The organism is Paenibacillus provencensis (genome assembly GCF_042678545.1).
GTDB classification, from domain to species: Bacteria; Bacillota; Bacilli; order Paenibacillales; family Paenibacillaceae; genus Paenibacillus; species Paenibacillus provencensis.
Genome location: NZ_JBHTKX010000006.1, coordinates 1 through 57,671, shown reverse-complemented (window position 1 = coordinate 57,671; position 57,671 = coordinate 1). Strand labels below are relative to the sequence as shown.

Sequence of the window (57,671 nt, the reverse complement as noted above, 5' to 3'; positions counted from 1 at the left end):
GTCAATTGACGACGACGACTGAAGTAGAGAATTTCCCTGGCTTCCCAGAAGGCATTATGGGACCAGAGCTTATGGATAATATGCGTAAACAAGCCGAGCGTTTCGGTGCTGAATTCCGTACTGGATGGGTTAACAGCATTGATATGGCACAGCGTCCTTTCAAGATTCAGGTTGAAGGACAAGGCGAGATCGTATCCGAAACCGTTATTCTGTCCACAGGAGCTTCTGCTAAATATCTTGGTATTCCTGGGGAACAGGAGAACGTAGGTTATGGTGTCAGCACATGCGCGACTTGCGACGGCTTCTTCTTCCGTGGCAAAGAAATTGTAGTTATCGGCGGCGGCGATTCCGCTCTGGAAGAAGCGAACTTCCTGACTCGCTTCGCTTCCAAAGTAACACTGGTACACCGTCGTGAAGAGCTTCGTGCATCGAAGATCATGCAGGACCGTGCCCGCAGCAACGAGAAGATCGAATGGGCGCTCAACCGTACACCGACTGAGATTGTTGCTGGTGAAGGTGGAGTTAAGGGCGTTAAAGTGCTTAACAACGCTACAGGGGAAGAAGAGATGATTGAAGTAAGCGGCGTATTCGTAGCGATTGGTCACAATCCGAATACGGGCTTCTTGAACGGACAAGTAACAATCGACTCCAATGGATACATCGTAGTAAATCCTGGAACGAGCGAAACAAACATTCCTGGCGTATTCGCTTGCGGTGATGTACAAGATACACGTTATAGACAAGCGATTACTGCAGCAGGCAGCGGATGCAAAGCAGCGATGGATGCTGAGAAATTCATTGAGAGCCTGGAGCATAGCGCGGTTGCCAACTAATTAATATATAGCTGAACTATCGTTTTGAACGTACTTATAATTTCTTTCTACGAGGTGAATATCATGGATAAAGCAATTGTATATACTTCTACCAACTGCCCGCATTGCCGTCAGGTGAAGAGCTATCTCACAGAGAATGGCATTGAGTATGAAGAGCGCAACATTGAGCAAAGCGACGAGTATGCACAGCAAGTATGGGATATGGGTCTTCGTGCAGTACCGGTAACCGTGCTGGGCGAGCACCGTATCGTTGGCATGAACAAATTGCAGTTCCACAAGGCGCTTAATCCGCAAGGATAAGATATAAAGTCATGAAATAACCGCACCCTGTGTGGTAGTTGTTCCCTTACCTAATAGAGAAGAGAGACATCGACAAGATGGATTTTTTCTTGGTTAAACGATTGAAGGGACACAGCCGCTGATGGGTGCGGTTTTTCTTTTTGCCGTAAGTTGGGTAGTATAGTGTTGTGATTAAAAATGTACTGAATTGGGGCGAAGCCGAATTGAAAAGAAGATTCTTTGGACATAGAAGATCGTTTTACTACATCTTAATCATGCTGATGACTGTCCTGCTCACCTCCTGCACTAGGGCAGATTCAGGTTCATCCTTGCCAGAACCGCAGGAGCAAGGACAGGAACAGCCTGGAGAAGAGTCGGGCTCTGAGTCCGGGGAAGGTCACTCATCTATACAGCCGGAGCATGATGATCTATTACCTGAGCAGGAGGCAGCCATAGAGCAGCTCGCGAACCTGTCAATCGAGGACAAGATCGGACAAATGATTATATCCGGTTTCCCTGGAACGGAGCTGGACACGGAAGCAGAGGAGTTAATTCGTAACGGACAGCTGGGCGGCGTCATATTATTTGGGCCGAATATCAGCAATCCGAAACAGCTTCAATCTCTGACCAATGATGTTAAGAAGAGCAATGGAGAAGAACATATTCCTTTATTCATCTCCGTGGATGAAGAAGGGGGACGGGTCTCTAGGCTTCCTGAAGGAAAGACAGAATTTCCAACGAATGAACAGATAGGGAAATATAAGAATGCTGACTTATCTGCCCAAATCGGAAGTGTAATCGGAGAAGAGCTCGGTGCGTTCGGCTTTAATCTCAATTTTGCACCTGTACTCGATATTTTCAGCAATCCGGAGAATAGAGTGATCGGAAACCGTTCGTTTGGAGATTCGGCGGAAACGGTCTCTGAGCTGGGCATTGCCACAATGAAAGGGATGCAGGAAGCCGGCATCATCCCGGCTGTAAAGCATTTCCCGGGTCATGGGGATACGACGGTGGATTCCCATGTTGGCTTGCCGGTTGTTCAGAAGACGAAGGAAGAGCTTGCTGAGCTGGAGCTGGTTCCTTTTCAGACTGCAATAAGTGACGGAGCCGACATGGTGATGGCTGCGCACATCCAATATCCGAAGATTGATGCTTCGCTTCGGCCTGCTTCCTTGTCTAAGGTTATGCTCAGTACTCTTTTACGTGAAGAGATGGGATATGATGGGGTTGTCATTACAGATGATCTTGAAATGGGTGCAATTCAGCAAAATTACGGATCAGGAGAGGCGGCATTGATGGCTATCCAGGCGGGGGCGGACATCGTACTGTTTGGACATACACCAGCGAAAGCGGAAAAGGCTTATAACACGCTCTTACAGGCTGTTCGGAAGGGGGAGCTCTCGGCCGCAGATATTGATCGGAAGGTGCTTCGGATTCTAACGCTGAAATATAAATACGAACTAACGAATAAGCCGGTGGAGGAATCGGCTTTGCAGGTCGTGGGATCAAGTGAACATCAGCAGATCGCCGGCCAGTTAAAGAAATAGCACATGAGGATTATGCATATATCCCAAATAGAACGATAAATTATGCAAAATCCTGATGTAAATAAAGTAAGGCATCATCCGTGAAAATACCCTGCAGGCTAGACTTTATTTAAGAGTCATAACCCACAGGGTACATTTTACGTGATGATGCCTATTATTGCTGCTTAGAAGAAATACCACATAAACCACTGGAATATACCGTAAACGGCTACTCCGGATACGATATACCAAAGGGCTTGTTTCTTCCTGCCTTGAAACAGTCTGAGGATACCTAGACTAGCCAAAGGAGCGATTACAATAAGGAACAACAAGACAGAAATAAACATCGCGGCTGAAATATCAGATGTATCCACATAAGTCACACGAATTCTCTCCATTTCGTACGTAAGGTATACACACAAAGGTAAGACTCTGCCGTGATAAATGACACACAATTAGATTCATTATACCTTGAAATGGAGTGTGTGCGACTTCAAAATGGGACGATTTTTTGTCTGAATTAGCAAATATTGTACAGATATGTGATCTGCTTATCGTAAAATCATATCGTATAAGTAGAAATCTTACGCACTTACCCGAACGTGACCTAGAAATTGAGAGATCGCTCCATATGCGGAACCGATCAGGGTTGATTTGCTTCCGAGCTGTGCGAAGCTGATCTGCAGACTGCGCATGTGATACGGCAGCGTCCGCTGTGCAACGACCTCTTGGAGCGAATCTTCCATATACTCTCTTGCCTCGGACAGCGGTCCTCCCACAATAATTCGTTCCGGATTAAAGCTGTTGACGATATTCGTAATGCCGATGCCCAGCCGATGCCCGATGCTTCGATACAGTTCAAGCACAGCGGAATTGCCTTGTTCAGCATAAGCTACCAGCTCGCCGGTTGTTGCTGCCGGAAGCCGAAGATTCGGTTCATCATACGCCTTCTCTGAAGCATAGAGCTCCCAGCAGCCCCGATTTCCGCAGGTACACTGTTTTCCTTCTGCATCAATGGACATATGCCCTGTCTCACCTGCATAGCCCCAAGCTCCTTTATACAGCTTGCCGTCAATCATGATTCCAGAGCCAATTCCAGAGCCTGCACTGATATAGATGAGGTGCCGCATTCCCTTGCCTGCTCCAAAATGGAGCTCGCCGGAAGCGCCGGCATTTGCTTCATTGTCTATCGTTACAGGAAGTCCGAGCGCTTCTTCCAGCATACTCGCGAGTGGCACCGTATTCCAGCCAAGGTTCGGAGCGAAGAGTATCGTACCCGCCTCGTCAACCATTCCCGGCACGCCTACACCTATGCCTATGACCCCATGCGGAGACAAGGGAGCCTTGGTCTGCAGCTGTGTGGTCATTGTGATGATCTTGGCAGTGACGGACGGAATGTCGTGACTACTAAGAGCCAGAGAGGTTTCATGCAGAATATTTCCTGCAAGATCGGTGAGAACACCACGAAGCTTGGCAACAGTCAGCTCAATGCCGACAGCATAACCTGCAGTATTATTAAAAAGAAGCATGAGCGGCTTGCGTCCGCCGCTTGATTGGCCTGGGCCAAGCTCTGTGACGAGATGGTTCTCAATTAACTCCGTCACCAGATTGGAAACGGTAGCCTTATTCAGTCCGGTGAGCTCCGATACTCTTGCTCTGGAGAGCGGGGCATGTTCCCGGATCGTGCTCAGAATAATGGACTTATTTATTTTCTTGACCAGAGCCTGATCTCCGGTAATTGCCATGGATAAAGCACATCCCTTGTGATGATATAAAGACTATTGTAACGAAAATCATTTCAAAAAACAAACTTTGTTTAACCAATAGACAAAGTATTTCGAGTGTGATAGTATAACGGTGTAAACGATTTCGCGAAACAGTTTTAAACTAATTTTGAGGAGGGCTTTGTAACATGGCCTATTTTGAATCCGTTAATAAAATTGCTTATGAAGGTAAAGAGTCCAAGAATCCTTTCGCATTTAAATTTTATAATCCCGAAGAAGTCGTAGCCGGCAAAACAATGGAAGAGCATTTCCGTTTCGGTATGGCTTACTGGCATACACTTACAGCCGGCGGTTCCGACCCGTTCGGTACAAATACGGCAGTTCGTTCTTATGATAAATATTCCGGCATGGATCTGGCTAAAGTCCGCGTAGAGGCTGCTTTTGAATTCATGGAGAAAATGAACCTTCCTTACTTCTGCTTCCATGACGTGGATATTGCTCCAGAAGGAAGCACGCTTCGTGAATTCTACAGCAACATCGATACGATTGTTGACCTGATTGAAGACCAAATGAAAGGAACAGGCAAGAAGCTGCTCTGGAACACGGCAAACATGTTCACTAACCCTCGCTTCATGCACGGTGCTGCTTCAACTTGCAACGCTGATGTATATGCACATGCAGCAGCTCAAGTTAAGAAAGGTCTTGAAGTGGGTAAACGCCTTGGCGCTGAGAACTATGTATTCTGGGGCGGCCGTGAAGGTTATGACACACTCTTGAACACAGACATGCAGCTGGAGCAGGACAACATCGCTCGCATGTTCCATATGGCCGTTGATTATGCCAAAGAAATCGGCTTTGATGCTCAATTCTTGATCGAGCCTAAGCCAAAAGAGCCGACAAAACATCAATATGACTTTGATGCTGCTACATCTATCGCGTTCTTGCAAAAGTACGGCTTAGACAAGCACTTCAAACTGAATCTTGAAGCAAACCATGCAACACTTGCTGGCCATACATTTGACCACGAAATTCGTGTTGCCCGCATCAACGGCATGCTCGGATCTCTGGATGCAAACCAAGGCGATCTGCTGATCGGATGGGATACTGATGAGTTCCCTGTAGACATCTATGATGCAACACTCACAATGTACGAAGTTCTGAAGAATGGCGGCCTTGGTAAAGGCGGCGTGAACTTTGACGCGAAAGTTCGTCGCGCTTCCTTCGAAGCAGAAGATCTGTTCCTGGCTCATATTGCAGGTATGGATACGTATGCGAAAGGTCTCAAAGTTGCAGCAAAACTGATCGAAGATCGTGTATTCGATGATTTCATCGAGAAACGCTACTCCAGCTTCAGTGAAGGCATCGGTGCTGAAGTCGTTGAAGGCAAAGCGACACTTGCTTCCCTGGCTGAATATGCACTGAACAACGAAACACCTCGCAAGAATGAATCCGGCCGTCAAGAGCTGCTCAAGGCAACTCTTAACCAATACATCTTGGCTGACTAATCGTCCCGGCGGTTGAAGCTATACAAGCAATATTTAAGAGCCAATAGGACGTTTTAAAGAGACTTTCGGATCGTCCCCGGCCTTTGGCGTAAGCGAAGGGCATGGGGACGTTTCTTTTTTTAGAAGAAGAGGAGGAGATAAGATGAGTTATGTCATTGGTGTAGATTTGGGAACCAGCGCCGTAAAGACGGTTCTAGTCGATCGCAGCGGGCATGTATTATATGAAGCATCGGAGGCTTACCCGCTGTATCAGCCCAAGGCTGGTTACAGTGAGCAGAATCCTGAGGATTGGGTACAGCAAACGATTGTATCCTTGCGCAAATTGATGGAGATCTCAGGTATTGATCCGGCTGAAGTTGAAGGTCTCAGCTTCTCAGGACAAATGCACGGACTTGTGCTTGTGGATGCAGAAGGAAGCGTTCTCCGTCCGGCTATTCTGTGGAATGATACACGTACGACAGCACAGTGCCGCAAGATTGAGGATACACTGGGTCAGGATTTGCTGTCCATTGCACGCAACCGTGCGCTTGAAGGCTTTACACTGCCTAAAATTTTGTGGGTGCAGGAGAATGAGCCTGAAATTCTGGGCCAAGCAGCGCTGTTCCTGCTGCCTAAGGATTATGTACGCTACCGGTTGACTGGCGATTATGCGATGGATTATTCGGATGCAGCTGGAACGCTGCTCTTGGACCCTGCGGCGAAATCGTGGAGCGAGCAGATCGCGAGTGCATTTTCCTTGCCGCTCTCCCTATGCCCGAAATTGGTGGAGTCCTTTGATCTGGTTGGCACTTTGCTGCCAGAGGTTGCAGAAGAAGCGGGACTTACACCTCAAACGAAAGTATTTGCCGGCGGAGCCGACAATGCTTGCGGCGCCATTGGCGCAGGGATCTTAAGTGAAGGGAAGACGATGAGCAGTATTGGTACTTCCGGAGTTGTTCTATCCTATGAGGAACGCAAGAACCTCGATTTTGAAGGGAAGGTTCACTTCTTCAATCACTCCGAGAAGGATGCCTACTACATTATGGGTGTTACGTTGGCAGCTGGCTACAGCCTGACCTGGTTCAAGGAAACCTTCGCAAAGGACTTGTCATTTGATTTGCTGCTGCAAGGCATTGACCAGATTCCTGCAGGAAGCGGCGGGCTGTTGTTTACTCCATACATCGTTGGTGAGCGTACCCCGCATCCTGATGCAAATATCCGCGGCAGCTTTATCGGTATGGATGCAAGCCATACGCTTCAGCATTTTGGTCGTGCTGTGCTTGAGGGAATTACGTTCTCTCTTCGAGAGTCGATTGATATTATCCGCGGTGCCGGCAAGACGATTAGCGAGGTCATCTCCATCGGAGGCGGCGCCAAGAATGAGACCTGGCTGCAAATGCAGGCCGACATCTTTAATGCGAAGATCATCAAGCTCGAAAGTGAACAGGGTCCTGCCATGGGTGCTGCAATTCTTGCCGCATATGGCTGCGGTTGGTTTGATTCGCTGCAGGAGGTTGCCGCAGAATTTATCCGTCCAGCCAAAACCTATGAGCCGAACCCGGAAACGGCAGCATCTTACGACAAACTCTTTGCGTTGTACCAGGAAGTATATGGACAAACTCGTGAGCTGAATGAGAAGCTTGCTGAGTATAGATAATAAAAGTTGTGAATATGCTGAGCACAAGCCATCTGTCTTTTATAAGGCGGGTGGCTTTTTATTTTTCTCTCGTAATAGGGATACCATTTCACAACTCATTAAAAAGGTGAATTTGAAGCTATATATACCCTTAATCTAAGCAGCTAAAGGTATTATGAAATTGATACTAGTAAGCCGAATATCGGCAGAAATTCACGAATAAATTGGAAATGGAGGCTGCTGACTGGCTCAGGACAATCAACAGGCAGTTTGGCTGGGTAGGAGGGGAAACATGTGATTGGCAAAATTACGTTGTCCATGATCGTGAGAAATGAGATAGATCGATATTTGGAACGTGCTTTGATACAGCACCGTCCCTGGATTGATCAAGCGGTCATCATTGATGATAGAAGTATGGATGGAACGCCGGAGTTGTGTGAAGAGCTCCTTCAGGGAGTGGAGCTTGTCCTAATCCGTAATAAGCAGTCTCATTTCTCGGATGAAGTATCTCTCCGCAAGCAGCAATGGGAGGCAGCTGCTCAGGCAGGAGCTGAATGGATTCTTAATCTGGATGCAGATGAAATATTGGAGGATCGATGGGGTGAGGGCTTGCATGAGATAACGAAGGGGCCTCATGAGGCTGTTTATTTTCGACTATTTGATATGTGGGACGAAACGCATTACCGGGAAGACCTATATTGGCGTGCTCACCAGATCTATCGGCCTTTTCTAGTCAAATTCAACCCGGCTCTGATGTATAGATGGAAAGAAACTCCACAGCACTGTGGAAGATTCCCGCTGAATATATTTGAATTTCCTTACATATGTCATCAAGCTCGTATTCAGCATTTCGGCTGGGCCAGACGGGAGGACCGTTTGCATAAATATGTCCGGTACAGGAAGCTGGACCCTGAGGCGAAATATGGATGGAAGGAGCAGTATGAATCTATTCTGGATACGGCCCCTTCCCTTGTAGCATGGAAATCTCATTAAAAGGAGGACGAAGGCGCTATGTCAGCTCTGCAGCGTATCCTGATCGCAAGTCCTGTACGTCAATCACCGAATGTGTTAAAGGCCTTTCTGAGCTCTTTGTCTTCACTCTCCATCCGGGAGGATGAGATCGAGGTAAGCTATGTATTCATTGATGACAATGAGGTTCAGGCCTCGTCTAAACAGTTAAGAGCCTTTGTACGGAAGCATGGCGGAAGAGTGGTAAAGGCAAAAGCGATCGAGAAGCCAAAAAAAACAGTGATCCAGCGGAGCCGAGCAGGAGCAGCATCTGTATCAGTAAATGCAGAAGATACGGCAGGTACTCTGGAGATGTCGATAGCAGAGACGCCACGGACAGAAATATCCAAGGTGGAGGCATCAATCTCCAGTTTACAGGAATCCATTGTGACCGTTTCAACCGCAGAGGATGACCCACGTGTAAATGAGAATACGCAGGTCTACACCCGGAATGAATACAGTCATTATTGGCCTGAAGAATATATATGGCGGGTAGCAGCCTTGAAGGATTGGATTCTTTCTTATGCAATAGAGGAAGCGTTTGATGCCCTATTCCTGCTGGATTCCGATTTGGTGCTTCATCCAGCCACACTGACGCAGCTCTTGAACGGTGAGGAGGAAATTGTGGCGAACCTCTTCTGGACCCGTTGGCAGCCGGGAACGATTGAAATGCCGCAGGTATGGCTGCGAGATGAATATACATTATATGAAGAGAGTCGAAATGAGCAGCTTACGGAAGAAGAGAAGCAGAGACGAAGCGCCGATTTTATGCGAAGGCTGCGCAAGAAGGGAAGGTACGAAGTAGGCGGGCTTGGAGCCTGTACCTTGATTCGTAGATCTGCGCTTGAGAAGGGAGTACGATTTGCACGTATCGAGAATCTCACGCTTTGGGGTGAGGACCGTCACTTCTGTGTGAGAGCTCAGGCGCTAGGAGTCAAGCTGCATGTGGATACTCATTACCCGGCTTACCATATTTATCGGGATTCGGATTTGGACGGGGTCACAGCCTTTCTTCAGTCTGCCTCAAAGCATACGGGAGAAGGGACAGAGGGAAGCAAGCACATTCTCATTAGTCTGTGTATGATTGTGAAGAATGAGGAAAAATCGCTGGCGCGATGTCTCGATTCGGTGAGGGAAATAGCGGATGAGATCGTCATTGTGGATACGGGGTCAACGGATCGTACTCGCGAGATTGCGAAGGATTACGATTGCAGAATTGTAGACTATACGTGGAAGGATCACTTTGGGGATGCCCGGAATTTTGCCTTCAGTCAGGCTGAAGGAGAGTATATCTTATGGCTTGATGCGGATGATGTGTTTGAGGAGAAGGACCGGCAGCAGCTGCTTGATTGGAGGGAAAGGCTTGATTCGTCCATTGATGGACTGTCGATGGAATATCATCTGGCCTTTGACGGATCCGGCAATGTGAGCCATAAGCTGAGAAGAAATCGGCTGGTCCGAAGAGATAAAGGCTTTGAGTGGCATGGTGCTGTGCATGAATATTTGGCTGTCTCCGGCAACATTATTCATACGAACATCGCGGTAACTCACAAAAAAGACAAGGAATATACAGACCGTAATTTACGGATATACAAAAGACTTGAAGAACAGGGAGAGGCATTTACTGCCAGAGATCAGTATTATTATGCAAATGAGCTTCGAGATCATGGCTTGAATGAAGAAGCCGTTCGATGGTATACGAGGTTCCTCGACTCGGGGCATGGCTGGATCGAAGATAACTTGTCGGCATGCATGAAGCTGGCCGAATGTATGGGAAGGCTTGGGATGAAGGAGCAGGAGCTTGCAGCCTTATTTAGGTCATTTACCTATGAGATTCCTCGCGCGGAAGCATGCTGCCGGATCGGAGCCTGGTTTGCAGAGCGTATGGAGTGGAATAAAGCGATTCATTGGTTTGAGACGGCTGTATCGCTGAAGCGGCCGGAAGACCCGTTAGCGAACATCGATGAGCCATCATGGACATGGATTCCGCACCTGCAGCTCTGTGTCTGCTATGACCGTCTGGGTGATCACGAGCAGGCCAATTACCATAATGAGCTGGCTCTCAGGTACCATCCCACGCATCCGAGCATGCTCTATAATCAGCAGTATTTGAAAGAAAAATTGCAGAACGGGGTTTTGCGTTAGAAAAAGATATGGTAGAGTGAGATAAGTTGTATGTTACAGTAAAGATGATGAGATCGTACCTATAAAGCCATGTATAGGGAAGAAGGGCTGCCGTTCAGCCTTTTTTCTTTTTTGCTGGCTTTTCTTTTTTGCAAGGAACGTTATATAGTCAAAAAAGTTTGAATTTTAATTTTGGGTAAATCAGGAATTTCATAGATTGTATTATGATATAATGGCACAGATTGGAAATAAGAAAGGAGCGTTAGAGGATTGAATCAGAATAAAAATAAAAAATCACCCTCGATGACGAGAGTGGCGGCAGCGGTTGCTGCTGTAATGCTGAGTGTACATACACAAGGAGCCATTCAGGAAGTATCGGCTGCTCAAGTATCCGTTAGCGAAGAACCGGCAGTGAGCATAACGGACAACACCATTCCCAAGGGAGCAAAAATTTCTTCCGAAGCAGCGCATAAAAGCATCCTTAAACTATTTCCCAAGCTTTCAAAGGCAACTATTACTTCGGTTCAATTGGGATTGAACAGAACCTCCCCTATTGCTGAAGAGAAGGTATGGGAACTGTCTTATACCGTAACAAGAGGGAATTCTACCTCGAGCTTCAGCGCTTCCGTATCAAGCGAGACAGGTGAGGTATTATCAGCGTATTTACCTGAATATCTCATTCAGAGGGCCGATTCCGAAGAGCGTATGTCAGAAGAGGCGGCTGCTAAGATCAGCGAAGCATTCCTGCATGAAGCAATACCTGATCTCAAGGAAGGAGAATACACATCTCTCGAGAATATGGATCAGGGAATCAACTCTCTGTTTGGACGAACCGAATATTCATTCTCATATCAGTTGAAAGTAAATGGCCTGCCTGCTGTTGGAAACGTAGTTTATGTCAGTGTAAACGACAGCGGTGAGGTTATCAGTTATAATCGCACATCAGGACAGAGCAATTATCCTTCTCCGGTTCCTAAGGTGACGAAGGAGGAAGCCAAGGAACGGTTCGAAGAACATCTCAACCTGCAGCTGGCTTATGTTCCCGTAAATTATGCTAATAACAGCGGCAGCAGGGAGTACTATTTGGCGTATGTGCCTTCTATTCCTGGGGAATTTATTGTGGATGCAGCAACGGGCAAGGTTGTCGATGTGTATACTTCTGAGGAATCGGATAAATCTCTATTAGATGAACCGCTGCCTAAGAAGAATTTAAGCTTTGAGCCTGCAGCGAATCCGCCAGCCCGCGATGAGGTTGTTGCCCTCATTAAGAACAAATTTCCTTCATTAAAAGATTACACGGTCACCGATGTGTCTCTTAACCGGAATTCTCAGCGCGGAGCCGTGAAGAAAGTATGGAATGTAAGATTTACGAATCAAAGCGGTAATGAAGCCAGCGACATCAATGTTCAAGTCGATGCAGAAACAGGCCGAGTGACGGACTATTATGAATGGTATCATAGCAGCAGTAAGAATCAGGGTGCGTCCAGCAAAGGGATTTCAGAGCAAGCTGCCAAAGAACAAGCTGCTGATCTGGTATTATCTCTTGTTCCTAACGCAGTGACAGAGCTTAGATTAAGCCAGATGATCTCCATGGAAGACGGGTATAACTTTGTTTATAGCCGCTATCTGAATGGGCTTCGGGTCATAGGGGATAACGTGAATATATCTATGACAAAGTCCGGTCAAGTGAACACATTTTATACAACCTTAAGTGCGGAGACTGACGAGCTGCCAGAGGCGAAGGAAGCCAGCATTACTCAAGACGAAGCACAAACATCCTATTTGGACGCTACTGTGATGGTGCTTGGTTACCAAGCATCTTACGGATACTACAATAACACGGGTGAAGAGATCCCGCCGATAAAGCTGGTATATATGCCGTCTCAGGGAGAAGCTCAGCTATATGCCTCCAAGGTTATTGATGGAACAACAGGCAAGCTTCGGGATATGTACTCGTCTGGCACAAATCCTGCCAATGACCTGGTGGTTGATATTGCCGGACATGAGGCGGAAGCCGTCATGCAGCGGATGGTTACCCATGGAGTGCTCGTTCCCGATATTGAAGGTAAGATCGAGCCGGAGCGGAACATAACGAAGGGCGACTGGTATATGTATTTGGCGCGGGCCCTTGATCCACATGTGCAGACGAATGGTTATTATTCAAACAACTCGGCGAAGCTGTTTGCTGATATTGATATGGACAGTCCTTACTATACGGTGCTTAGCCGGCTGGCAGAGCAGGGATGGATTGAGCCAGATGCAGAAGAAACCTTTGCCCCAAACCATTCAATCACGAGAGGTCAGCTGTCTGAGTTGATTATCGCCATGCTGGGGTACGACAAGCTGGCTAGGTTCTATCAGCAGGGAACCGATTTGCCAAATGTGGCAGATGCTGCACAGATTGATAATAAAGGAGCCGCTTCCATGGCCATCAGACTGGGCATTCTTCCTCTTATTGAAGGCAGATTTCTCCCGGACCGTCCTGTATCCGTGTCAGAGGCTGCAGAGGTGATAGACCGGCTTGCTGGACTCCAGAATAAACTGGATTATTTTACGAGTGATAAGTGGTCGTATCGATATTATTAAATTTTTAATATGGCTAAGAACTAAATGGAGACAAAGTGAATATGTATAAGAATAGGCTTCCCTGATAAGGGAAGCTTTTTTCGAGTCTCATCGACAAAACAAGAACATGGAGCAGAAGCTTGTTTATGCTACAATATTTCTGCCAGACATAAGTTGATTACCGGAAGGGAGGCAGGATGATCAATGAGAAAACGCCGATTTGGATTATTTATTGTCATGTTGCTAGGTATCGTGCTTATAGGAGCCATTCCCCGGTCAGTTCATTTGCATACGTTATACGCCGCGTCTAATGAAAACGCAATCACTTCGGAAGAATTACATGAGGTGCTTACGACTGCCATGGCAAACAGGACAGATCAATTTCAATTTACCTATATAGGTAAAGTAAAAGTCTTAAAAGCCACATTGCAGGAAGCCATAGAGAAGGCGATGAGAAGCGATTCTTACATTCAGTACACTCTCAAGAGCTATGCCTATCATTACAAGGGAACGAACGCTTCAGCTGAAGTAAACATTGAGTTTAAATTTAGGGAATCCTTAGAGCAGACTGCCTATGTTAATTCCCGAGTGGACCAAATACTTGCTGACATCATTAAGCCGGGCATGAACGATCATGAGAAGGTGGAGGCCATTCACAACTATGTGGTTCTGAATCTGGCGTATGATGAAACAATGCAGAAGTATACAGCTTACGACGGACTTTCAACGGGAAGCACTGTGTGTCAAGGCTACTCGCTTCTTACTTATCGAATGCTTACAGAAGCAGGCATTACGAATCGGATCATTGAAGGGCATGCTGGAGGTCAGCTGCATGCTTGGAACCTGCTGTTATTGGATGGAGTCTGGTATCACATGGACACAACCTGGGACGATCCTACACCGGATCAACCGGGCAAGGTCAGTTACAATTACTATTTGCTGACGGATGAAGAAATGGGGCAGGACCATACCTGGGAGGAGCAATATCCTGCCGCGGCGACGCCATATCGTGAAGCCATTCATGTGCTGATGCAAAAAAATGATGATAAATATGCTGCTTATAAGCGTCTGTACGAAACGCTGAATTATGGTTTGTACAATGAGGATGAAATTATTCAAACATCAGCAGAGCTGAGGGAACGGGTTCAATCCAAGATGAATGAGGAGGCCAATTTCGTTATATTCCGTTATGATGGGGAAGAGAATGAATTGTTTCAAGCACTTAAGGAGCTGTACAGTCTCGGAATTAGATCCATATCCTATTATGTATCTGATTTTGAGGATACCGGAGATTTAAAGGTGAAAGTAAACTGGAAGCTAGTAAGATAAAGCTCGCAATAAGATCTGGGTCCAATGCATAAAGAAAAGCCTATCCTTGCTGCTGTAGCAAGGATAGGCTTTTAATCTTGATCTGAATCCTCAGGGGATTATGAAACGGATTGATCTGTACTAAAGTCGCAATCTTTCAGCGGGATTACTTTAGTCTTATGCTTCCACTTGTATCCGAGCCAAATCGCAAGGAACAATGGAATCGTAAAGTAAGTGGCTGCGAAGTCGACCCAGGTTACATCGCTAAGATCAAGTGTAAGGGCCTGACCGAGAATAACGATCATACAGAGCACAAATGCAAAGATGGGACCAAATGGGAACCATCTTGCTCTGAAAGGCAAATCCTTTAGATCTCTGCCTTGAGCGACATAGGCTTTTCTGAAACGGTAGTGGCTGATGGAAATTCCGAGCCAGGTAATAAATCCGCACATTCCGGATGCGTTAAGCAGCCAGGTATAAACCACACCATCACCAAACATGGAAGCCAGGAATGCCAGCATTCCGATGGCCGCTGTAAGGAGCAGGGAATAGACAGGAATTCCTCGTTTGTTCAGCTTTCCAAAAATACGCGGGGCTTTGCCATCCTTGGCCAGTGCGTACAGCACACGGCTTGAAGCGAACATCCCTGAATTACCGGCAGACAATACAGAAGTCAGGATGACCGCGTTCATAACGGAAGCGGCGAAGGCCAATCCTGCTTTCTCAAATACGAGCGTAAACGGGCTGACGCTGATCGTTTCCAGATCTGAGTTCAACAGGTTTGGATCGGAATAAGGAATAATCAGACCAATAACCAGAATCGTCAGGATGTAGAAGATCAGAATCCGCCAGAAAATTTGCCGAATGGCACGTGGAACACTTTTACGCGGATTTTCACTCTCTCCAGCAGCGACCCCGACTAGCTCTGTTCCTTGGAAAGAGAACCCGGCTGCCATAAATACACCCAGTAGCGCAAAGAACCCGCCGTGCAGTGGTGCATCCCCTACGGTAAAGTTCTCAAAGCCGGTTGCTTCTCCACCCAGAATACCGAAGATCATCATCACACCAACAATGAGGAATACGATGACAAGTACAATTTTGATAAGTGCAAACCAGTATTCGGATTCTCCGTAACCCTTAACGGACAAGACATTAAGTCCGATGAGCAAGAGCAGGAATACGAGACTCCACAGTGCTGAGTTGCTGTCCGGGAACCAATATTTCAAAATAATCGTTGCTGCTGACAGCTCGGCCGCAATCGTAATCGCCCAGTTGTACCAGAAATTCCACCCCAGGGCAAACCCAAGGGAAGGATCTACGAATCTCGTAGCATAAGTGCTGAATGAACCGGAGTCCGGCATGAAGGTGGCAAGCTCTCCAAGGCTGGTCATCAGGAAGTAAACCATGATGCCCACCGCAGCATAAGCGATGAGTGCACCGCCTGGGCCAGAATTCGCGATAGCACCACCGCTGGCGAGGAACAATCCTGTACCGATGGAGCCTCCGAGGGCAATCATTGTCATATGTCTTGTCTTAAGGCCTTTGTTCAAGCCAGGGCCCGTTGTCTCTTGATGCTGCATTTCTTCTGTACACTCCTTCTATTTGGTCTTACGTATGCATCCATTTCATAACTCTTTAAGGAAATATGGAATGGATTCGTATGCCGGGAAATAATAAAAAAAGACCGCTGGCTTGTGTACCGGCGGTCTATATTTTTAACATCCGCACCATACTCTAAACATTAAGATAGCTCAACATAGCTTACGCTATGACAGTTCTGCTCCTTTCGGATCTAGCAGCCCCAACCTGGAGTACGTTTCATAGAGCAGTACTCAAGCAGATTTCGGCGGGTACGCCTTTCAACACGGAATCCAAACGGCAGCTCTTATGCCTCTTCCGGTTTACTTATCGTAACCGCGACCTCTACCTCACCTGTGTATGATGAGGTGTATCTTATATTCAATTAGCTTAAAAACAGACTTCAGTATATAGCAAGAACTGCTTGGATGGCAATGGTACAATCTTCCTTATTGTGTGAGGATTCAATGAAGATTAATCCCGCTTACGTCCAGCCATCTGCTGCCATACTGTTCCAGCCGCCTGCTCCCCGGATTCAATCCGTTCGAGCGCCATTTTTGCCTGGAGACTCACCTCGAATTCAGGATCATCTGCTGCAACCTCAAGCACTTCTCTCGCATCCTCTGTACCTACTTCATATAGGAAGCGGGCTGCACGCCAGCGTACAAGCTTGCTTGTGTCCTTGAGCGCAGTCATCATGACCGGAGTGGCTGCCGGATCCCCGATATCGGACAATGTATCACCTGCAGTCCGCCGTACGGCAGGTGATTTATCCTGCATTGCTTCATATAGTAATTCCTGAGCCTCCGGCGTCTTGAGATCACCAAGGTAGACGACAGCAAGACGGCGTGTCTGCATCTTGTCATCCTTCAGGGCCGTATGAATCAGGTCTATACGCTCTGGCGTAGGTTCCATCTGATCAAGTGCTGCATAGCGAACGCGCCAGTCGTCGTTTTGCAGTGCTGTCCGGATTTCCTCGTCAGTTAGATCTCTGCGCTGCTCAATAAATTCCTCTTGGTTGGTGCCGTGAGCAATGGCTTGCTCAATCACTTTCTGGAGTCTCTCCGGAGGATAGGCGGCCTCCAGTTCCTGTTCAACTTCGCGGGCAATGTCAGCCAATTCGCCGTAACGAACACCATAGTCGGTCAGCTTACGTTCCTTGATCAGCGTCGCAGATGCAACCTCAGTCACTGCCTTTACAAACCGGTCAGACAGAGAGATACGTTCTTCCTGTGCGCCTGCTTTGACCCGGATTTGCATTGGAACTCCACGGAAGAATTGCACGAATACCTGAGCTTCGCCGAAGTGTTCTCCGTCTGCTGCATCTGCCTCAGCCCACTGCAGCTGCGCGCCTTCCTGACCCAGCTTCTCCTGAATTTCTCCGAGGATGGCAGACCAGTCTGCATTGCCTTTACGATCCAATGCGACAAATCCGGCCGTATGGAACACGCTTTTGACCCCTGGAATATGAAGCATCTGGCGGATAAAAGCAGGAGCAGAACGCTCGTTATCCAGTGTATAGGTTCGACGAATCCCTGCTTCAAGCTGTTCGTCAAGATGCAGCATCATCGTATTGGGACTCGGTGTAGGTTCAATGGATGTAATTTTCATAAATAGATCGAAGACCTCCGTTCATTGTTCTTTATTTATTGTAGCCAAATATTTCATTCCTATTTTGCATGAAATTATCACTGTACAATATTATTGTAACGGATTAAACGGCTGGTTTCATCATTTTGACGGTCTTTCTTTGTTTATTGGGAATTTCCACGTTATTTATGCTATAATATGTTGCCATACGGGTAGAAAAAGGCTTTCACTATCCAGTCCATCATAGACAGTTGTACGAGGATTTTATATCACGGCTTGGAATGAACGGATGCAAGATGCTGATGCAGGCCAATTATGAACAATTTAATTTATATATAAAGGATGGTATGTTGAATGATCAGTACAAGCGGCATAACGCTCCGCTACGGTAAACGCGCATTGTTTGAAGATGTGAACATCAAGTTTACCCCAGGGAACTGCTACGGCCTTATCGGGGCTAACGGAGCAGGGAAATCAACGTTTTTGAAAATTTTGTCCGGAGAAATTGAAGCAAACCAAGGTGAAGTACACATGACACCAGGCGAGCGGATGGCTGTTCTGAAGCAGAACCACTATGCTTATGATGAGTATCCGGTACTTGAGACGGTCATTATGGGCCACACTCGTTTGTATGAAATCATGAAGGAAAAAGATATGCTCTATGCCAAAGCTGATTTTACCGAAGCGGATGGTCTGCGTGCAGGTGAGCTCGAAGGCGAGTTCGCGGAGCTGAACGGCTGGGACGCAGAACCGGATGCAGCAGCGCTTCTGATTGGTCTCGGAATTCCTCGTGAGATGCACGAGCAGAAAATGGCCGACCTGAGCGGCAACGAGAAGGTTCGTGTCCTCTTGGCACAGGCTTTGTTCGGTAACCCGAACAATCTGCTTCTCGATGAGCCTACCAACTATCTGGATCTGGAATCCATCCAATGGCTGGAGAACTTCCTGATGGATTATGAAGGTACCGTTATCGTGGTATCCCATGACCGTCACTTCCTAAACAAAGTATGTACGCATATTGCGGACATTGATTTTGGTAAAATTCAGCTGTATGTAGGTAATTATGATTTCTGGTATGAATCCAGTCAGCTGGCGCTTGCCCTGCAGCGTGATGCGAACAAGAAAAAAGAAGAGAAGATGAAAGAGCTGCAAGCGTTCATTCAGCGTTTCTCTGCTAATGCATCCAAGTCCAAGCAGGCGACTTCCCGTAAGAAGCAGCTTGAAAAGATTCAGTTGGACGATATTCGTCCATCGAATCGTAAATATCCGTTCATCAACTTCAAGGCTGAGCGTGAAGCAGGTAAACAGCTTCTAACGATTGATCGTCTGAGCAAATCCGTTGAAGGCGAGCAAGTTCTTAACGATCTCAGCATCGTGGTGAACAAGGGCGACAAGATTGCCTTTGTTGGACCTAACGGATTGCCGAAGTCAACCCTGTTTGAAGTGCTGATGGGTGAGACCGGAGCGGATTCCGGTGAATATACTTGGGGTGTCACGACATCGCAGGCATACTTCCCGAAAGATAACTCTAAATATTTTGAAGGTGTAGATATGAATCTGGTTGAATGGCTGCGCCAGTATTCCAAGGATCAGGAAGAAACATTCCTGCGTGGATTCCTTGGACGCATGCTGTTCTCTGGAGAAGAAGCGCTCAAGAAAGCAAGTGTGCTGTCAGGTGGAGAAAAAGTTCGCTGTATGCTTGCCAAAATGATGCTGAACGGTGCCAATGTGCTTATTCTGGATGAGCCTACGAACCACTTGGATCTTGAATCGATTACAGCGCTGAATAATGGTCTGATTGATTTTGATGGAACGATCCTGTTTACATCTCATGACCATCAGTTCATTCAAACGATCGCGAACCGCATTATTGAAATTACCCCGGCGGGTGTTATTGACCGTCAAATGAGCTATGATGAATACCTTGAGAATGATGAAGTGAAGCAGCTGCGTTCTCAAATGTATCCAGTAGAAGCTTAAAATCCTGAAATATAAAAAGTCCGTATTCCATGAATTGAATTGTTACAATTCATTCGGAATACGGACTTTTTACGTTTTGCCACCGGCAGTTGATTAATTGGAGGATAACCAATATTAGGACCCGCCAGTACGACGACGTTGATTATTCGGCTTTTTGTTGTTTTGGCTTACTAATTTCTTGGTTCCATTATTTTGGAAGCCGCCGCGATTCCCGTTGTTTTGCTCTTTTTTCTGGGCGAGCTTTTGCTTTACAGCATCAGCCAGACTGATTTTGCGAGGTTCGTTATTTTCGCTCATGAGATACATACCTCCTCTTTAATGATCTTCAGAACCAGGTCCGGTTGAATTGTTGAGTATACATACATGCCAATTCACTACCCGGTTGAATTGTCGAGTATACATACATGCCAATTCACTACCCGGTTGAATTGTTGAGTATACATACATAACAATTCACTACCCGGTTGAATTGTCGAGTATACATACATGCCAATTCACTACCCGGTTGAATTGTTGAGTATACATACATGACAATTCAACCTAATTCTATCCGTTTTTAAATCTCCAAACAAGGGCAAGAATAGATTAGAGTAAAATGTAAAATAACAATCCATTTTGCGCTTATACAAAAAAGTTTGTTAAGACTCATAGCAATGCCGCCAAGCAACACTGTTTCATCATGACTACAGCAATGTTATCTGGCAACATTGTTTCTATAGACCCACACGGTGCCCATTTGATAACATGGTAAAACGATTGTTCAAGCTGCTTCGCGTGCTTATGAAATATATTTGTGTGCTTCAGGTGCATTTTTCAGTTTACGTCTATACAGTATCAAAAAAGGAGTGTCGTTTCGGTTGAATGCTTATGAGGATATTAAAAAAGGGGAGCGCGGAGCATGGATCAGCATCGCTGCCTACCTCGTTCTGTCAGCCTTTAAACTTATTTGCGGTTTTGCTTTTAATTCAAGCGCTCTAAAAGCAGACGGCTTTAATAATCTGACAGACATTGTTGCTTCGATAGCAGTGCTCATCGGGCTTAAGATTTCAAGGAAGCCGCCTGATTCGGATCATGCATACGGCCATTTTCGGGCGGAAACTGTTGCAGCACTGATGGCTTCATTTATTATGGCGATGGTTGGGATTCAGGTGCTCATCGATGCGGGAACTTCACTTTTTGAAGGAACGAAGGAGATCCCTGATATCTGGTCTGCTGTCGTCGCAGGAGTGGCTGCAGTAGTTATGATTGGAGTTTATTTGTATAACCGCAAGTTAGCCCGGCAGATTAGAAGTCAGGCGTTAATGGCTGCAGCCAAAGATAATCTCTCTGATGCATTCGTCAGTGTGGGAGCTGCCATTGGTATTATTGGAGCGCAGTTCGGTTTGCCTTGGATGGATACCGTCGCTGCATTTATAGTAGGTCTGTTGATTTGTAAGACAGCCTGGGATATTTTTAGCGAATCGACGCATAGTTTAACGGACGGTTTTGATGAGGACCAGCTGCATGATTTGAGAACAACGGTTGCCAAGACGCCAGGGGTGCAAGGCATCAAGGACGTCAAAGCAAGGCTGTACGGCAGCCACGTCATAGTCGATGTGGTTGTAGAAGTGGCGAGGGATCTGAGCATTGTAGAAGGGCATCATATCAGCGATACGATTGAAGAGAATATGCGGAGACATCACAACATTATGCATGTACATGTGCATGTGGAGCCGAAGGAAACGCGGGTCTAAGGGAATAACGACGTATAAAAAAACTAAAAAGGTGTTCCTCTCGAAAATGATTTTACGAAGGGAACACCTTTTTTATTTCATCTATATTTTAGTACGTTACATTCCTGTTTTGACCCAAGCAATACCTTTCCAAGTGTAAATCTCCACCCAAGTTTCACCTGTAGTCTGGTTCATGACCTTGTTACCGGTAACGGATACGAATTGAGGGCTAAGTGCACCAGTAGCCTTACCGTTAGGAGCATCATAGAAGTAAGTAACTCTCGTAAGCTCTAATGGCGTAAGCGGGATATCAATTCCGTCTCCAGGCTCTACAATAGGTTCTTCATATACGACTTCGGATACGGATCCGTCTGTTGATGAAGTTCCATTAACAGTTACAGAAATAGGAGTCGGAGACTCTGTTTCTGCCGTTGGGGTAACTTCTTGTGCGCTGGCTGCTGCGGCCATGGAAGCTGTTACAAAAAGTGCTGCGGTAATGCTGATCATTTTTTTCATTTGATACCCTCCTAGTGTTGTTATGTAGCTCTTACATGCTTTATCAATAACCAAGTAAATAAGGATATGAAACACAAATTATAACAATTATTTCTTTATTTATCCAAGGGATATATACCTAGATTTCTGGAAGGATTATTTTAAATAGAGTTTTCTCCCAGAAGAAAGCACAAAAAACCTTACCTGACAAAAGTGTTGTAATTGGGTTGACTACCAACCGTCCTACACTTTTGTCATGGTAAGGTTTTTTTCTGTCGAGCCTTAGATGCTATTTTAGCAGCTTTGCGTCATTTTACATTCATGCATCCTTGACTGCTTTATCGTGATCGGCTTCTTCCTGTGAAGAGAGAGATAACGAACAATACTAAGAATACGAAGAATAATACTTTGGCAATGGATGCCGCTGCTTCAACAATACCGAAGAATCCGAAGATACCGGCTACAACCGCAACAATTAGAAAAATTAGTGACCATTTCAACATGATAATCATCCTTTCCGTTTTTTGACAGAGGTACGTTTGGCTTGATGCTTGGCGCCACCTCGTTCGTAGTTGTCATTAACCCCGAAGAATTATGACGAAACAAAAAGGGGAACTAGAAGATATTGTCTCAAATTTCTCTACAAATAATACACTGAAAAACGGATTTTTACTTCTCAGCTGTTTGTTTCGACAAAGGGGAGGCAGGGTAACTATGAAATAACAAAACAACAAAACAAAGAGCGAAAGCGAGGTCATTCCATATGATAGAAGTAAGTGTTCTCATTATAGCGATAGCATTTGCAGTGCTTGTCGTGTTCCTCATCAAAACATTAAAGACAGTCCAGGTCTCCCTCGATAATGTATCTAAAACACTTCAGGAAGTTCGAGGAACAATCGACGAACTCGGATATGAAGTGAAACAGACCGTTAGACACGCCAACGATATTACAGCCGACGTTGAGCATAAGATGAAGCAGATTGATCCGGTTGTGACTTCGGTCAAAAACTTGGGAGAGATTTTAACAGAGGTTACCGCTGCAGCGAAGCAAGTATCCACAACGCTCATGAACAAATTCCAGAAGAAAAAAGAAGGATCGATGGAGACTTCGGTAAGCAGAGCAGCAGATTCAAGCTACACCAAGTCACTGCCTGCACCTGGCATGACGACACCGACTCTAGCACACCATGACAATAATTCATCACGTAAGTGGATGAATTATGTAGATATTGCAGCAGATACATGGAGCAGATTCCGCAAATAGAATCACGGAGAAGAAAGGGTGAGGTGAGGCTAATGTTACGTATGCTCGTATTGATGCTTGCTTTAACAGCTCCCTTTTCCGTTCAACCTGTGACAATGCAAGGAGCGTCTACATTAAATCCTTCAGTAGAACCTGCAGCGGAGCGGGCCTCCTTGGCATCAGACAAGAAGGTTACTTTTGATACAGTGAATGACATCTCTTTATACGACACAGCTGAAGATCTTGTTGATAAATGCGGGCAGCCAGTGAATATTGAGCATAATCGACTTCTTGGCAGCGAGGAATATATTTACGGAGACATGCGGGTTGGTATAAATAATGGCATTGTACACTACGTTCAAGTAGACAAAAATGCTAGCTATTTAAAAGTAAACAATGAATATATGGAGATGAATCCAAGCAGTATCAGAGCTACTTTAGGAGAGCCTGATTTCGTTGCACAAGATGGAGAGGTATATGTTAGAGATCATCATGCTGTAAAAGTGTATATGAATCCGGATAACGGTAGATTGCAGCATGTGGAGTTTTTTGACGAATTTTCTTTTTAAATGAAGTCTTTTCGAATTCACCTTTTTAATGAGTTATGGAATTTGATTCAAATACTTGTTTCACTTTAGACAACGAGGGTTAATGATGACTATGTGAAAATCTCAAAGGAGCGTGGATACCATGAGTACTACCAATGCGAAGAGCTATGCTAAAGTGGTTGAGAATGGAATTCAAGCGGTTGAGGCAGTAAAAGAGCTACGTGAAGCTGGCTATACTACAGATCAAATATTTGTCTTGGCGCATGACCAAGATCGAACGGATCGTATTGCAGATAAAGCAAATGCCAAAGAGATTGGAATTAAGGAAGAAGGGATGTTTGATTCCCTCGCAAATCTGTTCCGTTCACGAGGGGACGAGCTTCGAGCGAAGATCGTGAGTATGGGCTATACCGAAGCGGAAGCTGATTATTATGAGAAAGAGCTGGATAAAGGAAAAGTACTCGTTATTGCTAGACGGGGTGAATGATATTTTTAAGTTTAAAATTTTGGAAATGATATATATCTAGATCCAAGGAATGGGAGTGAAAGTCCCATTCCTTCTGTGCGTTCATAGAGAAATCTATGAAAAAATTGATGAAGAAGCTTAAAATGACAATTTTAAAAGGAGTACGTTCTTTTAAAATAGAAGTAAATGCAAACAGGGTTGTAAGGCAATTAACTTTTATTGGGCCTGCTCTGAGTTATGAATGGGTGTATAATCATCGTTAGTGGAATTTGCAGCACTAATAGCGCATTTGGCTTCTGACAGAAGGAGAGAGCTATGAGAATATTAATTGTTGATGATAATCCTACCAATGTCATTATTATTCGTGAAATCTTAAAGAAAGAAAATTATCGAGATATTATTACGGCAAGCTCTGCTTTTGAAATGCTTGATGTACTTGGCATTAGGCTGGGCGTAGATGTAAATGCAGTTGAGCCTGAGCCGTCCGATATAGACCTTATTCTGCTGGACATGATGATGCCGGAGATGGATGGGATTGAGGCCTGCGGTGTCGTGCAGAAATATTCGCACCTCAAAGATATTCCGATTATTATGGTTACAGCTGTAGGCGATTCCAAGAAACTCGCAGAGGCACTCGATGTCGGTGCGATGGATTACGTGACCAAACCCATTAATAAAGTCGAGCTGATGGCACGTATTCGTCTCGCCCTTCGATTGAAGCAGGAGAAGGATTGGCGAAAAGAAAGAGATAAACGTATTCAGGACGAGCTTAAGCTGGCGGGCCTTGTGCAGAATGCGGTGCTCAGTCCGGCTATAGAGGATTCTCATTTTCATGTTCATGCCTTGTATCAGCCTTCTGCAGAACTGGCTGGGGATCTGTACGCTTGGTATCCGCTTGGCAAAGGGCGGTATGGTGTGATCCTGCTGGATATGATGGGGCACGGCATTTCTTCTTCTTTATTCTGTATGTTTATTGCATCGGTTTTAAAGGATGCAGTTACCACTTACGTTGAGCCTGACCGTGTCGTCCAAGAGCTGAATCGAAGATTTAATCAGCTGTACCTGGAAGAACAACTGGTTCAATACTATTTTACAGCCATTTATCTTGTGGTGGATACGAATGAAAGACGAATTGATTATGTTAATGCTGGCCATCCGCCTGCCTTGCTGTTTGAGGATGATGGGACAGTGCATTCACTAGATGTGGTTACACATCCGGTAGGACTATTTGAACAAATGGATGCGAAGACAGAAACGATATATTACCAAGGCGACAGTCATATCGCGATGTTTACAGATGGATTGTTGGAAGTTTGCGAAGGTGAGACAGAGGAGCAGCTTACTTATCTGACGAAGAATTTATCTAGAGATCATGCTTGGAATGAAACGGAAATGCGCCGGATCTTTCTGGATGACAGCGTTCCGAAGGAGCATGAAGATGATATATGCTTAGTCTGGATTACATTAAAAGGAGAATGACAGTATGAAGATACGCACTCGGCTGCTTATAGGCTTCAGTGCATTAATGGCAATATTGCTGGTTCTAACCATTGTTAGTTATAACACAACCAGCTCGATGCGAACTGAAATCGATGAACTGTACAATGACCGTTACATGAAGACCCGATATACTTCTGGAGTGCGTGCAGATGTAAATAATATCGCAACCCACATTGCGACAGCAATAACGAATCCGACTACGAATTCAGTTGAAGTGCTGAGTCAAAGGATCGAGGATCTCAAATCAAGTGTTACTACACAGCTTGAAGAGGTTTCCGAGCGGGCTAGTGAGGCTGAAGAACGCCGCCTGGTTGACCAGGTTGTCGTCAATCTAAGAGAATATACGAACTATACGGATCGTCTTCTGGCTCTACTGGAAACAGAAGAATATGCAGCGGCTACCAACCTTCGGACGAATACGGGAACGGTTGCCCAGCAAGGAGTATTAGATGTACTAACAGAGCTCAACAATTATCAGGATCTATTAATTGATGACCAAATACAGGAAGCAAACAACGAGATGAACCGGTCTGTCCAATGGCTCACTGTATTGCTGGTTGCCGGATTACTTATAGCCTTGGGCGTTATATTATGGGTGATTCCAAGCATAACGAAGGGCCTCCATACAGTTTCGATGATGATCCAAAGCTTCGGCAAGGGAAGATTCCGGACGATCAAGCGGATCCAGGTTAAATCCAAGGACGAAATTGGACAGATCGCGCATGTGTTTAAAGACATAGCGAAAGATTTAGAAGAAAAGAAGCAAATTGAACAGGATTACTTGAGAGCACAAGAGGATCAGAGCTGGTTAAATGCCAATATGGCCCGAATTACAGAGATGCTGCGTGGTATTAATTCAACTGATGAGGTGGCACAGCTGTTCATTAGCGAATTTGCGCCTATTCTTACGGCAAAATATGGGGCTGTATATCTTCACGACGAGAACAAGCATCCCGAAGAGCTCAGACGCTACGGAGCGTACGCTTTTGATGACAGTAATACAGAATGCAGCCGATCCTTTAAGATTGGAGAAGGCTTAATTGGTCAGAGTGCGCTTGATAAAAAAGTGATTGAGGTTACAGAAGCACCTGATGGGTATTTGTCCATTGGATCTAGCCTTGGCTCTGCCAAACCGGCCAACATTCTGATCCAGCCCGTACTATTTGAAGATGAAGTATTAGGTGTAGTAGAAATCGCATCCTTCGAATCGTTCTCGAGTCTGCAAAAGGCTCTGTTTGAGCAGCTCGTTAAAAATATGGGTATTATTATTAATAATATTAATAGACGCATGCGTGTTGAAGAGCTTCTGCGTGAGTCTCAGACACTTGCAGAGGAACTTCAGGTGCAATCTGAAGAATTGCAGACCCAACAGGAGGAGCTTCGTCGCTCGAATGAGAACCTGGGCGAACAGGCGGAGGAACTCAAGCGTTCTGAAGAGCTGCTCCAACGCCAGCAGGAAGAGCTGGAGCATTTCAACACCGAATTACTTGCGAAGACAAGAGCTCTCGAAGAGCAAGTACAGCAGGTGGAAGAGAAGAATGAACAGATTGAGGAGACGAAGCGGCAGCTGGAGCAGCAAGCAATGCAGCTCTCTATCACTTCGAAATATAAATCCGAGTTCTTGGCGAACATGTCTCATGAGCTTCGGACTCCGCTGAACAGCTTGCTTATCCTATCGCAGCTGCTTACGGAGAACAAAGAAGGTAATCTATCGGATAAACAGAAGGAATATGCACAAACCATCTATATGTCCGGTGCGGACCTCTTGAAAATGATTGATGAGATTCTGGACCTGTCAAAAGTGGAGTCCGGGAAAATGGATATAAATCATGAAAGAGTCAGTCTGCAGGATCTGCGTAACTTTGTTCAGCAGAACTTTGCACCGGTTGCACTTAGCAAGGATTTGAAGCTGGCATTTGAAGTCAAAGATGAGCTGCCAGAGAGCTTCATATCGGATGGACATCGGGTTAAGCAGGTTCTGCGCAACCTATTATCCAATGCATTCAAGTTTACTTCAGAAGGCTCGATCACGGTCAGCATGAGACAAGCGGACGTTTCAGAGCTGCCTCATTATATCGATATGGATGTGCCTTTCCTGGCTATAGCAGTGAATGATACAGGGATTGGCATCGCTTCGGACAAAAAAGATCTGATCTTTGAAGCCTTCCAACAGGTGGATGGAACGACTAGCCGTAAGTATGGAGGAACCGGACTTGGACTCTCCATCAGCCGTGAGCTGGCTCGTCTGCTTGGCGGGGAGGTTATGCTTGAGTCTGTGGAAGGTAAGGGCAGTACATTTACTCTGTATCTGCCTCTGCTTACCGATGCTAAGCTGGGAGAGCAGCTGGAACTTTCGGTTGAACATAGTGAAGCGGCAGCTGCACAAGAATCCAGAGGGCGTTACCTGCCTCAAGGAAGATCTGTACTAAATGCCGTGCAGAGTGAAGCCAAATTACAGATTGCATCTTCTGCGACAGTTACTAATAACATCAAGGATGATCGGGATACAATTAAGGAAACCGACCGGGTGATGCTGATCATTGAGGATGATCCGAAATTTGCGAATATTCTGATGGATATGACACGTGCCCGCGGATTTAAAGCATTAGTGGCCCTACAAGGGGATGTGGGATTGGAAATAGCGAAGCAATATGTCCCGGATGCCATTATTCTTGATATTCAGCTTCCGGTAATGGATGGATGGGCTGTTCTTAACGAACTGAAGGCCAACTTGTCGACTCGTCATATACCGGTTCATGTCATTTCTGTTATTGATGACATTAAGCAAGGTTTGATGATGGGTGCAATCGCATATCTGAAGAAGCCGTCTACTCGAGAATCGCTGGATAATGCATTTTCTCACATTGAATCCTATATTGATAAATCATTGAAGCGTCTTCTCATTGTAGAAGATGATGCCGTTCAGAGAAATGCCATTATAGAGCTTATAGATTATGATGATGTAGCGATAACCGCGGTGTCTACAGGAAGAGAAGCGCTGGATGAACTAAGAAATTTGAAGTATGACTGTATGGTTCTTGATTTGATGCTTACCGATATGACGGGATTTGAACTGCTTGATCAGGTAAGGGATAACGCAAGCCTGAATGATCTTCCGATCATCATCTATACAGGCAAGGAGCTCGACAGCAAAGAGGAAATGGAACTGCGCAAGTATGCGGAGTCGATTATTATTAAGGACGTCAAATCACCAGAGCGTTTGCTGGATGAGACAACCTTGTTCCTGCATCGGGTAGAAGCGAATCTTCCTGAAGATAAGAGACAGATATTGCAAAACCTGTACAACAAGGAGACTTTATTTGAAGGAAAACGAATATTGCTCGTAGATGACGATATTCGGAATGTATTTGCTCTATCCAGTGTTCTTGAAGGGTACCGTATGGAGGTCACATTTGCCGAGAATGGCAGAGAAGCGATTGAAATTCTCGAGCGTGATCACGGATATGATCTGGTGCTGATGGACATGATGATGCCGGAGATGGACGGATACGAGGCGATGAGAAGAATCAGAGAGATGCCTGAATTTGATAAGCTGCCGATTATTGCGCTTACAGCTAAAGCAATGAAGGATGATCGCAGCAAATGTATAGAAGCGGGTGCTTCTGATTATGTGAAAAAACCGATTCAAACCGATCAATTATTATCTCTAATGAGAGTATGGCTGTATTCATAAAATGTATTAGTGGGTAAGTATGTTAGAATACCCCCAATTTGATCGAATTTTAGTAAGGAAGTGGGAAGGTAATGACATCCTGGGATCAAACACACACAGATGATTCGGCGGACGATAAGCCGATGATTAAGGAACGCGAGCAAATTGAAATCGAATTGTTAATGGAAGGAATACACCGATTTTATGGATATGACTTCCGAAATTATGCACTCCCCTCGCTGACACGGAGAATTCTTCATCATGTGAATGCGGAGCGTTTGAAATCTATTTCGGAGCTGCAGCATCAGGTACTTCATAACCGGGAAGCATTCAAACGTTTAGTGCAAAGCTTGTCTATTCCAGTAACTGAAATGTTTCGTGATCCCAGTTTGTTCAAGACGTTCCGCGAGAAAGTAATACCCGTTCTAAGGACGTATCCTTATATCCGGATATGGCACGCCGGCTGCTCGACTGGAGAGGAAGTATATTCAATGGCTATACTGCTGCATGAGGAAGGGTTATATGAGAAATCCCGTATTTATGCGACAGATATGAATGAACGTTCTCTCCAGCAGGGCAGGGAAGGTGTGTACGGCATTGAGAAAATGAAGCTATACACGAAGAATTATCTAGAGGCCGGTGGAACGGGGGCCTTTTCGGAATATTACACTGCACGCTACAACTCGGTCATGTTTCATCCTTTTTTGAGGCGGAATATCATTTTTGCAGAGCATAACTTGGCTACCGATCGTTCTTTTAACGAATTTAATGTTATATTCTGTAGAAATGTTATGATTTATTTCAACGATGAGCTGCGTAATCATGTTCATGGTCTGTTTCATGAGAGTCTGAGTCATTTTGGGGTTCTGGTATTAGGGGCGAAGGAATCCATACATTTTTCAGGCTATAGTGATGATTATGAGACAATGGACCGGGTTGAGAAAATATATCGCAAGGTGAAATAAACGCGGGGGGTTAGGTTGTTATGGTCATGGGGGCTCAAGAACAGATTCATATTCTGCTTGTGGATGACCGGCCAGAGAATTTGCTTGCGCTAGAAGCGGTCCTTGAAAGCGAGCATTATGTTCTCATAAAGGCGACTTCGGGGGAAGAAGCACTAAGGAGTATTCTGAAGCATGAGTTTGCCGTCATCGTTCTCGACGTCCAGATGCCTGGGCTTGACGGAATCGAGACTGCAAAATTAATTAAAGCTAGAGACAAGACCAAAGATATTCCTATTATCTTTATATCTGCTAACAGCAAAGAGGCGGAGCATCTATTCGCTGGGTATTCAGCCGGTGCGATAGATTATATGGTTAAACCGTTCATCCCACAGATTCTAAAGTCCAAGATTGAAGGATTTGTAGAGATGTATCTGTCGAACAAGCAGCTCAAGACTCAATCCATGCTGCTGCAGCAAAAGACGATGGAGCTGGAACGGATCAATAAGGAATTGATAGAAGCAAAAGAGGCTGCCGAGATTGCTGCGCATGCCAAGACAGAATTTTTGGCTATTATGAGTCACGAGATTCGAACGCCGATGAATGGAGTTATCGGCATGATTGATCTCCTGATGGAGACGGATCTTGCCGAAGAACAACAGGAATACACTCAAATTATTAGAAGCAGTGCGGATGCATTGGTGAGCATTATCAACGATATTTTGGATTTCACCAAAATGGAGTCCGGTAAAATGGAGCTGGAACAGCAGCCATTTGACTTATCCAGCTGTATTCAGGAAGTACTTAGTCTGTTCCAGATTGATGCTTCCAAGAAAAATTTAGAGCTCGTTTATTTTATCGATGAGAAGATACCGCCCGTACTGTACGGAGATATGACTAGACTTCGTCAAGTGCTGATTAATCTTATCAGCAATGCTGTGAAGTTTACAGAACAGGGCGGGGTTTCTATCATATCTTCGGTTAAACAGGTCGAGCACGGGGTTTATACGTTGGAGTTTACTGTGAAGGATACGGGAATCGGAATTCCGGAAGAGAAGGTACAGCATTTGTTCCAGCCGTTCTCTCAATTGGATTCCTCCATGACTCGTAAATACGGAGGAACAGGATTAGGTCTGGCAATATGTAAAAACCTGGTTGAGATGATGAACGGTCATATTTACATTGATACAACCGAGGAGCGGGGAGCATCCTTTGTATTCACCGTGGAAATGACTCCTTATGATCATCATGGCAAAGAGGAGGAATGCCGAGAGCTGCAAGCTCGTAATCATGCAGAGAAGGATTCATCTGCAAACGTGCTGGTCGTTGATGATCATCCAATCAATCAAAAATTGATGGTAAGTATGCTCAGCAAGCTCGGTTTATCCTCTGATATTGCTGAAGACGGTCAGCAGGCACTCGATATGATGCTGAAGTATAAGTATGATTTGATATTTATGGATCTGCAGATGCCTGTGATGGACGGGCTGGAAAGTACTCGTCGCATTCGTAAAGAGTTAAATGGAATCCATTATCCGACGATTGTTGCCATGACTGCAAATGTTATGGATGGAGTTCAGCAGCGCTGTCTTGCTGCCGGGATGGATGATTATATCAGCAAGCCTGTCAAAATGGTGAGTGTAAAACAGAAATTGGCTCAAATCCTAAGGGTCGGAAATGGAGTGTAAGCTTCTTTTTACACTTCTGAAATATTTTCCAATCGTAGATTTGTTTCACTAGATAAATAGGTGGTTAATCAATATAGAAATAATTTTTGGGAGAGAGATGTCTAATGAATACAAATAAAAATGACAAGTTTAAAGCAGAGACAGAAGTCAATAATAACACTTGTACAGTTTATTTGAGCGGAGAGCTCGACCTCTCTGTTGCTCCAGATTTCAGAAATACCATGGAGCCCCTTGTGGCAAATACGGATCAAAACCTGATTGTTAATCTGAAAGATCTGAAATACATTGATAGTACGGGTATCGGAATTTTGTTGTCTATCCTAAAAGCAAGACATGCAAAAGATGGCTCATTTATGGTAGAAGAGGTTCCTGGAAATATTCAAAAGCTGTTTGACATGACAGGCATCACTAAATTCTTTGTCCCTCAGGAGAATTCCCAATAGGAAAGGATCGAAGAAAGAATGAAAGCAGAAGCACAGAGAGTAACACTTAAGCTGCCAGCTACGGCAGACTTTGTTGATATTGTCAGATTGAATCTGTATGGAATTGCATCAAAGATGGGTTTCTCTTATGAGGATATTGAGGATATGAAGGTTGCTGTCTCGGAAGCATGCAACAATTCAGTGCTCTATGCCTATGGAGAAGTGAACGGCCTTGTTGATGTGTTTTTTGAATTTGATGACGAGGAACTGTCTATCACGGTCAAAGATGAAGGGGAGAGCTTTGAGCGTGTAGAACAAAGAGACGGCATCGCTGCACTGCATGACAAAGATCTGGACGAGGTTCAAATCGGTGGACTGGGATTCTATCTGATGCAGGCTTTGATGGATGATGTAAATGTCGTCACAGAAGAAGGCAAAGGAACAGAAGTCGTCTTAATTAAACGCCTCACTAAGAGTGAGGAAAGGGTATGACCGATCGCTTGACTCCCCAAGAGTCGATGGACGAAGCAGTGGGTTTGATTTGGGAGTATCAACAGACCAAAGATAACGAAATTGCTACCGTTCTAATTAAGAAATACGAGCCTATGGTCAAGATGGCTGCAGGCAAGATTTCTCGAAATAGACCTGATTTATATGAAGACCTGTACCAGACAGGTCAGATGGCTCTCGTAAGGCTGCTCAGTCAGTATGATATCAATCTGGGCATCCCTTTCGAGCCATATGCGATGAAGAGCATGATCGGGCATATGAAAAATTATTTAAGGGATAAGTCTTGGTACATACAGGTACCCCGCAGGATCAAAGAAAAAGGCGCGCTAGTGCAGCATGCGATTGATGATTTGACGATTAAGCTTGAAAGATCGCCTGATGTTCAAGAAATTGCGGAATACCTGGATCTAACGGTAGAGGAGACCGTTGAGGTGCTCGCAGGACGTGAGTCCTACCATTATGTATCACTCGATTCACCGTTGTCTCAAGATGAGAGCACGGCAACATTGGGAGAACTTATTAGTTCAGAGGCTAATGATTATGATGCGGTAGAGAAACGCATGGATCTTCAGCAAGCGCTTGGGCAATTGAAGGAACAGGAGCAGAAGGTGCTGCTGCTTGCATTCCAAGATGGTCAATCCCAGCGGGCCATTGCTCAGAAATTAGGCGTGTCCCAAATGAGTGTTTCCCGTATTCAGAAGCGGGCAACAGAGAAACTTAAACAAATTATGACGCAATCCTCATCATCATAGGACAAATTCTAAAGAGGCATGCCAGCATTTCCTACGGAATGCTGGCATGCCTCTTTGCCGGTTTAACCCTGTTTGTTAAGAGAGGAAGGAATAAGGGGGGTAAATAGAGATGGATCAGCTGAATTTACAGGAAGTAAGACTGTATGAGAAGTGGGTCTGGCAGGATTATAAGGTGTCCCAATTTGAATGCGAAGAGCTGGACAGACTGAGGGAGGAAATACCCTCTACGGCAGAATGGCTGACCAAACTGCCAGAAATCCAGACGAACTACATTTCTGTCCGGACCATTGACGGCAAGAATGTCTTGTTTGGCTCACTGCTCTATTCCATTAAGAAGAACTTGGACGACGAGCAGGAAGGTCATCAATTTTACTTTTATGTAGATCCAAGTCATTTGATTACCCTGAATATCGACAAGCACACAAGAGAGGCCTTACTGGCTGACGAGCGAAGGAGGATGTTTGATGAGGCCGATGATGCGGTATCGGGGATGTTTATCGTTGCCAGGGCGCTCCTGCATTACTTTCATATAGGTCTGGACAAATTCGAAATGAATTTGCGCAGCCTGGAAGAGAGTATGGAGAAGAGAAATGCCCGAACGCTGATGGATAAAATATTATCTGCCCGTTTTGAACTCTTGTTTTGGAGCAATCAGTTTATCTCCTTTCAGGAGCTGCTGCATGCTTCCAATGAGGCTTTTCATTTTCTATCGATCGAGGAGCGGGTAACCTATAAACAGCTGACATACCGAATGAAACGTATGGACAGCTTGTTCCGTCATTATGAGGATGAGATTGATACTTTAATTTCAATTGATAACGCCGCCTCTTCCATTCGTGGAAACGATATAATGAAGACGCTGACGATTGTTACTGCGGTCTTTACTCCGGCGACGGCCGTTGGGGCAATATGGGGCATGAACTTCGAGAATCTGCCTTGGATTAAGACGGAATGGGGATTTACAGTGGTTACTGCTGCGATATTGCTGAGTATGGCAGGAATGTACATTTGGATGTTTATGAAGGGCTGGACAGGGGACATTTTAAAAATCAAGCCTCGCGGTGAAAATCCAACGAACACGAAGAAGTCAAATTGACGAAGCTTATGAGGATTTTGCATAAATCATGACAAAAAAGCCTGACTTTAGCTTCCACAGCTAACGTTCAGGCTTTTTTACTCTCTCCATTTATTGGGGGACTTATTTAGAAGCATCGATATATCCTTGCAACTCTGCAATATATTGACCGATGACTGGAAGATTCATATCTACAATCAGACTGAGAACCCAACCGAGAATTGCCAAGACAAGAACAGTACCGATGGACATTCCCAGACCTCTTGCAATACCTGCGGTCAGATTGGCAATGATCCGCTTCTTGGGGCTGGTATAATTCTCTAGAATATCTTTGAACTCCGCGCTTTCCATCGCTTGGATAATTCCCTCCAGCCGTTGGTTCAAATTCTTTACCTCATGCCGAAGCTCAAATGGGTGTTCAGCAATCACCTCTTGCTTGTGCTTATTGTCAGTATTGATATTACGGTTTGTGTTGAACTCGACTGAGCTCATAAGAAATGCCTCCTTCCGGGAATTCACTTACATCACAGCAGCAAACTCTATAAAAATAGCCAGCTGCAAGCAGCTGGCTATAACGAAAGCAACTCAAATGCTTAAGGCAGTTTGGTTGTCGCTGTTGATGAAGTCGATGGTGTAGAGTAACTACCTTGGGATGAGCCGCTATCGTTCTTCGACGGTGTAGTCGAATTCAATTGATTTTCTGCTTCATTGGCAGCTTTGGCTGTTGTTGCTGCAACTTCCTCGGATGCTTTTGTAGCTTCATTGGCTACATCATCCTTCGCCTGCTTAATGCTCGCTACGACAGAAGTCGTGTTGTCGCCTACGGTCTTAGCCAGCTCACTTGTTTTACCAGATACCGTTTTGGCAATTTCCGATGCTTTGCTTCCTACAACACCTGCTACTTCTTTGGTTTTGCCAGAGACAACCACCATTTTATCGGATAGATCACCTCTTAAGTCACGGCCTGGCTTAGGTGCAAACAACAAGGCTGCTGCTGCGCCAAGGAGTCCACCGATGAACAGGCCTTTAGCGAAGTTATTACCATTGCCCGTATCTTCATTTCTGTAGTCCGTCATGTTTTTAGTATAATCTGTCGCATTTTGAGTCATGATTGATCACTCCTTCAATTGTAATGATTAACTCTTTTTTACTAATAACCCGTTAAGCTGCTCTTCTAAACAGTTTACCAATAAGCCCCAAAATAAAGACGAAAATGGCTGTACCAATTATGGCGGGGACAATGGCAAAATCAGCGATGATCGGACCGAAGTCACCGAACAGCATCGAACCAATCCATGCACCGACAAATCCCGCGATCATTGAACCAAGAATTCCGCCCGGCATGTTATGGCCAACGAGAGCATCACCTATAAGTCCAATAATTATTGCCATCACGATAATAATGATGATCCCCCACATAACAATCGCCTCCTATGCTTCTTTAGTGCCTTGCTTACTTCGTATATAAACTATCGGCAGTGAGAATGAAACAAAGGATGCAGAAGCAGAGGATATGTACTGGATTCTATTGGGAAGCTTCTTGCAGCAGACGATACATACAGAAGGCCCATATGCCTCCGGACAAGAGGCCTGTCACAACGTCAGATGGATAATGCACCCCGAGATAAATACGGCTGTAACCGATTAATAGTACGAATAGGGTGCCAAGTATCGCGAGAAGAGGTCCGGTCCAGCCTCTTTCTTTCATTGCATGCACGAGCAGGATAACAATACCACCGTAGAATCCGGCAGCAATCATCGAATGACCGCTTGGAAAGCTGTATCCGTGTGCGGCCATCAGTTGTTCAAGCTCAGGTCGTTCTCTTCTAAGAATTATTTTGAGAACATAATTGATGCCCCACATACCAATGAAACTGACCGCTGCTATATATGCGTTTACATAAAGTTTGCGAAAGATCCAGTAATAACTCACAAATGCAAGCGCAACAATCATAGTGATATTAAAAGATCCAAACTCGGTAATTCCTTTGATGACAGGCAGCAAGGAATAGTACCAGCTGTCCGCTTGAGGAAAAAGATAATGTTGGATATTTTCATCGATAGCTTGAACATTGTCGATTCCAAGCAGCATAAATAATAGTACGATGATGAGAACAAGAGCGAGACTGCCGGCTAGTCCAATGGTTGTCCAATAAAAGATTTTTTTGCTGTGATTTGTCATTGATGTGTTGCTCCTGACTTTTGATTTGGATAGGTTAGAAAATGAGACAGATTGATAGATGGATACAGCCGCTATGGATAAAAAAACGTACGTCGTTTATTCTAGCTAGATAGCTCGGTGTTAGATTTAGTTAATTTTCTTTTAGTTTGATTCAATTTCATAACCCCCTGAGTTGCTAAAATTGGTTTTGCCTGTCCATTATCTCTGTCAAATTTGTTTCTTTGTACTATACTGTACTATGGTGTTCATCTTGGTACAACCAAGCGGCAAGCCGCCCTTGAGAAGGAGAGAAAAAGCATGTTAGATGCATTATTATTAACCGAATTTCGTGGTGGTGTAATGGAAAGCGCACACCGCGGTCATATATCGATTGTGAATGAAAAAGGAGAAGTTGTATATTCCGCAGGTGATCCACATTTTAAGACCTTTACCCGCTCAGCGGCCAAACCACTGCAAGCCATACCCGGCATCAGAGCCGGCATACACGAGAAGTATGGATTCACCTCCGAGGAGATTGCCCTAATGGTCTCCTCGCATCGCTCAGAGGATTTCCATCAGCGTGTACTGATGCAAATGAAAAATAAGATCGGGATAGAAGAGACAGGTCTGGTATGTGCTCCGAGTTTTCCGCTTCATGAAGAGAGCAGAACGAAGTACATTAAAAATGAGGGGCGCAAACGAAGAATTCTTCATAACTGCTCGGGTAAACATATGGGCGTACTTGCCTATACGAAGCTGAAGGGAGCTGATCTCAGCACTTATGCCGATCCGCACCATCCTGTGCAGCAGGAGATCAAAGAAATTATTTCACAATTTACAGATGTATCTCAGGAAGATCTGTCTCTAGGAACAGATGGCTGCGGTTTTCCGGTCTATGCACTGCCTATCTCAGGGATGGCTAGAGCCTTTCTTAAGCTGGCATGTCCTGATTTGATTGCAGAAGAACCTACCCGGCAAGCTGCTCAGCTCATTACTGCAGCAATGAATACAGCACCGGAAATGGTTGGAGGAACGGGCAGAGTAGATACCGTTCTGCTTCAGGATTCGAATATCGTTGCCAAAGGCGGATTTCAAGGCGTGTTCTGTTTTGCCCTTCGTGAGGAGCGGCTAGGGATCAGCTTCAAGGTTCTTGATGGCTCCGAGGAGGAGTGGGGGCTTATTACCGCATCGATTCTTGAGCAAATCGGTTATCGTAATCATGCGACATTGAACGCGTTAAAGAAACAATTCCCACAGGACATTCGTAATGATGCCGGGGCCGTTGTAGGTGCTGCAGAGCCAGTCTTTCGTCTTCAACATTAGAATTCATTTAGATTAAGACTATACTCTAATAAAACAGCCCCTTCCTGCCATTTCGACAGGAAGGGGCTGTTCGTTATGCGCGGAGGCGGCCCAATTCGGATACGAGCGCCTCTACTTCGGAAATACTGAGATTGCTTTTGGAATTTACGATCTCGTAAATATCCAGAATATCGTCGTACTGAGCTACCGTGAAGGCAGATGACTGAAGTGCAGCGGCACTCGCCATTTTTAGTTTAGACTTGATTGCATCAATCATAAACTCGATGTTCTGCTGATTTTTTTGGGATAAATCCATGTTCCGTCCATTCCTTTCGACTTCAATAAAGTTTGTTCGTATTGTATCATGTAAGCATCAGGATAGAAAGATAAAGAGGAGGTTTCGATTACTCTTGTCCAAATTTACATCGATGACTTCCCGGACAACAGCCTCTGGTCACAAAAGAAGTGGTAAGGAGGCTCTTGTTTCATTCTTCAAACAGATTGGAGTTCAGCATTCTATAGATAAATTAACCTTCGTATGTATCGGAACAGATCGATCGACCGGTGATGCGCTGGGTCCGCTTACCGGCAGTTACTTAGCCGAACGCGGATTTAAGCACGTTGTGGGTACATTGCCAGAACCCTGCGATGCGACGACTTTGATGCAGAGGATCAGCAGAATTCCGGCGGACCATATTGTCATTGCGATTGATGCTTGTCTTGGTTCTTCAGTGGACATTGGCACTTACATTTGCCGGGAGCGTCCGCTGGTTCCTGCTGAATCCGTAAAGGGTGAGCTGCCCGCTATCGGTCATTACAGCATTGCCGGCGTTGTTAACGCGAATGGTCCCAAGCCGTATACGCTGCTTCAGATGACTTCTCTACATCTGGTGATGAATATGGCGCGTGAACTTGCTGAGGCAGCTCAAGAGGGATTTCGATTACAGACTGGTTCAGCAGGGTCCTAAATGCTTAATGTATGTAATACTGGATTTCTTGATCCATGCTAACAGAAAGAGGGCGAATGTAATGGAAAAAGTACAATTGGGAAATCATGTTATTGCTTATAGAGATCATGGAGAAGGACAACCTGTGGTACTTCTGCACGGTTACTGCGGAAGCTCTGACTACTTTGAAGAGGTATTGCCTCAATTAATGAAGCAATATAGATGCATCGTACCGGATCTCAGAGGTCATGGGGAATCGGGTACTCCTAACAACAGCTGCGGCATTAGCGAAATGGCAGATGATATCGTGGAGCTGCTCAATCACTTAGGTATTCAGCAGGCAAGCATCTTCGGACATTCACTAGGTGGATACATCACACTATCCATTGCAGACAGATATCCTGATGTGCTTGAGGCATTTGGCTTGATCCATTCAACCGCGTATCCAGACAGTGACGAGGCCAAAGAAAAGCGTCTCAGAGCAGTATCTACTATCCAAACGGAAGGTATTCAACCATTTATTGATTCCCTGGTTCCTAATTTGTTTGCAGCAGAGCACCAGACGACGATGGTGTCCAAGATCGATCGAGTCCGTGAGATCGGGTATCGGACTTCTCCTCAAGGAGCATCAAATACTGCAATTGCCATGAAAGATCGTCCTGACCTGAGGCATGTGCTGGATGAGGCGAGCGTTCCCGTGCTGTTAGTTGCGGGCGAACAGGATAACGTTGTGCCACCGGATAGAACCTTTACTTCAGACAGTCCAAGAGTAACACAGGCGTTAATTTCAGGAGCAGGGCATATGAGCATGGTTGAACAGCCAGATGAGTTCATTCGTGCGATTACAAACTTTATGAATAACAATGTAAAGTAGAGTTGTATCCATTGAATTCATTCCATAGAGCATTTGAAATGGATTCCTATTCATATATTATGACAGCAGGCTAAGGGTGTTTTGCCCCTAGCCTGCTTTTTAGTAGGTCATTTTGGCTTTTTCCTTATATTCCGGGTACAATTTAAATGGAGCGTTGGAACGCTCAGGACTCACGGCCAAAGGAGAAGAGATGCTGATGTTAAGAAGAGATTATCTCCTTCGTATGGTGGAGGAAATGACTGAAATGATCGGTAAAGTGTTCGAGCTGAAGCAGAAGAAAATGCACATTGACGCCTTATGGGAGCTGGATGAGTGGCTTAAACGTCAATTTAGGCTTAATTCTCAGCTGCTGAACTCTCTTCCGGTTGATGATATCATCGATTTGTTTCGGCTTGGTGACGGTGTGGAAGTGGACAAGGTCCAGCAAGTGGCACGAATCATGGAAGAGGAAGGCCGAGTGTACATGGATCAAGGCTTGACCGATCAAGCGCTTGTCCGCTGGATGAAAGCTCAGCATTTATATTTATACAGCTTGCTTCATGGGGCGAACAGAGAGATCTTAAATGCACCTGAGCGTGTTGCGGCATTGCAGGAGGAGCTTAAAGGGTATGAGCTGCCTGAGAAGACGGAAAGACTAAAGGCGATGTATCACGAGGAAGCCGGACGATATGATGAGGCGGAGAACAGTTGGTATCGCTTGAGCAGACAGGATGAGTATGTGCAGGAGGCCGCTGAGTTTTACAAGCGTCTGCTGCTGCATGAGGATACGCAGCTAGAGCAGGGCGGGCTGCCTCGTACGGAAGTGGAGGAAGGACTTCGTGAATTGCAGAAGTAAACCAAGATTAGCTGGACAATGTGTTCTGATATGGTATTGTTACTCAAAGAACAACGTTAATCATAGAAAGTGAGATGTACCTTTTGGATTCATTACGAAAATTAATTGAAGATATTTTTGAAGAGCAGGGATTGATTACGGCCACACTGAGTCAGCTTCGCAAAAAAGAAGGACAGACTTTTACTAAAGTGCAGGTTAAGCCGGTTCTGCTTAAAAACCAACTTCATTACCAATTTGCATACCATCAGAACAACAAAGTAACTCACGATAATTTGGTCCCGGAGGAAGCTTCTGACCGGATGAAGCAATTATTTGAAGAGACTTTTCGGCAAGGCATAATCTGTACTCCCGAAGCAGACTATCAGATCTTGATCAGCAAGAAGTACAAAGTGTCGATTTTGACCAAAACTCCCTCCAAGCAGGAAGCGGATTTGTCTCACAATCGGAAGAAACGTTATGTGCTTGAGGATGGCAAGCCGATCCCCTTCCTGATTGAGCTCGGAATTATGAGTGATGAGGGCAAGGTGCATGCCCGTAAATATGACAAGTTCAAGCAGATCAATCGCTTCCTTGAAATGGTGGAGGATGTGCTTCCGAATTTGCCGCAGGGACGGCCGATTACGATTGTTGATTTTGGCTGTGGCAAATCGTATCTTACCTTTGCTTTGTACCATTACTTGGCTGTGCAGCAGCGCAGGAAGATTCAGGTCGTCGGTCTGGATTTAAAGGCGGACGTCATTGAGCATTGCAGTCAAATAGGCAAGAATCTCGGCTACAACGGACTGAAATTCCTGGTAGGAGACATCGCAGAATATAATGAGCTGGAGCAGGTGGATATGGTCGTTACACTGCATGCCTGTGATACCGCAACAGATGCTGCCCTTGAGAAGGCGGTACGCTGGGGTGCGTCGGTGATATTATCTGTTCCTTGCTGTCAGCATGAGCTGTTTGCTCAGATGGAGGCTAATGTCATGAATCCTTTATTATCGCACGGGATTCTCAAGGAACGGTTTGCTGCCCTTGCTACGGATGCCATTCGTGCCAAACTGCTTGATATCATGGGCTACCGCACACAGCTGCTGGAATTCATCGATATGGAGCATACACCCAAGAATATTCTGATTCGTGCAGTAAGGGGACATGCCGGAGATACACAGCAATTGTGGGATGAGTATACAGCTTATCGTGATTTCTTACATGTAAATCCTTATTTGGAGAGAGTGTGCGCAGATCTATTACCGGAAGGAGCGGCGAAATAAGTCGCTGTCTTACCATCTTCCATTTATATCTATAGGTTCAAGAGTCCAGCCCAAAAAGGGTTGGGCTTTTTTGGGTTAGGCAATAGTAATAGGAGGACACTTCAATGTATTTTTAGTAAGAAAGGGAGTCTCTTCAAATGCAGCATGCCGATCAAAAACGAACGAGCAAGGTGGGTAATGGGTTAGCCATTTACGGCATAGTGTTAATTGGGCTGCTGGTTACAGCAACAATGGTCTATGCTTGTCTGAATCAGGGATTGTTCTTCCCTTCAACATGGCATTGGATCAGTGTCTTGTTCCCGTCTGTGCTGCTTGTATTGTGGCTGATGACTGTCACTCCTGCTTCAAATACAGCAACAAAAATGTACAACGATACACCGATTATTCTATTTCCGTTGTTCATCGGTTTTATATATGCCTGGCATCTGCTCTTTGGGGATCCACAAAGTATCAATGGAACAAGAGACAGCCTCGTGCAATTTTTTTTCGTAAGTGTATTCGCTGCGGGCTGCTGTATCCTTGGACAGTCTGTAATAGGGAAAAAGTGGCTCGGTGCAGGCTTTCAGCTGATGGGCTGGCTGATGACATTAAGCGGATTACTGGCCGTATGCGGCCTGCTTGTCCTTCCTAATGCGGTGATGAGGACAGATGATCCTCTGCTGAGTGCCTATGGTGCCAGACTTGCGGGCTTGGTCGAGTACCCTAATGCGTATGGTGTGCTGGTCGGGATGTTCTTATTGGAGCGGCTGGCTTCAGCCGCTTCTGCAAGCTCAAGCTTCCCAGCAGGAGAGCTGAGGAAATTGGCAGGAACTCTCCTTGGCCTGTTCCCAGCCGCAACTGCGCTTCTCATCAGCGAGTCGCGCGGGGCATGGCTCGCGCTGCTGCTCAGCGCACTCGCGCTGCTCCTGCTTCAGCGGCAAGGAGGGCGCCTGCCGCTGCTCTGTGTGAGTGCAGCGCCGCTCTTATGCGCCGCGCTCGCACATCACGCCCTTGCCGGCGCTGCACTCGCGCCGGCTCCACTCCCCGGCCTTATGCTGCTGGCCGGGGGCGAGATTGCAGCGCTCGGAGGTGCGCTGCTGCTCCATACACTGCTGGCACGCGGGCACAGGGTGGCTGCCGCGTGCCTTGCCCTTGCTGCACTGACGGGTGCAGCGGGGCTTGTGTACCATACGGTCATCAGCAGAATTACCTCCGGCGCAACTTGGTTTGCGAGGGAGGCGATGTGGCGTGATGCCGCTCAATATGGTCTGCGCTCCCCTTGGCTTGGACATGGCGGGGACGCATGGAAGCATGCGGTTTATACGGTCCAATCCACACCGTATATCGGCACCGAAGTGCACAGCGGGTATCTGGATCTATTCCTCGATACCGGTGTCATAGGGCTTATGCTCATGCTGCTCCTGTTCGCTTACATCCTGCACTTGCTGTTACGACATAGTCGGGACAGCATTCCCGTGTGCCTGATTGTAATGCTTCATGGGGCAATCGATTTCGACTTTAGCTATCCTTTATTTTGGATGCTGCTTGTGTTAATTGCAGCATGGAAGCTGCCGGTGAGGAGCTTGTAGACAATATCCAAGCGTCGCGAATCTTTTTTTGCCGGGCACGTAACTCGTTTAATTTACTTTCATTCACACTTCTAACCGCCATATGCGTCTCGGAATGCGCTGGACAGCTTGGCATCAGGCACGTTCCATAGCTCGGAGAGCTCAGGAAGCACCTCTTTGTCCCACCACTCGCACTGGGCTTTGCGGTCATTCTGATGCTCCGTAATCCAGAGCAGGTTGGCGATGACCTTGCGATAATATAGTTCCTCTCCCTGCGACACCAAATCCGGGGCAATATACAGCTTCATCCGTTTTACAGTTCGGTATAGCTCCTTGCTGCAAGCACGTCTTATCTTTCTTGCAGAAGGAAGCTTGGGTGCCGGTCCCTTGGAGAACGGGGCTGTCTGCTTGCCATAGCGGGAATGCTCTTTCATGCTGATCGACCTCCTCTATAGGTACCATATGCGAAATGAGGAAGGGCGGATACACTTTAGACTGTTCAATATAGGCGTAAATACGGCAGTCCGGGAGACTTTCCCATAGCCAAAAAATCAGCTATGATGGAAGATAGATGCTCCAATAAGAAACTACGCTGTAATGCGCGGGATAACAGCTGAGCCTGTTTTTCCTATCATTCCCTTGTTCACTTGTTTGGGCAGACGGTGTTTGTTACAAGCCGAATTAGTTTATATGTAATCAATAATTCAAATCATGCTAATACGGGAAAGGAAGTGCTTCTCATGGCTCCTAATTTATCACACAAATTTGGTAAAGGTTTATCTCCTCAAGAATTTGTAGAGGGTATGACACAGAATAAAGAAGCTTTTCTAGATTGGTATAATCGCTTTGAATGGACGAACGAAGACGACAAATCCTTCTTTGACAGCTTGAAATACCGTGATGACCTGCGGGCACTCATCATCGCTGCAGATTGGTGCGGTGATGTCGTTCGAAACATTCCTGTTGTATTCCGGGCTCTGGAAGCGACTGATATGCCGGTGGACATGCTGATCATGGAGCATCATTTGGAGATTATGGATCAGTTCCTGACCATGGGCGGACGTTCGATTCCAGTCGTTATTTTTACAGACTCGGGCGGTGCTGTTCTTGGAACATGGGGGCCGCGTCCTAAGCAAGTTCAGGAAGCAATGGTTGCCTTCAAGGAGAATAATCCAGACCGTGAGGCTGCGGATTATCAGAATAATCTGGCAGAGACGCGTAAGGAGATTAAACGACGTTATGGGGAGGGAACGGAATATCAAGCAGTCATCATCAAGGAGCTGCATGAGTTGATTTCCGGTTTTTAAAATGCTGAATATACGAACTTTCAGTCTTGGACCCCTGCAAACCAATGCCTATTTGGTGCAGGGAGAAGACAGCGGCAAGGCCTTTATTATTGACCCCGGGATGAATCCGGCTCCTCTGATCCGCGCGATCGAAGATTTGGAGATCGAGGCAGTTGTATTGACACATGCACATTTTGACCATATCGGTGGTGTCGAGGAGATACGCAAGCTGAAAGGCTGCCCGGTATATGTGCATACAGCTGAGGCCGAATGGCTTACGTCAGCGAAGTGGAACGGCTCATTGCGCTGGCCGGAGCTTGGCGAAGCGATTACGGCGAGCCCAGCGGAATATGATCTTGCAGCGGGTCAGAAGCTGGACCTTGTAGGACATACCTTTCACGTGTATCATACACCTGGACATTCACCAGGAAGCGTGAGTCTGTTATGCGGCAAGGAGCTGTTTGCTGGCGATGTCTTGTTCCGTGCGGGCGTAGGGAGAACCGATCTGCCAGGCGGAAGCGAGCGGGACCTGATCCACTCCATCCAAAATACGCTTTATGTATTGGAAGAAGATGTTAAGGTGTATCCAGGCCACGGTCCAAGAACGACGATTGGTTTTGAGAAGCAAAATAATCCTTATGTTCGCCCTGGACGTTAATTGGGGACATCATGTCGATAAATGATTCGAAATATATAGACAAATTTTTTAATATTGGTTACAATTATTTTTATTGAAACACCCACTAACTTTGCAAAGCACGTAGACTGCGGACGAGTCCCGGTTTGCGTTCTTTTTATTTTGTATGCAATATCAGCCGATTCTTTCCATAGACAGTATTCTTTATTTTTAGTAGACTAGACAGACAATAACAATCAGGAGGTAGACGATGCTACAATTAGGGGAGAAAATTATCATCGTCGCGGACGCCTTTGAGCAGAATCTTCCTGTAGGGGACTATGGTTATGTGATCGCATATGACCGGAACCCGGATAACGCTTTTGACTATGTGATTCGTGTACCTCAGGTAAACCGCAATTATTTCGTACCAACCGGCGACGTCGAGCCGGAAGCTTTGATCTTGAGGCAGGAGGCGGAGCGAGTAGAGCGGGAAGCTCTGATTGACTACGCTCTGGCGACACATAACGAAAGACTGTTTCGTCAGCTTATGAATGACGACAAAGTGGAACTCGTGGAAGAGGAAGAGGCCGCAAGCGAACCGATGTCAACAGCGGATTTTATAAAACAAGTCAATCTTCGTGCGTGGATTTAAATGTTAAGAGTCGGCATTTGCCGACTCTTTTTTGTATTCTTGGATTTGATACGCGTATTGGGTATAATCGGGTAACACTTGTATTTTCATTTGATTCACCGCATGGACGTGTTAAAATGGACACAATATGAATAGCATAGGTATTTTTAGAAGGAGGATTCGTAGGCATGAGTATTACGAAGCAAGATGTGCAGCACGTGGCCAAGCTAGCCCGTCTTAATCTCAGCGAGGCAGAAGAAGCGCAGATGACGGAGCAGTTGAATGCCATTTTACAATATGCAGAGAAGCTGAACGAGCTTGATACAGAAGGTGTAGAGCCAACTACGCACGTGCTTCATGTATCAAATGTGATGCGTGAAGATGAGGTTCGGGAGAGCCTGCCGATTGAAAAAGTAATGCTGAACGCGCCTGATGAAGAAGATGGTCAGATCAGAGTGCCGGCTGTACTTGAATAAGCTATTTTTTGGGGAGGTTACTAATCTTGAGTTTGCTTAAACTTACACTACCTGAGATACATAATAAGCTGCATGCCAAAGAGATCTCGGTTTCCGAGCTGACTGCAGCATCTTATGCAAGAATAGGACAAGTTGAGGAGCAGGTACGTGCGTATCTCACCCTCGATGAGGAAGGGGCAATGGAGGCCGCAAGAAGGCTGGATGACAAGCTTGTATCAGGCGAAGCCCGCGGACTCCTATTTGGCCTGCCTGCAGGAATCAAGGACAATATTTCAACAGAAGGACTACGTACTACCTGCGCAAGCCAGTTCTTGTCAGGTTTTACTCCCGTCTATGATGCGACTGTAGTTAAGAAGCTGAAGGCGGCGGATATCGTAACACTTGGCAAGCTGAACATGGACGAGTTTGCTATGGGCGGCTCGAACGAGAATTCAAGCTTCTATCCGGTGCGAAATCCTTGGGATCTGGATCGGGTGCCTGGGGGCTCCAGCGGGGGTTCAGCTGCGGCAGTGGCAGCAGGAGAAGCTTATTTCACACTCGGCTCCGACACGGGCGGTTCGATTCGCCAGCCTGCATCTTACTGCGGTGTAGTTGGTCTGAAACCGACTTATGGACGTGTTTCCCGTTTCGGATTAGTTGCATTTGCTTCTTCTCTCGACCAGATCGGTCCTGTTACAAAGAATGTAGAGGATTCTGCTTATGTGCTTCAGGCGATTTCCGGGTACGATTCCATGGATTCGACGTCAGCCAATGTCGAGGTTCCGGACTTTCTTAGCAGCCTGACAGGCGATGTGAAAGGTCTGCGTATCGGAGTTCCTAAGGAATATATCGGAGAAGGCGTTGATCCATCTGTCAAAGAAACGGTGATGTCTGCACTTCACGTACTGGAAGGGCTTGGAGCAACCTGGGAAGAGGTATCCCTTCCGCATACAGAGTACGCTGTAGCCAGTTATTATTTGCTGGCTTCCTCCGAGGCATCCTCTAATCTTGCCAGATTTGACGGTGTTCGTTATGGCGTACGTGCAGAGAATCCTGACAATCTTCTTGATATGTACCATAAATCCCGCAGTGAAGGCTTCGGCAGTGAAGTGAAGCGTAGGATCATGCTGGGAACTTATGCGCTCAGCTCAGGCTACTATGATGCCTATTACTTGAAGGCTCAGAAAGTCCGCACGCTGATCAAGAATGATTTTGACGAAGTGTTTAAGAACTATGATGTTATTATTGGACCTACTGCGCCTACGACAGCATTCAAGCTAGGCTCTCAGGTAGACAATCCGCTGACGATGTATCTGAACGATATCCTTACGATTCCTGTCAGCCTTGCAGGTGTGCCTGCGATCAGCGTTCCTTGCGGTTTTGCTAATGGTATGCCTGTCGGAATGCAAATTATCGGCAAGGCTTTTGATGAAGCGACCGTTCTCCGTGTTGCCCATGCGTTTGAGCAGCATACGGAATATCACAAACAGCAGCCACAGCTATAAGGCCTAAAGGAAAGAGAGGGAAAATGAATCATGTCAACATCCAAGTACGAGACAGTCATCGGGCTTGAAGTCCATGTTGAGCTGCATACGAAATCCAAAATTTTCTGCGGCTGCTCCACTGAGTTTGGTGCACCGCCGAATACACATACATGTCCGATCTGTCTGGGGCATCCCGGGGTTCTTCCGGTGCTGAACCGTCAGGCAGTCGAATACGCGATGAAAGCAGCCATGGCTCTTAACTGTACAATCGCGGATATTAGCAAATTTGATCGCAAGAATTATTTTTATCCTGATTCGCCCAAAGCCTATCAGATCTCTCAATATGATCAGCCTGTTGGAGAGAATGGCTGGATTGATATTGAAGTGAACGGAGAAACCAAGCGTATCGGAATAACACGTCTCCATCTGGAGGAGGATGCAGGTAAGCTAACTCATATGGATGGCGGTTATGCAACACTTGCTGACTATAATAGAGTAGGTACTCCACTGGTTGAAATTGTATCGGAACCGGATATTTCTTCACCAGAAGAAGCACGTGCTTACTTGGAGAAGATCCGTTCCATCATGCAATACTGTGAAGTATCCGATGTGAAGATGGAAGAAGGATCTCTTCGCTGCGATGCCAATATCAGCTTGCGCCCTTACGGACAGCAAGAGTTCGGTACCAAAGCCGAGCTGAAGAATATGAACTCCTTCCGCGGAGTACAGCGCGGCCTTGAATATGAGGAATATCGCCAGGCCGAGCTGCTGAATGACGGAGAAGAGGTTGTTCAGGAGACTCGCCGCTGGGACGAGGCGCAGGGCAAGACACTGTCCATGCGCAGCAAGGAAGAAGCTCATGATTATCGCTACTTCCCAGACCCTGATCTGGTAACACTTCATATTGATCAGGAATGGAAAGATCGGGTGAAGGCGACCATTCCAGAGCTTCCGGATGAGCGAAAAGCACGTTACACTGCAGAATACAGCCTGCCTTCCTATGACGCCGATGTTATCACGGCCTCCAAAGCGGTGGCTGATCTATTTGAAGAGAGTCTTAAGCACACTTCGGATGCCAAAGCCGTGTCAAACTGGATTATGGGAGATCTCCTTGGCTATTTGAACAGTGAGAATCTGGAGCTTTCAGAGGTTCCAATCACAGGAGAAGGTCTTGGTGAGATGATCGGATTGATTGAGAAAGGCACGATCAGCTCGAAGATCGCGAAGACCGTATTCAAGGAAATGCTTGTGAGCGGCAAGAAGCCGCAGCAGATCGTTGAGGAGAAAGGTCTTGTCCAAATCAGTGATGAGGGAGCGATTCTTGGTATTGTTGAGCAAGTCGTTGCTGCGAACCCGCAATCGGTAGAAGACTACAAAGCAGGTAAGCAAAAAGCAATCGGCTTCCTTGTCGGTCAGGTGATGAAGGAAAGTAAAGGCAAGGCGAACCCGGGCATGGTGAACAAGCTGCTTGCTGATGTCTTGAACCGGTAATATCCTTTACTAACCGTCATAAAATAGATGAATAGGGAAGCTCGTCCATTGCGGCGGGCTTCTTTTTGAATTGGGGGCTTGAGGAAATGATAATGAATATTTCTTTGCAAGACAGGGACCTGATGCTGGAGGTTTGGAGACTGCAGCAGATGGCGTATCGATTGGAGGCAGAGTTGATCGGCTTTCATGACATTCCACCGCTTCTTGATACGATTGACAGTCTTCAGGAATGCGGAGAGACGTTTTATGGGTATATAAATGAAAATATGGAGCTCATCGGGGCGATTGCTGTGGAACAGGAATGGGAAGGCAGCCTGACGATCTCAAGAATGATGGTTCACCCGAATCACTTTCGAAAGGGTGTTGCTGGCAAGCTCATTCAGCATGTCCTGGATCATCATTCTGAGGTCCGGAAGTTTATTGTTTCGACAGGCATGAAGAATACACCTGCTGTAATGCTGTATCAAAAGTACGGCTTCGAGCCTGTGCAAACCTGTGAGATTGCTCCAAATGTGGAATTAACGACGTTCCATTTGAATAGGATGTACGATCGTTCTTAATTCAAACATGAATGACGGGAAGGAGAGGAACAAATGAACGATCCTTGGTATATTAGTGAATGGAGCATACTTCTTAGACTGCTCCTTGCCATGCTTATGGGAGGGCTTATCGGGCTTGAACGGGAGCGCTCCAACCATGCAGCAGGCTTCAGAACTCATATTTTGGTATGTTTAGGTTCATCATTAATTATGATCTTATCGGTCTATGGCTTTGGTGATTTTGTAAATGAGGTTAATGTTCGTATGGACCCTGCGCGTTTGGCGGCAGCCGTTATTACCGGCGTGGGTTTCCTGGGAGCAGGAACGATCTTGTTCACAGGTAAATCGATCACAGGGCTTACAACTGCGGCTTCTATATGGGTAGTAGCAGCCATTGGTCTTGCTGTAGGGGCGGGCTTCTATTTTGCTGCAGTAATTTCAACACTGCTGGTACTTCTAAACTTGTGGGTATTTAACAAAGTCGAACGCCGTTACCTAAAGGCAAACAAACAGCACCTGATAACACTAAGTGGGGACTCTGCTCCAAATCTGATTGAAAAGATTTCCTCCTTTATGGAAGCAGAGAAGATTATTATACGGAAAATGACGGTGAGTGATCTGGAAGTGGGTCCTCCCGGCTACCGATCTGAATTGAATCTTCACGTTGAAGTATCCCTCCACGTTCTTGTCCCTACCAATTTTAGTACAGTAGATCTTGTTACCAAGCTGCAGAGCTGTCATCAGTTCAGGTCTATTTCAGTTGAATAAACAATTTTTTGGCACTTTACTTTTCGTTATTTGAGAAGTAAGGTGTTTTTTAGTTCAAAAATATATTCGGAATTTGGAAGTTTGTGCTGCAAACAATATAAGCTTTCCAGTTACTATAGAAGAAGAATAGGGTAGTATCAAAGAAAAGCAGATTATGCGAGTGTATTATTGGAGGTGAGCACCCTAAATGCAGATGAGTACGGATCCAAACCCGAAGCGTCCCAAAAGGCGGAGCCAACGTAACTGGCACAAATTCGTTGCAGGTCTATTATCTGCGTTGTTCCCTGGCCTGGGTCATATTTATTTGGGTTTGTACATTAAAGGCCTCACTTTTATCTTTTTGTTATTGCTGGATTTAACGGCCCTTTTCTACTTCTCATCGATTGGGATTCAGATCAATGTTCCGTTAATAATTCTATTGTCACTTGTCATACCTGTCATTTACTTCATCAATATTTATGATGTTCTGCAATTAGCAGATTGGGTGCTGATGAAGAAACGCCGTTCACAAGCAGCGGGGGAGACGAATGAGGACTCGTCTATATTGCGCCCAGGCATCGGTTTTATGGGATGGGAGAGAGGGATATCCTTCGGGATGCTGTTGATTTTTGGCGGTAGTTTGATGGTGCTATTTGTGCAGAAACCCCGCTGGCTTGAATTGTATTTGGCCCAGTTTGGGTTATATGCTGTTGGAGCTGCCCTTGTAATAGCGGGGTTATTATTATTAAATCGAGAACTGATATTATCCCTATCTTTTAAGAAACGTCGTATGAATAAGAGCGTAAGCTCATACTTGAAAATAAGGATTGGAAGATACACAGCATCGATCCTTCTCATGGTCGTTGGTATTCTGCTGATTATAGACAAGGTCTATCAGACTGAATATGTATTTAGTCTCATCAACTATTGGCCGTTTATTCTGGTGATTTGGGGAATCGAATTTATTATCGCCTTCCTGCTCAATCAAGTATTAATACCGAAAGCGAAAAGAATATCGCACTACAGATTCAGACCCGATTTTAAAGGCATATTATCCGCAAGTGTTTTAGTCTGCTGTATTTTTATTGTGACACAGCAGGATCATTACGCACATCTATGGAACCGAGTGAGCCTGAATCTTAGTGCCGCTTCGCTGGATTACAGTGAGGCAGCTGACAACCAAATCGAAAAAGAAACGATCTCAATTCCCGTTGAAATGGAAACAGGAGCCGTTGTCGTCGAAAACGTGAATGGTGATATTCGGATTAACCGAGGCGATGTAGAGTCTATCATCGTTAAGACGATTGCTTGGGTGGACCAAGTAGAGCCTGTCGAGGCTCAGGCCGTTGCAGATGCATCCAAGGTTAATGTCCAAGATGGAAAAACAATTCAAATTGCTACCGAGCCACAAGGATACGGGAGTGAATCTAAACGCCAGCCTAGAATGAATATGACCATAACGATCCCGGATGACCGGCGCTTTGATCTGCAAGTAATAACCTCTAATGGCTCTGTATATCTTGACCGGCCTGAGGCGATCAGCAGCATTCATGTGGAAAGCGGTAATGGAAAAATCTATATCCATAATGCGATTGGAGATGTCCATGCCAAGACCCTTAATGGAAATATATCGGTTGCTGACGTAATCGGAAGTGCTGTGCTGAGTACCAATCGCGGAGATCTTCGAGCAGAGGAAGTGACGGGCAGTGCAGATCTTACGACGCTTGTCGGACGAATACAGGCTTCAGATATAGTTGGGGATATTACAGGTAGTACACGTAACGGGAACATTACCGTAAATGAGCCAGTTGCCAAGCTAAGCATTGAGACACTGAATGGGGCCGTCCAGGTCCATTCGAAACAGATCGGCGGAGACTGGGACATTTACAGCGCTGTCGGCGATATATTGTTAGTGATTCCTGAGGCAGGGGATTATGAAGTGTCGGGGTCAAGTACTTATGGTAACCTTAACGTCGAACTTCCATACACGATTGAAAATAGGATGATTACAGGCGTCTCAGGTACAGGAGAGTATAAGGTTCATGTGGAAGGCAATAGTGATGTAACGATTCAGCGTTCAACAATTGAGGATGGGACCATGGGTGAAACGACGGATACGAATCGTACCAATCAAATGCTGCAATGACCACATGATTTTTTTAGGTAATACATTAGAGATTCCCTGATTTGTTGGCCTTACATGCGTTGACAACAATTAGAATTAAACTTTACAATATATTTGTGTGATGAAGGTTACTGTAATTGTTGTATTTTTATGAGATTATCTATGAGATTATCTATGTTCTTTTTAATTAGGGCGTGTCTTAAAACTCACATAAAGGCAGATTTCAATACCTTTTCATCCACTGCTAAGCCTGCTAAACGCTGAAAAGGCAGCTTGCTTAGAATAAAAATGGAATCAAATCTGTTGTCTTTTAGAGTTTTAAGATACATCCTAGGCGCATGAATAAATGTAAGGCGGTGGGCCATATGTCAACACGTGTCCAACATGCATTAGAACAATTGAAAACGACCGGTGTTCGTATAACGCCTCAGCGCCATGCGATACTGAATTATCTTATGGAATCCATGGGACATCCAACAGCTGATGAGATTTATCGAGCTCTCGAGCCTCAGTTTCCAAGCATGAGTGTGGCGACCGTATACAATAATCTGAAGATGTTTACAAATGCCGGTATGGTTCGGGAGCTGGCATATGGTGATAATGCGAGCAGATTTGATGCCAATGTCACAGACCATTATCATATTATTTGTGAAGCGTGCGGGACCATTCGGGATTTCAACTATCCTTCGCTTGCTGATGTGGAAGAACGAGCCGGGCTGGATACAGGCTTTCAGGTAAACGGATTACGGTTGGAATTGTACGGTGTATGCGAGAGTTGCAGGCCATCGTAAAAGGTGTATACAATAGCGTGAGAAATTCCTTTTATAGGAGTATCTCACGCTTTTTAAATTTTGGGTATCGGCGGCTATGGATTAGAAAGAAGCAATTGATATAGGATGGGGGAGCATCAATTGGCAAAAGGTTATCGCAAAAAGAGAAGGCGAAAGTCGAGTTTTACTAAGAGAATCGCAGCCATCGGTTTTATTGGAGTGGGTATATATTTGTTGATCGCGACATTTAATCCGCAAAATATATATGAAGACGCAGACTGGAGAGGTTTTGCGAAACCGATCTTTGTACAAGGAGAGCTGATGGATTATGAAGCTGTGGGCTCGGGTGAGAGCTTGCAGCTCCCGCTTCCTGTTTTACAGGAGGCCGTCGATCCGGCGATGCGATTTGAAGACGGAGATAATGCGATTATATTAACCTCTCCGGATAAAGTATTAAGGCTGCACGTTGGTCAAGAGGCAGCAGAGCTGAATACGAAGGAATATACGCTTCATACCGCACCTTTTGAAGAACAGGGAATACCTTATGTGCCGTTGCAGGCAGTAAAAGAAGTGTATGGCGTTACAGTTCATGAAGATATGGATACCGGTGCTGTGCTTCTAATGAACGCAGGCGAAGTCATTCAATACGGTTCTGCAAAGGGTAAAGATCCTGAGCAGAAAATTCCGCTCTATATAGAGCCGGATAACAGCTCCGCAATCATCGCGCAGATGAATCCAGGGGATCGGGTGAGGATTTGGTCTTTGAATGATGAGTGGAATTATGTCCAAATGGATAATGGTTACGCAGGATATACATCTACTGGCAAAATAAAGCCGACAGAAAAGGTGACTGTTCCTGTTCCAGAATCAATACCCACGGCAGCTGAACAGCGCTGGAAGGGAAAGACGATTAATCTGGCATGGGAAGCCGTATACAACAGAGCAGCTGATCCGGCCTATCTGCAGACAATGGAGGGCGTCAATGTGGTAAGTCCGACATGGTTTGATATTACAGATGGCAAAGGTTCGGTGGAGAGCAAAGCTGATCTTGAATACGTACACAGGGCCAAGTCACTAGGTATGGAAGTGTGGGGACTGCTCAGCAATAGCTTTGATCCGGATATTACTGCAGAAGCACTCTCTACTTATGATCGACGGACGGCTATTATTCAGAAGATGATGGATTATGCCGCTGCCTATGAGCTGGACGGTATTAATATAGATTTCGAGAATGTGTATACAGAGGATGGGCCAATGGTTACTCAGTTCATGAGAGAACTTCGTCCTTACGCCAAGCAGAATGACCTGGTGTTATCGATTGCAGTTACACCTAAGTCAAACAGTGAGATGTGGTCCTTATTTTTAGATCGCAGGGCACTAGGCGAAATTGCAGATTACATGATGGTCATGGCATATGATGAGCACTGGGCATCAAGTCCAACTGCTGGATCAGTAGCTTCCTTGCCATGGGTGACTGCGGCTATGAACAAGATCATGTTAGAAGATGAAGTGCCTGCGGACAAGCTGCTGCTTGGTATTCCATCCTATACCAGAGTATGGTCTATCAAGGAATCAGGAGTGGACAGCGGTATTACTTCCCAGGCAATTGGGATGGATTCAGCGCAGGATCTCATTGAGCAGCATAAACTGACCCCAACGTTCTCAGAGGATACAGGGCAGAATTATGTGGAATTCACAGAGGGGGAAGTACGGAATCAGATCTGGCTTGAGGATAAAATCTCTCTTCGAGCGAGAGTTGATCTTGCGATTGAGCTGAAGCTGGCTGGAATCGCCACTTGGAACAGAAGCTTTGCGAATGAAGGTGCATGGGCTGTGCTTAATCGGATTCATCAACGTTGAAGAACTCATAAATCATAATTATAAAAAAACAGGGACAGTTCATGTGAGAGCTGTCCCTGTTTTGATATTTTCTACCTGCTAACTATTTGGATATCGATTCAGACTCCTGCATATTCAGTTCTTCTATAGAGGTATTAGCCTGTGCAGGATCGTGCGTCAATATCGTTTTGCAGAACATACAGCGGTCCGTCTTGCCAAGCATCTTAGTTAGTTTGCTGCATTCAGGACATTCGATTTGAACCGCGCTGACAGACATCATTCCAGCCCAAAAATAGATGGCAAGGCTGCCCATCATTGCGATTAAGCCAATGACAAGTCCTATACCGGCAAACACCTTGCCTGCAGAGCCCCAGAATACGATTCCGGCAGTTCCGAGAACCATGAGCCCCATGCCCAGCATCGTAAGCAATAGTCCCCATGTACGAAAGGCTTCAATTTTAGCTGTTTTAAAAATCATAGTTATGCTCCTTATGCATGAGTATCGTCTTCTCAGTGAAGCAGGAAACCTATGTTCTTATGTAGAACTATATTATAGCTTAACTGGAATTAAATCACCATTTTTATTGTCTGGAGGGAGACCGTGGAACTTAAGAATTATTCTTTTTTATTTGAGGAATCGTCTAAACACGGAGCAGTTGGAGCGATTGTATATCCCCATTCAGGGGGACAATTCTATGGATCACTTATGCAGGATTTCGAAGTTCTTGTACTGATACTGCATGAAGAAGGCCCAACTGAGAAAAGATACAGGCATTCGGCAATTGGTGAATTGCGTTATCAGATTCTGTATATGGACTGGATACGCTTGACCCGGTGTTTGATCACCGGAGAGGATCGAAGCGTAATTGAAGCTTTTTTACATGGCGATATACTGTGGGACAAGGGTGGCAAGATCAAGGCCCACAGAGATCATATTCAACAATTCGGTTCAAAGCTCCGCAAGCAGAAAATATTTTATGAATTCTCTCAGTTTTTACATACTTACTTAGATGCAAAGAGATGGATCAAAGACGGCGAAGTGATTGATGCTTATCAGAGCGTCCTGGAATCGTTAAATCATTGGGCAAGGATTGTAGTACTGGAGAAAGGGGTCTCTCCCGAAAGAGCAGTCTGGACACAAATACGGGATATGGATCGCTCTGTATATAAGTTGTACGAAGAGCTTACCATGAGCAAAGAGACACTTGAACAGCGTGTAGAGCTTATACTATTGGCTTGTGAATTCTCAGTGTTGTCCAAGATGGAGAGCAGTTGTAGTCTTCTTTTGGATATTCTTCGCAGCAGCAATAAGCCGTGGAGCCTGCATGAGCTGATGAAGCATCCGGACCTTTGCTTTATGCAAGATGAGATCCCTTTGCTGCTCCGGAAGCTGGTATACCGTTCGATTATTAGAGAAACAGAGAGTCTTGTTCCGTTTGTGACCGATGGAGGTAGAGAGATTAAATATTGTGCGAAGTGAATAATAGCGCATTATATGAACACTGAAATCTATTGAATTCCATTGTTATCAGCACCGAGATAGAATAATAGCAAAAAAGATCGAATTTAATTGAAAAAAGTTAGCTAAATAGCTTGACTCCTATATTCAAATCGTGATAAATTATATCTCGCCCGTTAAAAAGGCGCTGAGTATTCTTGATTAAATTGATTGCATTGATATCCATTGCAAACAAGAGGTTGAAAACTTTTTTAAAAAAGTGCTTGACTAAAGAATGAGGAATATGATATATTATAAAAGTCGCCGCTGAAATTAAATGAAGCGATGATAACGAAGTTGATCTTTGAAAACTGAACAACGAGTGAGCAAAGAATTTTGATTCTTCGAAATTCTAAACGCGAGGTTATGGTACATGTCGTCAGACTGTATGATAACCGAGCAAAATAAAGAGAACATAATGTTCTTGTCAGTTTTTCTAAATGAGCATATCGCTCTTTTCAATATTCGTTAAGATTCATCCGCTCTTACGAGATGGACCGAATCTTAGCGGGTCGATGTTGCTGGACAACATCTTTATTGGAGAGTTTGATCCTGGCTCAGGACGAACGCTGGCGGCGTGCCTAATACATGCAAGTCGAGCG

General features: G+C 45.5%; 54 protein-coding genes, 1 rRNA gene and 1 riboswitch (1 of these 56 running past the window's edge). Of the genes, 41 read left to right on the top strand and 14 right to left on the bottom strand.

The window, feature by feature from the left end; genetic code table 11:
• From trxB to nagZ, 3 genes are all read left to right on the top strand, one after another.
• On the top strand, positions 1 to 833 hold the 3' portion of the coding sequence (trxB, locus tag ACFQ3J_RS23215) for a thioredoxin-disulfide reductase (protein WP_251584536.1). The gene continues 109 nt to the left of window position 1, outside the view; the window shows 833 of its 942 coding nt (coding positions 110-942); its start codon lies beyond the left edge, outside the window; it ends in the stop codon at positions 831 to 833.
• 63 nt (positions 834 to 896) lie between these two features.
• Complete coding sequence (locus tag ACFQ3J_RS23210) at positions 897 to 1,133, top strand: glutaredoxin family protein (protein ID WP_091161342.1); 237 nt, start codon at positions 897 to 899, stop codon at positions 1,131 to 1,133.
• Positions 1,134 to 1,300: 167 nt separating this feature from the next.
• On the top strand, positions 1,301 to 2,659 hold the full coding sequence (gene nagZ / locus ACFQ3J_RS23205) for a beta-N-acetylhexosaminidase (RefSeq protein WP_251584534.1): 1,359 nt from the start codon (positions 1,301 to 1,303) through the stop codon (positions 2,657 to 2,659).
• A 164-nt stretch (positions 2,660 to 2,823) separates the two neighbouring features.
• On the opposite strand, the gene ACFQ3J_RS23200 is transcribed toward nagZ, so the two are convergent.
• Positions 2,824 to 3,021, bottom strand: a complete 198-nt coding sequence (locus ACFQ3J_RS23200; RefSeq protein WP_091161338.1) for a hypothetical protein — start codon at positions 3,019 to 3,021, stop codon at positions 2,824 to 2,826.
• 201 nt (positions 3,022 to 3,222) lie between these two features.
• Positions 3,223 to 4,383, bottom strand: a complete 1,161-nt coding sequence (locus ACFQ3J_RS23195) for an ROK family transcriptional regulator (protein ID WP_091161336.1) — start codon at positions 4,381 to 4,383, stop codon at positions 3,223 to 3,225.
• Between the two features lie 167 nt (positions 4,384 to 4,550).
• Here ACFQ3J_RS23195 and xylA point away from each other — a divergent pair, with 167 nt between their 5' ends.
• The 6 genes from xylA to ACFQ3J_RS23165 all read left to right on the top strand — a co-directional run bounded on the left by xylA (position 4,551) and on the right by ACFQ3J_RS23165 (position 14,508).
• Complete coding sequence (gene xylA / locus ACFQ3J_RS23190; RefSeq protein ID WP_091161334.1) at positions 4,551 to 5,867, top strand: xylose isomerase; 1,317 nt, start codon at positions 4,551 to 4,553, stop codon at positions 5,865 to 5,867.
• A gap of 142 nt (positions 5,868 to 6,009) precedes the next feature.
• On the top strand, positions 6,010 to 7,503 hold the full coding sequence (gene xylB, locus ACFQ3J_RS23185; RefSeq protein ID WP_251584532.1) for a xylulokinase: 1,494 nt from the start codon (positions 6,010 to 6,012) through the stop codon (positions 7,501 to 7,503).
• 273 nt (positions 7,504 to 7,776) lie between these two features.
• Complete coding sequence (locus tag ACFQ3J_RS23180; protein ID WP_251584530.1) at positions 7,777 to 8,475, top strand: glycosyltransferase family 2 protein; 699 nt, start codon at positions 7,777 to 7,779, stop codon at positions 8,473 to 8,475.
• A gap of 18 nt (positions 8,476 to 8,493) precedes the next feature.
• Positions 8,494 to 10,635 (top strand): glycosyltransferase, encoded by a 2,142-nt coding sequence (locus tag ACFQ3J_RS23175; protein ID WP_311287990.1) that lies wholly within the window; start codon positions 8,494 to 8,496, stop codon positions 10,633 to 10,635.
• A gap of 249 nt (positions 10,636 to 10,884) precedes the next feature.
• Positions 10,885 to 13,200, top strand: coding sequence for a YcdB/YcdC domain-containing protein (locus tag ACFQ3J_RS23170; RefSeq protein ID WP_251584528.1), 2,316 nt, complete (start codon positions 10,885 to 10,887; stop codon positions 13,198 to 13,200).
• 183 nt (positions 13,201 to 13,383) lie between these two features.
• Positions 13,384 to 14,508 (top strand): transglutaminase domain-containing protein, encoded by a 1,125-nt coding sequence (locus ACFQ3J_RS23165; protein ID WP_091161330.1) that lies wholly within the window; start codon positions 13,384 to 13,386, stop codon positions 14,506 to 14,508.
• A gap of 98 nt (positions 14,509 to 14,606) precedes the next feature.
• Here the strand turns inward: ACFQ3J_RS23165 and ACFQ3J_RS23160 are convergent, their stop codons facing one another.
• Both ACFQ3J_RS23160 and ACFQ3J_RS23155 read right to left on the bottom strand, forming a co-directional pair.
• Complete coding sequence (locus ACFQ3J_RS23160) at positions 14,607 to 16,067, bottom strand: amino acid permease (RefSeq protein WP_251584527.1); 1,461 nt, start codon at positions 16,065 to 16,067, stop codon at positions 14,607 to 14,609.
• 159 nt (positions 16,068 to 16,226) lie between these two features.
• Positions 16,227 to 16,421: riboswitch (Lysine riboswitch) on the bottom strand.
• A 118-nt stretch (positions 16,422 to 16,539) separates the two neighbouring features.
• Positions 16,540 to 17,676 (bottom strand): virulence factor, encoded by a 1,137-nt coding sequence (locus ACFQ3J_RS23155; protein WP_091161327.1) that lies wholly within the window; start codon positions 17,674 to 17,676, stop codon positions 16,540 to 16,542.
• Between the two features lie 333 nt (positions 17,677 to 18,009).
• On the opposite strand from ACFQ3J_RS23155, the gene ACFQ3J_RS23150 reads away from it, so the two are divergent.
• Positions 18,010 to 19,635: an ABC-F family ATP-binding cassette domain-containing protein gene (locus tag ACFQ3J_RS23150; protein ID WP_251584524.1), complete on the top strand. Its 1,626-nt coding sequence runs from the start codon at positions 18,010 to 18,012 to the stop codon at positions 19,633 to 19,635.
• A gap of 114 nt (positions 19,636 to 19,749) precedes the next feature.
• Here the strand turns inward: ACFQ3J_RS23150 and ACFQ3J_RS23145 are convergent, their stop codons facing one another.
• Entirely contained in the window at positions 19,750 to 19,932 is a 183-nt protein-coding gene (locus tag ACFQ3J_RS23145; RefSeq protein ID WP_076315378.1) for a hypothetical protein, read from the bottom strand.
• 560 nt (positions 19,933 to 20,492) lie between these two features.
• Between ACFQ3J_RS23145 and ACFQ3J_RS23140 the strand changes: the two genes are divergently transcribed.
• Positions 20,493 to 21,368 carry a cation diffusion facilitator family transporter gene (locus ACFQ3J_RS23140; RefSeq protein WP_091161324.1) on the top strand — a complete coding sequence of 292 codons (876 nt, stop codon included), beginning with the start codon at positions 20,493 to 20,495 and terminating at the stop codon, positions 21,366 to 21,368.
• 96 nt (positions 21,369 to 21,464) lie between these two features.
• Here ACFQ3J_RS23140 and ACFQ3J_RS23135 read toward each other — a convergent pair whose 3' ends face one another.
• Positions 21,465 to 21,863 carry a hypothetical protein gene (locus ACFQ3J_RS23135; protein ID WP_091161322.1) on the bottom strand — a complete coding sequence of 133 codons (399 nt, stop codon included), beginning with the start codon at positions 21,861 to 21,863 and terminating at the stop codon, positions 21,465 to 21,467.
• Between the two features lie 317 nt (positions 21,864 to 22,180).
• Positions 22,181 to 22,345: a DUF1328 domain-containing protein gene (locus tag ACFQ3J_RS23130; RefSeq protein ID WP_047913737.1), complete on the bottom strand. Its 165-nt coding sequence runs from the start codon at positions 22,343 to 22,345 to the stop codon at positions 22,181 to 22,183.
• A gap of 260 nt (positions 22,346 to 22,605) precedes the next feature.
• Between ACFQ3J_RS23130 and ACFQ3J_RS23125 the strand changes: the two genes are divergently transcribed.
• From ACFQ3J_RS23125 to ACFQ3J_RS23075, 11 genes are all read left to right on the top strand, one after another.
• Entirely contained in the window at positions 22,606 to 23,106 is a 501-nt protein-coding gene (locus tag ACFQ3J_RS23125) for a DUF948 domain-containing protein (protein ID WP_091161321.1), read from the top strand.
• Between the two features lie 32 nt (positions 23,107 to 23,138).
• Complete coding sequence (locus ACFQ3J_RS23120; protein ID WP_251584522.1) at positions 23,139 to 23,654, top strand: hypothetical protein; 516 nt, start codon at positions 23,139 to 23,141, stop codon at positions 23,652 to 23,654.
• Positions 23,655 to 23,775: 121 nt separating this feature from the next.
• Positions 23,776 to 24,120: a general stress protein gene (locus ACFQ3J_RS23115; RefSeq protein WP_091161317.1), complete on the top strand. Its 345-nt coding sequence runs from the start codon at positions 23,776 to 23,778 to the stop codon at positions 24,118 to 24,120.
• A 294-nt stretch (positions 24,121 to 24,414) separates the two neighbouring features.
• Entirely contained in the window at positions 24,415 to 25,578 is a 1,164-nt protein-coding gene (locus ACFQ3J_RS23110) for a PP2C family protein-serine/threonine phosphatase (RefSeq protein WP_091161315.1), read from the top strand.
• A 4-nt stretch (positions 25,579 to 25,582) separates the two neighbouring features.
• The gene (locus ACFQ3J_RS23105; protein ID WP_251584520.1) at positions 25,583 to 29,293 is read left to right on the top strand and encodes a response regulator; all 3,711 of its coding nucleotides are present in this window, start codon (positions 25,583 to 25,585) and stop codon (positions 29,291 to 29,293) included.
• Positions 29,294 to 29,364: 71 nt separating this feature from the next.
• The gene (locus tag ACFQ3J_RS23100) at positions 29,365 to 30,237 is read left to right on the top strand and encodes a CheR family methyltransferase (protein ID WP_091161312.1); all 873 of its coding nucleotides are present in this window, start codon (positions 29,365 to 29,367) and stop codon (positions 30,235 to 30,237) included.
• A 26-nt stretch (positions 30,238 to 30,263) separates the two neighbouring features.
• Positions 30,264 to 31,901, top strand: a complete 1,638-nt coding sequence (locus ACFQ3J_RS23095; protein ID WP_091161440.1) for a response regulator — start codon at positions 30,264 to 30,266, stop codon at positions 31,899 to 31,901.
• 104 nt (positions 31,902 to 32,005) lie between these two features.
• Positions 32,006 to 32,344, top strand: a complete 339-nt coding sequence (locus ACFQ3J_RS23090) for an STAS domain-containing protein (protein ID WP_091161310.1) — start codon at positions 32,006 to 32,008, stop codon at positions 32,342 to 32,344.
• A gap of 18 nt (positions 32,345 to 32,362) precedes the next feature.
• Complete coding sequence (rsbW, locus tag ACFQ3J_RS23085) at positions 32,363 to 32,815, top strand: anti-sigma B factor RsbW (protein WP_091161309.1); 453 nt, start codon at positions 32,363 to 32,365, stop codon at positions 32,813 to 32,815.
• A complete protein-coding gene (locus ACFQ3J_RS23080; RefSeq protein ID WP_047913745.1) occupies positions 32,812 to 33,585 on the top strand; it encodes a sigma-70 family RNA polymerase sigma factor in 774 nt (257 codons plus the stop codon). The genes rsbW and ACFQ3J_RS23080 overlap by 4 nt, the downstream gene beginning before the upstream one ends.
• Positions 33,586 to 33,694: 109 nt before the next feature.
• On the top strand, positions 33,695 to 34,681 hold the full coding sequence (locus tag ACFQ3J_RS23075; RefSeq protein ID WP_091161307.1) for a magnesium transporter CorA family protein: 987 nt from the start codon (positions 33,695 to 33,697) through the stop codon (positions 34,679 to 34,681).
• Positions 34,682 to 34,783: 102 nt separating this feature from the next.
• Here ACFQ3J_RS23075 and ACFQ3J_RS23070 read toward each other — a convergent pair whose 3' ends face one another.
• The 4 genes from ACFQ3J_RS23070 to ACFQ3J_RS23055 form a co-directional block, all read right to left on the bottom strand.
• On the bottom strand, positions 34,784 to 35,152 hold the full coding sequence (locus tag ACFQ3J_RS23070) for a DUF5665 domain-containing protein (RefSeq protein WP_244533667.1): 369 nt from the start codon (positions 35,150 to 35,152) through the stop codon (positions 34,784 to 34,786).
• A gap of 101 nt (positions 35,153 to 35,253) precedes the next feature.
• Positions 35,254 to 35,769: a YtxH domain-containing protein gene (locus ACFQ3J_RS23065; protein ID WP_311287978.1), complete on the bottom strand. Its 516-nt coding sequence runs from the start codon at positions 35,767 to 35,769 to the stop codon at positions 35,254 to 35,256.
• A 52-nt stretch (positions 35,770 to 35,821) separates the two neighbouring features.
• Entirely contained in the window at positions 35,822 to 36,079 is a 258-nt protein-coding gene (locus ACFQ3J_RS23060; protein WP_091161305.1) for a GlsB/YeaQ/YmgE family stress response membrane protein, read from the bottom strand.
• Positions 36,080 to 36,185: 106 nt separating this feature from the next.
• Positions 36,186 to 36,842 (bottom strand): phosphatase PAP2 family protein, encoded by a 657-nt coding sequence (locus ACFQ3J_RS23055; RefSeq protein WP_251584518.1) that lies wholly within the window; start codon positions 36,840 to 36,842, stop codon positions 36,186 to 36,188.
• A gap of 297 nt (positions 36,843 to 37,139) precedes the next feature.
• Between ACFQ3J_RS23055 and ACFQ3J_RS23050 the strand changes: the two genes are divergently transcribed.
• Positions 37,140 to 38,144 carry an asparaginase gene (locus ACFQ3J_RS23050; protein ID WP_251584516.1) on the top strand — a complete coding sequence of 335 codons (1,005 nt, stop codon included), beginning with the start codon at positions 37,140 to 37,142 and terminating at the stop codon, positions 38,142 to 38,144.
• Between the two features lie 73 nt (positions 38,145 to 38,217).
• Here ACFQ3J_RS23050 and ACFQ3J_RS23045 read toward each other — a convergent pair whose 3' ends face one another.
• Entirely contained in the window at positions 38,218 to 38,439 is a 222-nt protein-coding gene (locus ACFQ3J_RS23045; RefSeq protein WP_091161300.1) for a DUF1128 domain-containing protein, read from the bottom strand.
• 94 nt (positions 38,440 to 38,533) lie between these two features.
• On the opposite strand from ACFQ3J_RS23045, the gene yyaC reads away from it, so the two are divergent.
• The 5 genes from yyaC (at position 38,534) to ACFQ3J_RS23020 (ending at position 43,606) form a co-directional block, all read left to right on the top strand.
• Positions 38,534 to 39,091 (top strand): spore protease YyaC, encoded by a 558-nt coding sequence (yyaC, locus tag ACFQ3J_RS23040; protein ID WP_379294104.1) that lies wholly within the window; start codon positions 38,534 to 38,536, stop codon positions 39,089 to 39,091.
• 61 nt (positions 39,092 to 39,152) lie between these two features.
• Positions 39,153 to 39,944, top strand: coding sequence for an alpha/beta fold hydrolase (locus tag ACFQ3J_RS23035; RefSeq protein WP_251584514.1), 792 nt, complete (start codon positions 39,153 to 39,155; stop codon positions 39,942 to 39,944).
• Positions 39,945 to 40,140: 196 nt separating this feature from the next.
• Positions 40,141 to 40,779, top strand: coding sequence for a DUF6483 family protein (locus tag ACFQ3J_RS23030; protein ID WP_091161296.1), 639 nt, complete (start codon positions 40,141 to 40,143; stop codon positions 40,777 to 40,779).
• 59 nt (positions 40,780 to 40,838) lie between these two features.
• Positions 40,839 to 42,038, top strand: coding sequence for a class I SAM-dependent methyltransferase (locus tag ACFQ3J_RS23025; RefSeq protein WP_251584617.1), 1,200 nt, complete (start codon positions 40,839 to 40,841; stop codon positions 42,036 to 42,038).
• A 137-nt stretch (positions 42,039 to 42,175) separates the two neighbouring features.
• Entirely contained in the window at positions 42,176 to 43,606 is a 1,431-nt protein-coding gene (locus ACFQ3J_RS23020; protein ID WP_251584512.1) for an O-antigen ligase family protein, read from the top strand.
• 71 nt (positions 43,607 to 43,677) lie between these two features.
• On the opposite strand, the gene ACFQ3J_RS23015 is transcribed toward ACFQ3J_RS23020, so the two are convergent.
• Complete coding sequence (locus tag ACFQ3J_RS23015; protein WP_251584510.1) at positions 43,678 to 44,019, bottom strand: hypothetical protein; 342 nt, start codon at positions 44,017 to 44,019, stop codon at positions 43,678 to 43,680.
• Between the two features lie 306 nt (positions 44,020 to 44,325).
• Here ACFQ3J_RS23015 and ACFQ3J_RS23010 point away from each other — a divergent pair, with 306 nt between their 5' ends.
• From ACFQ3J_RS23010 to ACFQ3J_RS22960, 11 genes are all read left to right on the top strand, one after another.
• A complete protein-coding gene (locus tag ACFQ3J_RS23010; protein ID WP_251584508.1) occupies positions 44,326 to 44,892 on the top strand; it encodes a thioredoxin family protein in 567 nt (188 codons plus the stop codon).
• 1 nt (position 44,893) lies between these two features.
• Positions 44,894 to 45,529 (top strand): MBL fold metallo-hydrolase, encoded by a 636-nt coding sequence (locus ACFQ3J_RS23005; protein ID WP_251584506.1) that lies wholly within the window; start codon positions 44,894 to 44,896, stop codon positions 45,527 to 45,529.
• Between the two features lie 229 nt (positions 45,530 to 45,758).
• Positions 45,759 to 46,142, top strand: coding sequence for an ATPase (locus ACFQ3J_RS23000; RefSeq protein ID WP_091161287.1), 384 nt, complete (start codon positions 45,759 to 45,761; stop codon positions 46,140 to 46,142).
• A gap of 167 nt (positions 46,143 to 46,309) precedes the next feature.
• Complete coding sequence (gatC, locus tag ACFQ3J_RS22995) at positions 46,310 to 46,597, top strand: Asp-tRNA(Asn)/Glu-tRNA(Gln) amidotransferase subunit GatC (protein WP_047913759.1); 288 nt, start codon at positions 46,310 to 46,312, stop codon at positions 46,595 to 46,597.
• Between the two features lie 26 nt (positions 46,598 to 46,623).
• A complete protein-coding gene (gene gatA / locus ACFQ3J_RS22990; RefSeq protein ID WP_091161285.1) occupies positions 46,624 to 48,081 on the top strand; it encodes an Asp-tRNA(Asn)/Glu-tRNA(Gln) amidotransferase subunit GatA in 1,458 nt (485 codons plus the stop codon).
• A 30-nt stretch (positions 48,082 to 48,111) separates the two neighbouring features.
• Positions 48,112 to 49,551 (top strand): Asp-tRNA(Asn)/Glu-tRNA(Gln) amidotransferase subunit GatB, encoded by a 1,440-nt coding sequence (gene gatB / locus ACFQ3J_RS22985; protein ID WP_251584504.1) that lies wholly within the window; start codon positions 48,112 to 48,114, stop codon positions 49,549 to 49,551.
• An 86-nt stretch (positions 49,552 to 49,637) separates the two neighbouring features.
• A complete protein-coding gene (locus ACFQ3J_RS22980; protein WP_251584502.1) occupies positions 49,638 to 50,111 on the top strand; it encodes a GNAT family N-acetyltransferase in 474 nt (157 codons plus the stop codon).
• 33 nt (positions 50,112 to 50,144) lie between these two features.
• Positions 50,145 to 50,858, top strand: coding sequence for an MgtC/SapB family protein (locus tag ACFQ3J_RS22975; RefSeq protein ID WP_091161280.1), 714 nt, complete (start codon positions 50,145 to 50,147; stop codon positions 50,856 to 50,858).
• Positions 50,859 to 51,045: 187 nt separating this feature from the next.
• The gene (locus ACFQ3J_RS22970) at positions 51,046 to 52,983 is read left to right on the top strand and encodes a DUF4097 family beta strand repeat-containing protein (protein WP_251584500.1); all 1,938 of its coding nucleotides are present in this window, start codon (positions 51,046 to 51,048) and stop codon (positions 52,981 to 52,983) included.
• A 344-nt stretch (positions 52,984 to 53,327) separates the two neighbouring features.
• Entirely contained in the window at positions 53,328 to 53,753 is a 426-nt protein-coding gene (locus ACFQ3J_RS22965) for a Fur family transcriptional regulator (protein ID WP_047913764.1), read from the top strand.
• A gap of 120 nt (positions 53,754 to 53,873) precedes the next feature.
• On the top strand, positions 53,874 to 55,592 hold the full coding sequence (locus ACFQ3J_RS22960) for a glycosyl hydrolase family 18 protein (RefSeq protein ID WP_251584498.1): 1,719 nt from the start codon (positions 53,874 to 53,876) through the stop codon (positions 55,590 to 55,592).
• Positions 55,593 to 55,674: 82 nt separating this feature from the next.
• On the opposite strand, the gene ACFQ3J_RS22955 is transcribed toward ACFQ3J_RS22960, so the two are convergent.
• A complete protein-coding gene (locus ACFQ3J_RS22955) occupies positions 55,675 to 56,049 on the bottom strand; it encodes a DUF2614 family zinc ribbon-containing protein (protein ID WP_091161275.1) in 375 nt (124 codons plus the stop codon).
• A 123-nt stretch (positions 56,050 to 56,172) separates the two neighbouring features.
• On the opposite strand from ACFQ3J_RS22955, the gene ACFQ3J_RS22950 reads away from it, so the two are divergent.
• Positions 56,173 to 57,051 (top strand): nucleotidyltransferase-like protein, encoded by an 879-nt coding sequence (locus tag ACFQ3J_RS22950; RefSeq protein WP_170862586.1) that lies wholly within the window; start codon positions 56,173 to 56,175, stop codon positions 57,049 to 57,051.
• Between the two features lie 552 nt (positions 57,052 to 57,603).
• A 16S ribosomal RNA gene (locus tag ACFQ3J_RS22945) occupies positions 57,604 to 57,671 on the top strand; the annotation flags it as partial.

Excerpts from the sequence above, each read along its gene's own strand:
- ACFQ3J_RS23155 (WP_091161327.1), bottom strand. The coding sequence starts at position 17,676 with ATGAAAATTACATCCATTGAACCTACACCGAGTCCCAATACGATGATG.
- ACFQ3J_RS23015 (WP_251584510.1), bottom strand. The coding sequence starts at position 44,019 with ATGAAAGAGCATTCCCGCTATGGCAAGCAGACAGCCCCGTTCTCCAAG.
- xylA (WP_091161334.1), top strand. The coding sequence starts at position 4,551 with ATGGCCTATTTTGAATCCGTTAATAAAATTGCTTATGAAGGTAAAGAG.
- ACFQ3J_RS23035 (WP_251584514.1), top strand. The coding sequence starts at position 39,153 with ATGGAAAAAGTACAATTGGGAAATCATGTTATTGCTTATAGAGATCAT.
- ACFQ3J_RS23070 (WP_244533667.1), bottom strand. The coding sequence starts at position 35,152 with ATGAGCTCAGTCGAGTTCAACACAAACCGTAATATCAATACTGACAAT.
- ACFQ3J_RS23065 (WP_311287978.1), bottom strand. The coding sequence starts at position 35,769 with ATGACTCAAAATGCGACAGATTATACTAAAAACATGACGGACTACAGA.
- ACFQ3J_RS23045 (WP_091161300.1), bottom strand. The coding sequence starts at position 38,439 with ATGGATTTATCCCAAAAAAATCAGCAGAACATCGAGTTTATGATTGAT.
- ACFQ3J_RS23100 (WP_091161312.1), top strand. The coding sequence starts at position 29,365 with ATGACATCCTGGGATCAAACACACACAGATGATTCGGCGGACGATAAG.
- ACFQ3J_RS23075 (WP_091161307.1), top strand. The coding sequence starts at position 33,695 with ATGGATCAGCTGAATTTACAGGAAGTAAGACTGTATGAGAAGTGGGTC.
- ACFQ3J_RS23125 (WP_091161321.1), top strand. The coding sequence starts at position 22,606 with ATGATAGAAGTAAGTGTTCTCATTATAGCGATAGCATTTGCAGTGCTT.
- ACFQ3J_RS23130 (WP_047913737.1), bottom strand. The coding sequence starts at position 22,345 with ATGTTGAAATGGTCACTAATTTTTCTAATTGTTGCGGTTGTAGCCGGT.
- ACFQ3J_RS22965 (WP_047913764.1), top strand. The coding sequence starts at position 53,328 with ATGTCAACACGTGTCCAACATGCATTAGAACAATTGAAAACGACCGGT.
- ACFQ3J_RS23095 (WP_091161440.1), top strand. The coding sequence starts at position 30,264 with ATGGGGGCTCAAGAACAGATTCATATTCTGCTTGTGGATGACCGGCCA.
- ACFQ3J_RS23020 (WP_251584512.1), top strand. The coding sequence starts at position 42,176 with ATGCAGCATGCCGATCAAAAACGAACGAGCAAGGTGGGTAATGGGTTA.
- ACFQ3J_RS23110 (WP_091161315.1), top strand. The coding sequence starts at position 24,415 with ATGAGAATATTAATTGTTGATGATAATCCTACCAATGTCATTATTATT.
- rsbW (WP_091161309.1), top strand. The coding sequence starts at position 32,363 with ATGAAAGCAGAAGCACAGAGAGTAACACTTAAGCTGCCAGCTACGGCA.
- ACFQ3J_RS23080 (WP_047913745.1), top strand. The coding sequence starts at position 32,812 with ATGACCGATCGCTTGACTCCCCAAGAGTCGATGGACGAAGCAGTGGGT.
- ACFQ3J_RS23105 (WP_251584520.1), top strand. The coding sequence starts at position 25,583 with ATGAAGATACGCACTCGGCTGCTTATAGGCTTCAGTGCATTAATGGCA.
- ACFQ3J_RS23150 (WP_251584524.1), top strand. The coding sequence starts at position 18,010 with ATGATCAGTACAAGCGGCATAACGCTCCGCTACGGTAAACGCGCATTG.
- ACFQ3J_RS22975 (WP_091161280.1), top strand. The coding sequence starts at position 50,145 with ATGAACGATCCTTGGTATATTAGTGAATGGAGCATACTTCTTAGACTG.
- ACFQ3J_RS23120 (WP_251584522.1), top strand. The coding sequence starts at position 23,139 with ATGTTACGTATGCTCGTATTGATGCTTGCTTTAACAGCTCCCTTTTCC.
- gatB (WP_251584504.1), top strand. The coding sequence starts at position 48,112 with ATGTCAACATCCAAGTACGAGACAGTCATCGGGCTTGAAGTCCATGTT.
- xylB (WP_251584532.1), top strand. The coding sequence starts at position 6,010 with ATGAGTTATGTCATTGGTGTAGATTTGGGAACCAGCGCCGTAAAGACG.
- ACFQ3J_RS23050 (WP_251584516.1), top strand. The coding sequence starts at position 37,140 with ATGTTAGATGCATTATTATTAACCGAATTTCGTGGTGGTGTAATGGAA.
- ACFQ3J_RS22980 (WP_251584502.1), top strand. The coding sequence starts at position 49,638 with ATGATAATGAATATTTCTTTGCAAGACAGGGACCTGATGCTGGAGGTT.
- ACFQ3J_RS22955 (WP_091161275.1), bottom strand. The coding sequence starts at position 56,049 with ATGATTTTTAAAACAGCTAAAATTGAAGCCTTTCGTACATGGGGACTA.
- ACFQ3J_RS23195 (WP_091161336.1), bottom strand. The coding sequence starts at position 4,383 with ATGGCAATTACCGGAGATCAGGCTCTGGTCAAGAAAATAAATAAGTCC.
- ACFQ3J_RS23005 (WP_251584506.1), top strand. The coding sequence starts at position 44,894 with ATGCTGAATATACGAACTTTCAGTCTTGGACCCCTGCAAACCAATGCC.
- ACFQ3J_RS23060 (WP_091161305.1), bottom strand. The coding sequence starts at position 36,079 with ATGTGGGGGATCATCATTATTATCGTGATGGCAATAATTATTGGACTT.
- ACFQ3J_RS23010 (WP_251584508.1), top strand. The coding sequence starts at position 44,326 with ATGGCTCCTAATTTATCACACAAATTTGGTAAAGGTTTATCTCCTCAA.
- ACFQ3J_RS23090 (WP_091161310.1), top strand. The coding sequence starts at position 32,006 with ATGAATACAAATAAAAATGACAAGTTTAAAGCAGAGACAGAAGTCAAT.
- ACFQ3J_RS23165 (WP_091161330.1), top strand. The coding sequence starts at position 13,384 with ATGAGAAAACGCCGATTTGGATTATTTATTGTCATGTTGCTAGGTATC.
- ACFQ3J_RS23000 (WP_091161287.1), top strand. The coding sequence starts at position 45,759 with ATGCTACAATTAGGGGAGAAAATTATCATCGTCGCGGACGCCTTTGAG.
- ACFQ3J_RS23145 (WP_076315378.1), bottom strand. The coding sequence starts at position 19,932 with ATGAGCGAAAATAACGAACCTCGCAAAATCAGTCTGGCTGATGCTGTA.
- ACFQ3J_RS23030 (WP_091161296.1), top strand. The coding sequence starts at position 40,141 with ATGTTAAGAAGAGATTATCTCCTTCGTATGGTGGAGGAAATGACTGAA.
- ACFQ3J_RS23135 (WP_091161322.1), bottom strand. The coding sequence starts at position 21,863 with ATGAAAAAAATGATCAGCATTACCGCAGCACTTTTTGTAACAGCTTCC.
- gatC (WP_047913759.1), top strand. The coding sequence starts at position 46,310 with ATGAGTATTACGAAGCAAGATGTGCAGCACGTGGCCAAGCTAGCCCGT.
- ACFQ3J_RS23115 (WP_091161317.1), top strand. The coding sequence starts at position 23,776 with ATGAGTACTACCAATGCGAAGAGCTATGCTAAAGTGGTTGAGAATGGA.
- ACFQ3J_RS23175 (WP_311287990.1), top strand. The coding sequence starts at position 8,494 with ATGTCAGCTCTGCAGCGTATCCTGATCGCAAGTCCTGTACGTCAATCA.
- ACFQ3J_RS23055 (WP_251584518.1), bottom strand. The coding sequence starts at position 36,842 with ATGACAAATCACAGCAAAAAAATCTTTTATTGGACAACCATTGGACTA.
- ACFQ3J_RS23160 (WP_251584527.1), bottom strand. The coding sequence starts at position 16,067 with ATGCAGCATCAAGAGACAACGGGCCCTGGCTTGAACAAAGGCCTTAAG.
- ACFQ3J_RS23210 (WP_091161342.1), top strand. The coding sequence starts at position 897 with ATGGATAAAGCAATTGTATATACTTCTACCAACTGCCCGCATTGCCGT.
- ACFQ3J_RS22970 (WP_251584500.1), top strand. The coding sequence starts at position 51,046 with ATGCAGATGAGTACGGATCCAAACCCGAAGCGTCCCAAAAGGCGGAGC.